The following is a 57,671-nucleotide window of genomic DNA, read 5'->3' on the forward strand; positions in this document are numbered from 1 at the left end:
ATGGAAAATTTCTGGCAGACCTGCTCCGCACAGTTGGAGTTGGAACTGACGCCGCAACAATTTAGCGCGTGGATAAAACCGCTCATCCCACTCGATTACGAGGCGGGCAAGTTGCGTGTGGCCGCACCGAACCGCTTCAAGCTGGACTGGGTCAAGTCGCAGTTCGCCAGCCGCATCACCGCGCTGGCCAGCCAGTACTGGGAAGCGCCGACCGAGGTGCAGTTCGTGCTCGATCCGCGCCTGTCGATGCCGCGCAAGCCGGCCACCGTGGTGCCGGCGCCGGACTACAACGACGGCAACCCGAACAACCACCCGCGCAATTCCGATCCGGTGCCGTCGGTGCCCGAGCTGCCGGCTTCGGCCGCGCCGCGCCGCGAGCAGAGCCGCATCAACACCGATCTGACCTTCGACAGTTTTGTGACCGGTAAGGCCAACCAGCTGGCGCGCGCCGCCGCCATCCAGGTCGCCAACAACCCGGGCGTGTCGTACAACCCGCTGTTCTTCTACGGCGGCGTCGGCCTGGGTAAGACCCACTTGATCCACGCCATCGGCAACCAGGTGATGGCCGACCAGCCGGGCGCCAAGATCCGCTACATCCACGCCGAGCAGTACGTGCGCGACGTGGTGACCGCCTACCAGCGCAAGGGCTTCGACGATTTCAAGCATTACTATCACTCGCTCGACATGCTGTTGATCGATGATATTCAATTCTTCGGAGGCAAAAGCCGCACGCAGGAAGAATTCTTCTACGCGTTTGAAGCGCTGATCGCCGCCAAGAAGCAGATCATCATCACCTCGGACACGTATCCGAAGGAAATCACCGGCATGGACGACCGCCTGATCTCGCGCTTCGACTCGGGCCTCACGGTCGCGATCGAACCGCCGGAGCTGGAAATGCGGGTCGCCATTCTGTTGAAGAAGGCCAAGCAGGAAGGCGTCACCTTCTCGGATGACGTCGCCTTCTTCGTCGCCAAGCACTTGCGCTCGAACGTGCGCGAGCTGGAAGGCGCGCTGCGCAAGATCCTGGCGTACTCGCGCTTCCACGGCAAGGACATCACGATCGACATCGTCAAGGAAGCGCTGAAGGACTTGCTGTCGGTGCAGAACCGCCAGATCTCGGTGGAAAACATCCAGAAGACCGTGGCCGACTTCTTCAACATCAAGGTCGCCGACATGTATTCCAAGCGCCGTCCGGCCAACATCGCCCGGCCGCGCCAGATCGCCATGTACCTGGCCAAGGAACTGACGCAAAAGAGCTTGCCGGAGATCGGCGAACTGTTCGGCGGACGCGATCACACCACGGTGCTGCACGCGGTGCGCAAGATCGCTTTGGACCGCACCAAGAACCCGGAATGCAACCACGAACTGCACGTGCTGGAACAAACGCTGAAGGGCTAGCGGGACGCTAGTTTTGCCATTATGATTGGTCGAACTGCAGAGCTGCACACAAGTTAATCTTGAAATATCGTTAATCTTTACTACTGAGGATAATCTATGCAATTGGTCAAAACCACCCGAGATACCCTTCTCCGGCCACTGCAGATCGTGAGTGGTATTGTCGAGCGTCGGCACACTATGCCGATTCTGGCCAATATCCTCATCCGCAAAGACGGCGAAAACGTATCCTTCCTGTCGACCGACACCGAAGTGCAGATCACCACGAACGCCCAGATCGGCTCCGGCGCCGAAGTGGCCGGCACCACCGTCGCCGCGCGCAAGCTGCTCGACATCCTGCGCGCGCTGCCGGAATCGGGCGACGTCACGATGACCTTGCTGAACAAGCGCCTGACCGTGCAAACGGGCAAATCGCGCTTCGCGCTGCAAACCCTGGCCGCCGAGGAATTCCCGACCGTCCAGCAAGCCGACAGCTACAGCGCCAGCGTGACCCTGCCGCAAAAGACCCTGAAGCACCTGTTCAACATGGTGCACTTCTCGATGGCGCAGCAGGACATCCGCTACTACCTGAACGGCCTGCTGCTGGTCCTGGACGGCAACAACGTCATCGCCGTGGCCACCGACGGCCACCGCCTGGCGTTCTGCCAGGTCGAGACCGAGCAATCGTTCGAGCGCCAGGAAGTGATCATCCCGCGCAAGACCATCATCGAACTGCAGCGCCTGCTGGAAGAAAACGACGAGACCGTTCAACTGGACATCGCCGCCAACCAGGTCAAGCTGACCTTCGCCGACATCGAGCTGATCTCGAAGCTGGTCGAGGGCAAGTTCCCCGACTACACGCGCGTGATCCCGAAGGGCTACAAGAACGAATTCACGATTGGCCGCGATGAGCTGCTGCGTTCGCTGCAACGCGCCGCCATCATGACCAGTGACAAGTTCAAAGGCGTGCGCTGCATCATCACGCCGGGCAGCATGAAGATCAGCTCGACCAACGCCGACCAGGAAGAAGCGGTCGAGGAACTGGAGATCGACTACGGCGGCGATAGCGTCGACATCGGCTTCAACGTCACCTATTTGCTCGACGTGCTCAACAACCTCAAGTGCGACCAGATCAACGTCGCCCTGGGCGATTCGAACTCGTCGGCGCTGATCTCGATCCCGGATAACACCGATTTCAAGTACGTCGTTATGCCGATGCGGATCTAAGCGTTGGCCGATTACGCCTTCGGCTAATCCGCCCTACGTGTCTCCAGACAACGCTGCCGCAATCCATCGGCGGCGACATCCGGAACCCGATCGGGGCGCGCGGCGGATACCGCGGCCAAACGACCCGGAACATGATCGGTACGGCTTGCGGCGGATGCCGCGGCCAAACGACCCGGAACATGATCGGGACGGCTTGCGGCGGATGCTGCGGCCAAACGACCATGGATCCACGTAGGGCGGATTAGCGCGAAGCGCGTAATCGGCCAAACCAGCAGGCCCCAATCAACACCAGCAACAGATAAACAGAGAAAGCAGTCCATGTCCGCCATCCCAGCAGAGAATCCAGCCCCAGTGGTACCGACCGAAGAATACGGCGCAGCATCGATCCAGATCCTCGAAGGTCTGGAAGCAGTACGCAAACGTCCCGGCATGTACATCGGCGACACCTCGGACGGCACGGGCCTGCACCACCTGGTGTTCGAAGTGCTGGACAACTCGATCGACGAATCGCTGGCCGGGCACTGCACGGAAATCCACGTCACCATCCACTCGGACAACTCGATCTCGATCACCGACAACGGCCGCGGCGTGCCGACCGGCCTGAAGATGGACGACAAGCACGAGCCGAAGCGCTCGGCCGCCGAAATCGTCATGACCGAACTGCACGCCGGCGGCAAGTTCGACCAGAACTCGTACAAGGTCTCGGGCGGTTTGCACGGCGTGGGCGTATCGTGCGTCAACGCGCTGTCGAAGCTGCTCAAGCTGACCATCCGCCGCAACGGCAAAGTGCACTACATGGAATTCGTCCGCGGCGTGCCGCAAAACCGCGAACTGGAAATGGTGGACGGCGTGGCCGTCTCGCCGATCAAGGTCATCGGCGACACCGACAAGCGCGGCACCGACGTCCACTTCTGGGCCGACGAAACCATCTTCAACCACGTTGAATTCCACTACGAAATCCTGGCCAAGCGCATCCGCGAGCTGTCGTTCCTGAATAACGGCGTCAACATCAAGCTGACCGACCAACGCAGCGGCAAGGAAGAAATCTTCGCCTTCGAAGGCGGCACGCGCGGCTTCGTCGAATACATCAACAAAGCCAAGACGGTGCTGCACCCGACCGTGTTCCAGGCCACCGGCGAACGCATGTCGGACCAGAACACCAACATCTCGGTCGACGTCTCGATGCAATGGAACGACGCCTACAACGAGCAGGTGCTGTGCTTCACCAACAACATCCCGCAGCGCGACGGCGGCACCCACCTGACCGGCCTGCGCGCAGCGATGACCCGCGTCATCAACAAATACATCGACGAGCAGGAATTCGCCAAGAAAGCCAAGGTTGAAATCACCGGCGACGACATGCGCGAAGGCCTGACCTGCGTGCTATCGGTCAAGGTGCCCGAGCCGAAATTCTCGTCGCAGACCAAGGACAAGCTGGTGTCGTCGGAAGTGCGCGGCCCGGTCGAAGAGATCGTCGCCAAGACCCTGGCCGACTACCTGCAGGAAAAACCGAACGACGCCAAAATCATCTGCGGCAAGATCGTCGAAGCGGCGCGCGCGCGCGAAGCGGCCCGCAAGGCCCGCGACCTGACCCGCCGCAAAGGCATCATGGACGGTCTGGGCCTGTCGGCCAAGCTGGCCGACTGCCAGGAAAAAGACCCTGCCCTGTGCGAACTGTACATCGTCGAGGGTGACTCCGCAGGCGGCTCCGCCAAGCAGGGCCGCGACCGCAAATTCCAGGCGATTTTGCCGCTGCGCGGTAAGGTCTTGAACGTGGAAAAGGCGCGCTTTGAAAAGATGCTGTCGTCGGAACAGATCACCACGCTGATCGCCACGCTCGGCACCTCGATCGGCCCGGACGAATTCAACGTCGAGAAGCTGCGCTACCACCGCATCATCATCATGACCGATGCGGACGTCGACGGCGCCCACATCCGCACGCTGCTGCTGACCTTGTTCTACCGCCAGATGCCGCAACTGGTCGAACGCGGCCACATCTACATCGCGCAACCGCCGCTGTACAAGGTCAAGGCCGGCCGCGACGAGCGTTATCTGAAGGATGACGCCGAGGAAGCGACCTACATGATGAACGTGGCCCTCAACACGGCCGTGCTGACGCCGCGCGAGGGTGCGGACCCGATCGTCGGCGAACCGCTGGCCGAGCTGGTGCGCCAGTTCAACCTGGCCAACGTCATCATGATGCGCCTGACGCGCGTGATCGACCGCGCCGCGCTGACCGCCATCATGACCGGCGTGACGCTGGATCTGAGCACGCAGGAGCTGGCCGAGGTGTCGGCGGCCGCGCTGTCGAAGGAGATCAACGATATCGCCGTCAAGGTTACGGTGATTTCGGACGAGCTGTCGGAAAAGCACGCGCTGCGCATCGAGCGCATGCATCACGGTAACGTGAAGGTCAGCTCGATCGACGCCGACTTCGTGCAGGGCGCGGACTACAACGTGCTGGCCAGCGCGGCGGCCACGTTCAAGGGCTTGATCGGCGAAGGCGCGATCGTCAGCCGTGGCGAAGGCGAGCGGACGAAGGAATCGGCCGTGGTCGACTTCCACCACGCGATGCAGTGGCTGCGCGACGAGGCGGAACGGGTGGTGTCGAAGCAGCGCTACAAAGGTCTGGGTGAGATGAATCCGGATCAGCTGTGGGAGACCACCATGGATCCGACCGTGCGGCGCTTGCTGAAGGTGCAGATCGAGGACGCGATTGCTGCGGATCAGATCTTTACTACGCTGATGGGGGATGATGTGGAGCCGCGTCGGGCGTTTATTGAGAATAATGCGCTGCGGGCGGGGAATATTGACGTTTAATTGCTGTAGGTGGATCCAAATGCTGGCAATTTGGATATCATAAAATCGCAGGAATGGGGTCGTGACAATCTTTTTTCACTGCACCTCGATTGCAATGAGTTACTCGTAGAGATGATTGGGAGGCGACCTGACAAGTTTCTTGTTTTGGCTGCCTCCTAACTTTTTAGGCATCTAAATTGTCGATGCTTCGAGTGTTCTTAGCTGGAACAAACCCAAACCAAGAGACCGGCATGAGCAAAAAAGCGAAAGTACTAGAGGATTCTGCGAGCAGCATTGATGCCGAGCAGCAAATTAGAGATAAGAAGCTGGACGTAGATTACCAAACAAAAGAATTTACTACAGAAGTTCTCGTGCAGAAATATTTTGAGGGTGAGCCCGAGGACGAAAATGAAATTTTCATTCCAGCCTACCAGCGAGCGTTCGTTTGGTCGCCAGAACGTAAAAGCAAATTTATTGAATCCATTATCCTTGAACTGCCCATCCCTTACATCTTTATAGCGACACTTCCTCGAGAAATCGCTGACGACGAAGGCCGGGCTGAAATAGTCGATGGTTCGCAGCGAGTTCGGACGCTTGCAGGCTTCTTGCACGACAAATTCCCTTTGGTCGGCCTAGAAAAACTTAACAAGCTAAACGGATTCAAATTTTCCGATCTCACCCTTTCACGGCAACGAAAGATCAAACGTCAAGGCATTCGAGTTATCGAACTATCGGACAAGGCAGATGAAGCTATTCGCCGCGACATATTTGAACGCATAAATACAGGTAGCGATGAGTTGCGAGATATGGAAAAGCGCAAAGGAATTTATACAGGTGCGTTTTATGAATTTATAAGAGAGTGTGCTGCCCGCGAAGATTTTAAAGAAATCTGCCCAATTTCATTTTCAAAACAACGGCGAGAAGAAGCGGAAGAGCTGGTTTTGCGATACTTCGCATACTCTGATACCTATTTGAACTTTAAGCACGATGTGCGGAAGTTCCTAGATAAGTATCTCAAGGAAAATCAACACGAATTCCCACGTGAACGTATGTTGGCGGAATTTAACGGAATGATGGCTTTTGTTAGGAATAATTTCCCATATGGTTTTCGGAAAAATCCCGGTGCTACGACCGTTGCCCGTGTTCGGTTTGAAGCACTAGCTTGCGGGGTCACACTTGCTCAACGAATTAATCCTGCGCTCGTTTCGCCACAAGTCGATGTTAACCAATGGATAAGTTCAGAAGCGTTTAATACACATGTCGCATCTGACGCAAGTAACTCTTTGCCCAAGTTACGCGGACGAATTGAGTATGTGAGAGATCGTTTGCTGGAGGCCTAATGCTAAATGCGCAAACCGAGTTCGAGAGACGCGATAAAGAAATAGAGGAATTTCTCTTGCACTTGGAAGGATTGGAAGGCGAAATCGGAATATCTGCTTCGCTAATGAACACAATGAAGTCAGGTGTGTTGGTGATGTTGTATAACGCCGTCGAATCCACTATGACCAATTTGATGCAAGACGTTTTTGATCATTTAAAAACGCATAATGTCGATTTCACCAATCTAAACGAAAAAATGAAATCGATTGTTCTAGGTTATAGCAAACGAAGAAGTCCAGTAAAATTAGTTAAAAAGATGACTGAGTCGAACCTTGGATTGGCGATTGCTTGCTTTGAACGATCAGATGTGTTCTCTGGAAACATCGACTGCAAGGTAATACGCGACACGATGACCGAACTTGGAGTAACGTCAAGACATAGGTATGTCGATGACGCCCTATTAAAGGTCAAAGGTGAGCGAAATGATCTCGCCCATGGTAACAAGTCTTTCGGCGATTGCGGACGAGCATACTCAGCTGCTGATTTAAGAACCTTGCACAAAAAAATTCAAATTATTTTGAGCAAGGTAATTATTGATTTTGAAGCATTTATAGCCGCGAAAGCATATGGCTGAATATATCCTGGCAATGGAAGAACTTGATTGCAATGTCAATTAGCAATACTGTTAGAGTGAAAAACGCCACAGCCGCTTCAGATTATTGGATTCAATATAATAGGACCAAGTCGTGGCCGGCTTTCCAACCTGCGGCCCCAGAATTGCGTGTGGTCGATTTATTTTCTGGATGTGGTGGGCTCACACTGGGAGCATTTATCGCCTGTGAGCAATTGAACAGACAGCTTAAGGTTTGCCTTGCGGCCGATGTCTGGTCCGAGGCTTTGGAAGTCTATAAACACAACTTTTCGCACGTCCTTGATTACAGCACAACTGCCGATTTATCGACATTAGTTGTCAATCCAGGTTCCGCTGCATTGTCGCCCACAGGGATTGAACTTGCCGAGAATTTGGGTCAAGTGAATGTAATTGTTGCAGGCCCTCCTTGTCAAGGACACTCGGATTTGAATAATTCAAGTAGGCGTGACGACCCCCGCAACCTGCTATATACCATTCCTGTCGCCTTCGCACTGCATCTACGTCCTGAGATAGTTTTAATTGAGAACGTTCCAACAGTAATTCATGCAGAGCACAATGTAGTAAGTTCAGCTCAACAGCTTTTAATAAATTCCGGTTACGCTGTGCTTGAGATCGTGGCGAATGCACAAAATTTTGGGTTACCTCAGACACGCAAGCGGCACATCATGCTCGCGTCCCGTACGCTTTCCAAAATGGAAATGATAGATCGGCTATCAAAGCTAGAGACACGCTCTGACGATGTGCAGCTTTGGGATTTCATTAGTGATTTGGAAAATGAAGCTGAAGACAAAGATCTGTTAATTACCAAGCGATCGAAGATTTCGCCAGATAATATTCGTCGAATTAATTACTTATTTGACGCTGATGTTTTTGATCTTCCGAACGAGCACCGTCCGCCATGTCATAGAGACAAGGAACATAGTTACGTATCTATGTACGGCCGCTTGAACCACAGTAAACCGGCCCAAACGATAACTAGCGGATTTGGTTCGATGGGACAGGGACGCTTTGTTCATCCGACACAACGAAGGATGATAACGCCGCATGAAGCAGCTCGAATACAAGGTTTCCCTGATTATTTCGATTTCAACCCGGCAGGGAAAATTACCGCGTTGCGGGAAATGATTGGTAATGCAGTCCCGCCTCCTGTAGCTGCCGTTTTACTAACTGCGCTACTCTCTGGGTCACGATGACAATGTGGCCACATGACGGAAATGTTCTCGTTTTACGGTGCTTGCTGAAATGTTCTTGAGCATTTTTTCACTCATCAAGGCACCTACATCTGGTGTAGCCTAAATTGGCCGATTTGGCTAAGAACAGGCTTTGCGGCTACACCGACCGACGCTTATTTTTCGCAATCGCGAACTCCGGCCGTTCTCCAACATTTTCAAGTAAGTCCACAGCCAGGGCTTGAGCCACTGGATATAGCTCAAGTGGTAGCGCCAATTCCAGCGCCAGCAGAACCCGCACCTTGGGTGGTCTCACTGGGTGATCAATCCGCGCCTGGGCCTCCAACACGGCCTTGTATTTCACGAACTGATAGAGGCCACGTTCGTAGTCGCGGAGATTGCCTTCCGAAGTCGACGCTTTTACTTCCACACCGACCCATTCTTTCGCTGATTGGAAAAGTACATCAATCGCATCGCCGGAACGCAGTCCATATTCGCAGAACACCTTGGCGTCTAGCGGGGCCCCTACCAGGGCAGGCTGCGCCGCAATGAATTCCTTGAGCGCGAGATGCTGTGGCGACTCGCCGCCTGCACGGCCGCCGCCGGCAGCTCCAGGAACATTTAGTTGAGGCGGCTCACCGGGCAGTTGCAAAACCGATTGCACGTCTAGCCAGTGCCGGCCAAAGCGCATGATGCTTAAATATTCCAATTCAACCTGATCGGCTTTTTCTCTCCGAGACAAAGTTGGGTAATTCGGCCAACGGCCACCTATGCCTACCCCCGGCAGGCCGCGATCAGGGCCGGACTTGTCGACCACAATGGTGGTCAGATACGGTACATTTTCATGCAGCAACTCGGCGGCACGATCGATGTGCATCATAGCCCTGCCCAAGACATCACCCATCCCTAGCGCCATCGGATCGCCGTGCATGTCGCGACGATTGAGTTGCTCGGCCAAGTCCTCGTAGGTCATCGTTGTCATCACCTCGTCGCGCTGTGCCAATACGTGTGTTATCAAAAAAGGAATGCTCACCAGTGCTAACTCTTCGTTGGAGCGGTTAGCTGCAGCGGCTGGCGCTTCGACTACCGAAACGACAGTTCCTTCGGGTACTTGCCACCGATTACGTAACTCGAATCGCTGCCGCTCGATCTTGAATTTCTGTAGGAAGCTCAACGCCTCTTCGAGTGTAGCAAAACCAATGCGAAACCAGTTGACGGGCTCACCGCGTTGGTGGATTTTGAATTCGCGCGCACCGTAGAGCTGCCGGTGGTACTGTAACCAGCGTAATATGCTTAGGCGCTCTGATCGAATGTCTACTAGCCTATCAGGGTTCAACGCGAATTCAACCGCATTGCCCGGCGCATTATCTGAGACGTAGGCAGACGCAATGTGTCCGTCGGGGCGCATGATGCGCCATCCGTGGGCCAAGTCATTGGGTCTACGATTTCCGGGTAAGGCATCGAGCAAGGCATCTACTATGCGGGTATCACGCAAGGTGGTCGACGGATTGGGCATGAGTCCTTAGCGGTGAAAGTAAAGTCAAATTATTGTCGGCGGCCAACCTAATGCAAAGTGTTGGCGGCCACGATTTCAAGTGTGAGCTCCTCGCTAATCTGACGACGACTTTCGTCTTGTCTCCTGCCCTTTGGAAGCGGACTTGGTCCTCTTTCTATGCACTATATGAATATATGTCATTTCCGCGTCGATGGCCAAGTAAGAATTCAAATCTGATCGCATTGCCAGAAAATGGGTAACCATGCGCCAGGCTTCCGGATTTTTTGCAGCACCCTGGGACGCAAATCGTATAGCGTGCCAATTTATGGATCCATATACTCCAAGTCCCATATAAGGCAGTAGAAAAACTCTCAGCTTTCTATCATCTTGTTCTGAAAATATCCAATCTAAAAATTGGCATATTTTTGGCGTTTAGGATCTAATACAGGTGGCGGGCCCTTGCCGCTTCGGCGTTGTAATCTCTAATAATCGAAGAGAGCATTATGGAATGGGATCTTTTCTGCATGATGAATATAATTTTGCGAACAGTTTTTCGAAGATGTAGTCAAAAATCAGTTTGCTTAACCGTGAAAATTTGATACTAATAGCGGTGCTCAACAAGACATAGTTCGGAACGCCATCAATTCATTAAAAGACGGCCTTCATTCAAGGCGAGTCAAGTAATCTTACAAAAAAAGCATCGGCCCAACTAATGACGTCAACACTTACTTACTACAACCAAAACGCAAGCAGTTTTTTCAGCAATACCGTAGATGTAGACATGTCCGTCCTGCATGATCGTTTCTTGTCGGAAGTGAGCACAGGGGGAAACATCTTGGACGCCGGATGTGGCTCTGGGCGCGATACCAAAGCTTTTTTGGGTCGAGGTTATCGTGTTACCGCATTCGATGCGTCGGAAGAACTTGTTATTCTCGCCAAGAAGCATACTGGCATCTCCATACAGGTGCGGAGCTTCCTGGATATTAAAGAGCAAGCGATGTACGACGGTATCTGGGCGTGCGCCAGCTTGCTTCACGTTCCGCAGGCAGAAGTACCTAAAGCGTTGCAATGCCTTTGGCGTGCGCTAAAACCGGGTGGTGCCTTTTACCTAAGTTTCAAACTAGGAACGGCCGAACGTGTTCAAGATGGACGTCACTTTACTGACGTCGACGAGTTGCAACTACAGGAATGGCTCGCCGCGCTGGATAACGTCCACAGCGTCGAGTGCTGGTTGTCTACAGACCAGCGACCAGGCCGCACCGAGCAATGGTTGAATGCGCTCGTCCTTCGAACAAGCGCACCAAAAGAGCATCTCATCACCGGAGGCCAAGATCCATTCCTCCCACACCTTTGCGCTGCTATTAATCTAGCGTCAGACGTTGATCTCGCCGTTGCTTTCATCAAGACGACCGGACTGCGCCTACTGCTCCCAGACCTACACAGCACGCTCAAAGGTGACATTGAACTGAAGCGACAACCGGCGCGAGTGCGCGTACTGACCAGCGATTACCTTGATGTCACTGACCCCGAGGCGCTTCGCCTGCTGATGCTACTCCAAGCACAAGGCGCACACGTTAAAGTCTACGAATCCGCCGGCAGCAGCTTCCATCTAAAAGCGTATCTATTCGCTCAACACAGCGGTGGGAATGGCTTGAGCGGAACCGCATTCATTGGGTCCAGCAACATCAGTCGCCAAGCACTGAAAAATGGTCTCGAATGGAATTACCGTATCGATTACCCCGGCGACGACGGGTTCCTCGAAGCGCGCTCACAATTTGAGGAGCTGTTCGCCCACCCTCGCTGCATTCCTCTGACCGATACCTGGATTGATCACTACGAGGCCCGGCGCGTTCCATTACCGATGACGGTTGCACCGGGCAGCCTTGAGCAAGATCCCCCGCCAGTCCCGTCCAGCGTACAAAACGAGGCATTGTTTGCGTTGCGCGAGACACGTGACGAAGGTTTTCGTCGAGGCTTGGTCGTGCTTGCCACGGGCCTCGGAAAAACTTGGTTAGCAGCTTTCGATGCGAAACAACTCGGCGCACGACGAGTATTATTTGTCGCGCATCGGGAGGAGATTTTGAATCAAGCAGCGGAGACCTTCTTGAGGATACGGCCAAGTGCACGCGTCGGCTTTTATGCAGGGCAGACACGCGATACAGAAGCCGAAGTACTGTGCGCTTCAATCCAAACGCTAGGCCGAGAGGAACATCTCGAACGATTCTCGCCAGAGCATTTTGACTACATCGTGGTAGATGAATTCCATCACGCTGCGGCAGCCACATATCGGCGGCTACTTGCATATTTTTCACCACGCTTCCTGTTGGGACTGACAGCAACGCCGGACAGATCGGACCAATCCGACATCCTTTCGCTATGCGATGACAATCTCGTTTACACGCGAGGACTGTTTGCAGGCATCACGTCCAAGCTTCTAGTCCCGTTTCACTACTATGGCATCTTCGACAGCTCCGTCGACTACACCGAGATACCGTGGCGCAGTGGGCGTTTCGATCCCGAACAGCTCTCCAATAAACTGGCGACATTGGCGCGAGCACGACATGCGCTAGCTGAATGGCAACTCCGGAAGCAACAACGCACTTTGGCATTTTGCGTGTCGATCGCGCATGCAGAATTCATGTCTGCACAATTTGACAAAGGCGGCATCGCTTGCGCAGCCGTGTACGCCGGTTCCATGCTGAGTCGAGCTGACGCGCTTGAGCGATTGCGTGACGGCCGCCTCGCGATCATATTTTCGGTCGACCTCTTTAGCGAAGGTGTGGACTTACCCGCCATCGACACGGTCATGATGTTGCGTCCCACCGAATCGAAAATTCTCTTCTTGCAGCAGTTGGGACGAGGATTACGCATGAGCGAAGGCAAGACGCGCCTGGTCATACTGGACTTCATCGGCAATCACAAAAGCTTCCTGCACAAGCCCCAATCTCTATTCAACATTGACGCCAGCTATAAAAAACTGGCAAATTTCGCACGCAAGGTTGAAGCAAGGACGCTCAACTTGCCCGACGGCTGTTTCGTCAATTACGACTTACAGTTGATCGATTTCCTCAAGTCCCTGGACAGCGACGGCATCAAAAACGAGTATGTGGCACTGAAGGACAGCCTGGGCAGGCGGCCAACGCTTGCGGAGCTCTATCGGTCTGGTGCCAGCATGCTGTCCATGCGCAATGACTACGGCGATTGGTTTGCCCTGGTCCAGGCGATGGATGACCTTGATATAGAAGAGCAAGAAATCGCGGACAAACATCGCGGCTTCTTACGCGAAGTCGAGACGACGGCTATGACGAAGAGCTTTAAGATGGTCTTGCTTGAGGCATTTCAGGAGCTAGGCGGATGGGAACATCCACCAACTGTCGGCACACTCGCTGATCGATCGTGGCAAGTTCTCCAGCGTCGACGGGCTTTACTCGCGGATCTTCCGGAGGCTCAACGCAAGCTAGCGGATGGGACTAGCGATAACTGGCGGCGGTATTGGGCGGCTAACCCAGTGAACGCCTGGGTTGGCGCCACTAGCTCCGCTCGTAAAAACACCTATTTCCAGTTGCAGGACGGTCTGTTTGAAGCAAACTTCGCACCGGCAGACGCCCGTCAAAAGAAATTTGAACAGATGGTCCAGGAGATAATCGACTATCGCCTTGCCGCGTATCAAATCAGGCGTGCAGGTACTGACTTGACGGACAACGTATTTCCGTTTGATAGAACCGCTAAGACTCGCAACGGCACCGACTTGCCGTATTTCCCGAATTTGAAAATCGCATGTGGCCACTTCAAGACAGGCACGGTAGACGCGGAAGAGTATCGTCGCCTCGGGGCCAAGTACGGTCGTCTAGATCCGCAGCGACACTTCATCGCGCGCGCATCCGGCAATTCCATGAACGGTGGGAGGCATCCGATTCAGGACGGCGATTATTTGCTACTTGAGCATATCACGCCGACTAGCGCCGGCTCCATTACCGGCACAGTAATGGCTATCGAACGTCAGGACGAGTCTGGCGATGGATTCCAATATCTTCTGCGGACGGTGTTGAAGTCGCCAGATGGAGGATATGTTCTCCGCGCCAGCAATCCTAACTATCAGGACATGGATACAACCGAAGGAATGCATACCCTCGCGCGCCTCAAATCCGTCATCGATCCGCTGGACCTCGCAATCGGTCGACCGTTTCTGCGCGAGGACATCGCGCCGCTCTTCGGCGCGACGTACAGCATCGGGAATTGGAATGCCGGCCACGTATCACTAAGTAACCAGAATGCGGTAGTGCTTTTGGTCACGATCAACAAGCAGGGCAAAGCCAAAGATCACCGCTACCTGGACCATTGGATCGATGACAAAACGTTTCATTGGCAAAGCCAGAACTCGACATCTCCAACCAGCAAGAAAGGGAAAGATATTGTCGAGCACGAGAAAAATGGCGTCGCGATTCATTTGTTTGTGCGCGAGTCTAAAATGGAAAACGGCAAAGGCGCGCCGTTCGTCTATCAAGGTAAGGTGCGCTACCAGAGTCACACCGGCAGCAGTCCTATGAGCGTTGTTTTTAGTCTCGCAACCGACTAACCCCAACGAGACTTCAGCGAGCATCGACAAGGAGACGAGACCACAACCATTTGGGCCATTCTCCGCGAGGATGGCTGGCGTTCCCAGGAAAACCGCTGCCTGCTCTCCAACACATTCAGATCGGCTACTTCGCATTCCCATACCGCGAGCGTTTTCTCTTTTAATCAGCCCCTTTCGGCCCCAATGGATTGGCAGCGCCTGTGAAAATCGGAGTCTGAAGAATTTGCGAACCCTCAAGAAATATGCGGCCTATTCGTAGCGTTTGGAGGAGTCAATGAAACCAATTTTGCTCAAGATAGGCGCTGCGCTACAGTGCGCAATTTGCGGCACAGCTGCGAGTGCTTTGTATTTTGCTCTGGCAGCATTGGCGTGCCGACTCATCTCCAGCGGTTTCCCGAACAGCAAGAACAGCTCAGCGAGCTGGCCACAGGCGGCACAATTTGGTCTAATGCTGGGACTCGTCATAGGCTTGATTTGTTCCTGCGTGCTAGCCATCACCGCCTACCGGTCTGCGGATGCACCGGCCATGAGGAAAAAATTTGCATCGCAACTCATGCTGGTGCTGCTCGTTGGCGCGATGTTTGCGGCAGCGTTCGGCATATACGCGCAGTGGGACAGTAGTCATGACGGGACATTCGTCGCCCGCTTAGCTAGGCGCCAGGAGGTAGGCACACAAGTCGCACTAGCCAATCTAGTCTTTGGTGGCGCGGCGTTTGGCGTCCTGTTCGCAGTGAGCCTACACATGATTTGGCTATGGTTAGTGCCTCATGCCGCTAAGCGTACCCTGCACGACCTAATACTCCCATTTAACGTCCCAAAGTACCTAGTACTGAGCGTTGGTGTAATCGGCACGATATGGGGAGTGCTCCTGCCGTCGGACGGATTGCTCCAGGCCACGTACAAATGGAGTTTCGGCTCGCTGATGTGGTGTGTGGCGACGGCGTATCTGTGCGATTTTGTGTTGGCATTAGCAGGCCGCAGTTCCCCATATTGGAAGAAATTTTACGCGGAGAACAAAACGGACCTCTATGTGTGTTGCATTATGGGACTGACGCTTGTTCTGGTGCTGACGCAGTCCTCCGCGCGTTACAGCTGGTACAACTTGGATCTGGCATTGCTGGGTGCGCCGTTCTTTCTGTATGGGATCTTTGCCATTCTAGAATGCGCCACCATCAAAGTAGCCGGCCGCAAGCTTCCATTGCGCGTACGGATCAGCCTGTGCGCTCTGTTTGCAAGCATGTATGCCATCACGATTCTGATCTTGCTGAACGTGCAGTCGAAATCGATGCCGGAGTATGAAGCGCTGTGGTACCAGATCAATATATTCTGCGGCGGCCTATCGGTGCTGCTCTCTGCGCGGCAGATCCCCTACATGCTCAAGCAGGGCAAAATTGAGCCGTCGCCGGTCTTGCTCAGCATGTTTTCCAGCATAACGTTCAGCCGTGGGATCTACGCTGAGGCCTCTCGCGCGGCAGAGCAATGGAATGAACAGGTGAAGCTTGAAAAAACTGTGCTTCGCAAAGAGAAGGCGCGCGCATCCAAACGTAAACGGCGCTAGGCTGAAGTAACAATCACCAGCGGCGTTATACAGCGACGAGTTCACGGCTATACCGCCCAGTCTTCACGACATTGATTGGCGGTCTTAAGAATAGTCTCAATCTCTCTTGCAGCATAGACAGATCCCTATGCGCGTGTTCTTTGTCGGCTTCCGCGCGGACGAGGACAAGCTGTGGACGCCGCCGGCCAAGACGCACAGCGCCGATGGGAGCGGCACAAGGTGGCCAAGCGCCACCGGCCGCTCCGGCCCAAGGACATCGAGATCAAATGCCGCCGACCTCCTCGTCTACATAGAGAGCCAAGCCAGGGACCGTTCCGACGAGTGCTTCCGCTGTAGCGAAAAAAACGTTACCAAGTAACCGCAAACACGGGGATATTTCGACAATCCCACCCGTTTTATATGCCCCAGCTGACGCGCATTCAACTCGACCGGCCATCGCGTCTGCCTTTGTCTCATATTCGTGCAAATACAACTCCGACGCCGAACCGCCTTCTTGGACGTAGACATACGATGGCGTTGTTCTTTCTTTTAACAATGTCACATCATTTTGATCAATGGTGATGCGCAGTTGCCCACCTGACAAGCGCTCGCATTGGATTGCCGCTTGGGACGTCATGACGTAGAGAGCGACGGCTAGCAATTCATCGTGGTTTAACACCAACTTGGGCATATAGGTCTTAGTCATCGGTTGGTCCATGTGTGAGCCGAGCAGGCAAGGGAGGTACATGGCGTAGCAGCGCTATCGCAGACAACCATGGCTTAAGTGACGAACGATTCGCGAGACAGCGCCCCCACATCGGCAACTTTTTACCTTGCAGAGCAAAATCGGTTAGACCTTATTTCAACTAAAAATATCTTTTGTTTTGAAAAAAAGCTTACCAAGCTGGCCCAGCAATTGCATTTACGCCTCTGGCCGCAAACGACGCCGTGTTGTTTCAGGTCATCCTGCTACGGGGATGCTAACGCTGTGCCAATGGAGCGGCGTCGATGATCACCGATCGCGCATGCGAGCTGCTCAGGACTAGCGTCGCTGGCCTACTCCAGTTCGACGCCCCGCGCGCTGGCGTGGAGAAGCTCCCCAGGTTCAATTGGTGCACGTCTCCGGTGAAGCACCCCGAAGATCTGTAAATGTTGGCATAAGGCCGGTGCGTCGCCGGGTGGGCGCCGATCTGATCGATGAATCGTCCCCGGCGGGTTTTGGTTGTCCGTCGTCGCGTCGCCCCACTCGCGGCCGGGAGGCAGCGTGTCCCACGGGAGCGCTTGTTGACCCGGGTTTCCGAGCTGTAGCCGTGCCCGGACCGAAGCATATTTTCGTTTCCGAATTCCAGATCGGCTTGAAGAAGTTGATCAGGTGGTCCTCGGGCGATTTCTGGAAGCCCGTCTGCACGATCAGGAAGCAACCGTCGAAGTCGTTGATGTGTCCATGGTGCTGCCGGCGCTGCGGATGTTCTTGGCGTGCTAGTTGAGGCGTGCGGATAGTCTGGTGCCCTGGCTCACCGCGCCCTCGGCGGCCTGGTTGTCGGATCGGCCTTGCCAACGTAGATCGGATGGTCCACGCCCTGCAGCGGCGCGTAGGGGCCGAAGTTGCCGCGGTAGTAGATGGCGTAGACGCCGGCGCCGTAGAATTCTGGGATCTTCGATAGCGGGTGCTTGGTTTGGGCGACCAGGGTCAGCGCGACAACGCGGCCGGAGGTGTTGGGGTCGGTGGGATCGAAGATGGATTCGGGACGCAGCACCGGGTCGAGCTTGTGCGTGACGTTTCTCAGCTGGGCGGTGAATTGCTCAAGGCCGAGGCGCAGTTTCTTGACGGAGCGGAGTCTTCGCCGGCTTCGGCGGCGGCGATGCGGTCGGTGAGCGTGCGCAGCTCGGCGAGCAGAGAGGTTGGTGGGGAGGGTTGCTTTTTGTTTGCTGCCATCGGGTGCCCTGCGCTTGGGTGTCTGGCTCGATGGAATCGAGAGTTCGGTCAGCGTTGGGTTGCTGACCTCTCTAGATTCTACATCTACGCTGCTTGAGCATCATCCGGTTTCGCCTCATTCATAACGATCCCACCCATCTCACCTCCGATAAAGCCCTTGCGATAACGCCAATATCCCGTCATTTCGATACTCGCACGATCAAATCCTGCAAGCGAATCATGAACGTAATTGTCGAAAAAATGTGCTTCAGTAGCGTTTACTTTTGCGGAAGCTTTCGCGAGCGAAAGCACTTTTCCTGCCTCCTTATCCAGCACGGACGTCCTCACCTTATCAGTCGTCTCAGACGCGGCACTCGATATGAAAGACAATATTCCGCTTTGTGTTTTCGGACTCGCTGCGTGCTCGATCAACTCAGCATCATCTATAAGTATCTTGTTGAACTTTTCAAGTTTTACTCGGTCGGATTTATTGGATTTTTTTACATGCTCCAAACTGGAATATGTCAAACGATTTTGCCATCTCCAATTCAGGTACCGCTGCGACCATGCATTCATCGGCCGTGCAGTACAACTTGAAACAGTGAGAAAATCGTTATAGGCCTTGATAAGCGCAGGCGCCATCGCAAAAGGATCATACCACTTCCCCACAACAGCGCGCCTCTTATCCAGGGGTACACCAGCAGCTACGGCGCAGTCGTACATATGGTTTAAAGGTATCTGGGCTAACTTAAGCGAATCACTGATGGTCCAATCGGTTCCAACCGATACCCCTAGTTCGGCAGGATCATAGCCGCCACCGACGTCACTGTGGGCTCCAGGGTATGCGAACTCTTGTGTATTCGGCGGTAACACGCCATCTACACCTGCTTCATCCAAAGGGAAGTTCTTACGCAGCTCATGCATCGCCACCATGTGAACACAATTCTCAATAATCTTGGGTATCCGCAAATACTTCACATCGGCCCATCCGCTGTGGCCGCCAGGGACGTTACGAAGACCCGCATTAACACTTGACCAAAATCCTCCAGAGGCAACAGTATCCATAATTCCTAGAAACCTAAATCTTACTGGAATGCCCGCGAACCTCCCTCCATCCATCAGCTGCTCCAACCAACTGCAGAAGACACGGGCCTGGGCGGCTCCGCGAGAAAAGCCGAAAACATCAAGAAAGCACTCTTTAATTATCGGCTTCTTAGCCGACGCGAATTTTAGAGTCATCTCTTCTATCTTCGCTTTGAAGAACGTGTCTCTAATTCCGGCACCGAAGAAATCCGGCATGAGGAGTCCAGAATCCAAACCCAGTTCAGCTAAGGCATCAGCATGCGCAGAAGAAGCAGCGGCTTTAATACCGACAGAACAGAGAGCCCGCACCTGAATTTTTGAAAAAAGAGCTTCATCAAAAACAATTCGATGAATAGTGTCCAGCAAATGAAGCATGGCATACAGAACCCTTGCTTCACAGCCAATTCCAAATCCGTTCCCCAAACTACTTTGTCCACTTTCATTAATTTCCGGAAAAGCGGTTCCTACGCCATACATATAATGCGCAAATTTTTGTTTCTTAGGGTTTGCGAGATAGCTGTCATACAATCTGACAATATTGCTGTGACCAAGCTTGGGCTTATCGTTCTTGCCATTATTATTTGTTCCATCAAAGAAAAATCCAATGTCGACGTAGCATTCGCACTTTGACGAATCTATCAAATGACGGGGCTTTACAAGATTCACCAACTTTGTTGGCGCTACCAGAGTTGCTGCGATTTTTACCGCCGGGATTTCGTTCATTTCCAATTTCCTTCCTTAGTGGCTTCCTCACTGCTTTTTCTCTTCATTTCTGCAAGTTCTGCTGCGGTAAATAGCGAAGCCACCACATGCCCCGTTGTAGCCCTCACCGTTGCGTTAGCATCCCCGCGCTGAATTGGATGTTTGCCCCCTTCCGATCCGAAAATGCTCGAAACAGCACGCACCTTACCGCCAGCGAAAAAATGAATATAAAGATCCTCAGGGCTTTCGTATTTCTCAATTGGCACCACTGCCTTGTAATTTTTCCAAACTACACTTTGATAATTCCCCTTCCTTGTCTCAATTTCTTTTTCGTTAGACCAATCGGCAATAGACCACCGGATTTCAGCGATTAATCCAGGTCGCCATTTCACGGGAAGCACTACGCAACAGACATTGCCGCCCCCACCCCCTTCTCTACCGACATTCCCTGCCCATTGCCCGTCCACATAGAATTCAGAGATGTTGAAATTGTCGCCAATGTGTTGTACTCCAATCATGCCCACCGCTAGCAGATCCTTACCCCCACTTTTAGAAGCTGATGTTTCGTGAGCTGCTGCGCAAAGACTGATCAACATGCTCGTGACGGACGTTAAGCTCCAAACAATCATCTTTCGAAGAAATTGATTTTTCATTTTGATGCTCCACTATGTTTAAATCGATGAGATCAATTTCGCGCCACATGCGGTCTTGTCGTCGTGGTAAGCCACTGCTTTCCCTTGATGGATGCGATCACTTGCAGCTACCTGAATTGGAAATGTTCCTTTGCACTTAGGGCAGGTGGTCAAATCTCCATTCACCGCCACCGCTTTGCCCAGAGCTTTGAAGGTAGTCTGTGCCGAGATGACTTTTCCGCCATGAGAAGTCTTATCGCCAAGTCGAATGACACCTAAGCCTTTACTATTTTTCATCTAGCCTCCCTCCCAAAATTTCACTCGTTCAAACAGTATTGTTGAGTTCGATCATCCGCTGCAAACTCTCGCGGATCTTCATCCGATCTGATCCAGCTAATGCATCCTCAAGTCCTGACACACTCAGCAACCTGCCGTCGGTATCAAATACCCCAGCCGCAAAAAGGACGAGATCTTGATCATCAGAATGACCAGCAACATGCCACATGCGACGCGCTTGGGTGGCATATGCAAAAGCTTCCGCACTTAGATACGCGGACGGAGGCGCGATGCGGTACATGCGAAGGTTTACCAATAACTGATCTGCACCCATGGAATCTTTCAGGGCACGGATTTGGGCGCCGGTCAGCCTCAAAGGAGGCATTGTCGAGCCCCGCGCATTCCCGATCGGTAGCGAAAATAGCTTCCCGTCGCGACCATGAACCTTCCAACTTGTGAAAGGCGCGGTAATTAGAGTCCACTGCTCAGGAGTCAGAATAGAAGCAAGATTAGGTAGAACAACCCCATCCGCAAATCGCAGCGTAAGTTCGCCATCGCCCCGAGTGAGCACACAGATAAATTGCCGCAGGTGCTCGACTAACTTTTCGAGTGTCAGAGTCGTCTCGATAAACGAGACCCCCAACTGTGGTCGTCGCGCGTTCACGATATCCATCAGAGAGGAGATCCGTGAGCACTGAACCGCACGCTCAACATCAATTACGACTGGGCTGACGTCGACAGCGTAGCGGCCGTAGATCGCGGCAATCCAACTGGGCCGGCGATTTTTCTGCAACCACGGCTTGGTTTGCAGATCGCCCAATAGGGTCGTATCGATAAGCACGTAAGTCGAATGCATGAGCACCTCACTTTGAAATTGCGAATGGGCTATGCGCCTCGGCTGCAATCAGCAGACAGGGTATGCATATTTTGTGGAGTTGAGGGTCCGCAGAAAATTCCGTTGGGCGCGCTTTCGCGGCAAAAGTCTGATGGTCTTGGGCATACACTTCATGCTTGCCATCCGTGTATCCCTTAATACCGCTAGCACTTAATTCCAGCTCCGTGCCGCCCCCGTTTATTCGCACGCCCTTCTTCGCCTTGATAGTGATCCAGTCAGCCGTGCTGATGATCTCTAAAACCTTTTTAGCTAAGAGCATCATCTGGTCATCATGGGCTTTGATCATGACTTGGCCGCTAGCTGCCGTAGCCTTCAAACCGCCTTCGTTAGCGAAAAGACTCATGCCTTGTGCAGCACGTAACGATGTTGTTTCACCGGATGAAAGACAGGTGGCGCCAAGGCTAACGATGTCGATCGTCTTATCAGCACCAATCGCTATGTTCTGCTTGCTGCCCGCCACTAAGCCTGCTGGCGCGCTGATGGCAACGATGGGAGCACCGTTGGTATCCATCTTCTTGAGTTTTTCAACTAGTGCGGTCAGCTCCGGACCATGAGTCTTGTCGTTCGCGTGCTTGGTGGCCTCCTTACTCAACTCCTGAACCAGCTTTTCCAGACTCAGTAAGACATTGCTGAGTCCGTTGCGTTCAAGATGCGCCCCGGTGTCGACATCTGTAGCCTCGGCAGTAATCAATACCCCCTGCCCACCCCGTACCGTGGATTGCATATCGCTGCGCAGCTCAGCTCCCTCACCGCGAGGTTTTCCATGGCCGTGAGTTTTAGATTCAGTAAGGAATCCGAGATTCACCTGGCTATTTGCGTGGTCACTTGATAGCTGCGCACTGATCTCACCATTCGTGTCGTCGAGGCGCAACTGATTTGCTCGCCCTCCTTTAATTTCTCGGCTTTTGATACCCGACAAATACCTATTGCCAGGCAAGTCGTCGAGGTTACTTAAGGCCGGCGGCTGCGCCTGCTGGTTGTACAGTTGTCCTACGATCACCGGCTTGTCCGGATCGCCCCCCAGGAAGTTAACCAGCACCTCAGTACCTACGCGCGGCAGGCCAATAGTTCCGCACTGATCCACGCTTCCCGGCCCATTCCCCGCCCAATTCGACGCCACGCGCACCCACGCCGAGTCGCCATCGTCACCCGCCGCACCCGAACCATCCGCATGCACATGATCCGCCGCCCGCGTACCGGGAAAGCGAATCTTCACCCTCCCCATCTGATCGCAATACACCTCCTCGCCCTTCGGCCCGACGACGATCGCGCTTTGCATTAGCGCCTGCGGCAGGTCGGTGCGCGCGTCGTACGCCGGCACGATCTTCACGCCGCGCCGCACCGCCGTGAACTGGATGTGCATGCGCAGCGCGCCCGACGCCATCCTGTCCACGACCTCCTTTTGCGTCTGCGGCTCCTGCGCGCCCTGCGTCCAGCGGCTACGCGAGAACAGGCGCTCCACCCGTTCGGCCAGCGCCTTGGGCAGGTTGTTCTGCGCGTTCACCTGCAAGGCCGTGACGATGAAGTCGCGTTCCTCGCGCGGGTGCTGGTCCACCTCCGGATGCCCGCTCAAGGTGAAGTACTCGCCGGCGCACAGGTCGCGCACGCTGCCTTCGCCGTGGAAGCACTTCGATTCGAAATCGTGGCGCGACATGTGCAGTTTGCCGAGGCGGCACAAGTCGTCGACGTCGTCGCCCGCGTGCGGCATCATCACCTGATAGTCGTCCAGGCTGGCGGCCAGCTCGTTGCCGCTCACGCCCTGGTCGACGCCGCTGCTGGTCTGCGCCATCATGTAGTCCGGGCCTTGCGAGCGGTAGTCCCAGCTGTGCCGCGTCACCACGCCCGGTTGCAGGCTGCGCACCGCGCCCCAGGAGGTGATCGTGTCGCGCTGCTCGGTGCCGGCGTCGCGGTGGTAGCGGATGGTGCCGGCGACGTTCTGGCGCAGGCTGTCGGCGTTATTGAACAGCACCAGCGTGTGCGTCGGCACTTCGCCATTGGCCTCGGCGCGCACGTACCAGCCAATGCCGCTGCGCTTGAGCAGGCGGCGGATGAAGGCGGCGTCCGATTCGTTGTGCTGCATGGTGAATTCGCGCTTGGGATACTCCTGCAGATGGAACGCCTCGCCCACTTCGTCCGTGAAGCAGACGCCGAGCGTGGAGCTCTTTTGCCGCCATTCCAGCAGGATCTGCCGCACGATCTCCACTTCATCCATCTGGCGGAACACGCGCGTGTTGATGCGCTTTTCCAGGATCGCCAGGGCGTCGCGTAGCACCAGCTGGTAGCTGGCCAGGCCGCCGTCGCTGTCGCCGGAGCTGGCTTCGGTGACGATGCCGCAGACGCTGCGCAAATCGCCCTGGTCGGTGACGAATTGCAGCGCGGCCGGCACGGCGATCAGTTGCTTCAAGGGCAGCGTGGCGTTGGACGAGATGCACAGGACGCGGTAGTCGATGCCGCCGCACAGCGTTTCGGTGCCGAACACGCGCTGCGGCAGCAGCATGTCGTCGTTGATGCCGCCGGGAAGATCGAGCTTGAGCCGGATCGGCCGGTTGAAGGTGACCAGCTCCTTGGGCATGCTCATGAAGCTGAAAAAGTCGTTATCGAGTCCCACGTTTGCTCCTCTGGTATGCGGCGGATGTGGCGGAAGGTCAGGCCAGCGGCAAGGCGCCGCTGCGCGGTGCGCATCGCAGCACTTCCTTGCCACTGGCTTGGGAGACGATCACCAGTTGGGTGTAGCTGTTCAAGTGGACGGTCAGGCTAAACAGGTGATCCAGCACCTGGGCGAAGACGTGGACGCCGGTGTCGGTGTACGCCGCTTCGTCCAGGGTGGCCGTTACTTCTATCCCGCGCAGATAGGCGCTGTCGCTGGCCGTCCGTATCCATGCCGTGGCCGGACGGTGCGACAAGCCGGTGATGCCGTCGATCTGCCGCTGGGCGATGGCGTTGTCGCGCTGCGCGTACAGCCGCAGCGTCGCCGCCAGCGCAGGCAGGCCTTCCTGCGTGAGCGTGCGGTGGTTCGGTGCCAGATGGGCGATCAGTCCCCATAGTCTGTTGCCGTGCGACGCCTGCGGGTGCGACATGGTCGGCCGGCGCAGCATGCGGATCGGGAAGTTACCGGTGGATTTGACCGCGCGCAGGTCGCCGTCGGTTCGTCCGTACGGCAGGTTCTGCGGCAGGTTGCGGTTGGTGCAGGTGACTTGTACCGATGCAGTGCCGTCCTCCATCCGAAGTGGCGCCAGTTCCTGGTCGACCAGCGTCAGCGAGACACCGTGGTCGGTACCGCCGCCAAGATCGTCACGGTGTTCGAGCCAGTAGTGGCCTTTCCCGCTGGACGATCCCTGGCGCAGTGAATAGTACGGTGCGAAGTCCTGGATGCTGCTGCCCTGCTGTTGCTTTCTCACCAGCTGCACCGAGTCGACGCTGTAAATCTCGCCGTCGCTGGGCGGCACCGCGTCCAGCACCACCGGGTAGCTGCGGCGGGCAGTGGCCGCGCGGATCAACATCGGCTTGGCCGCTTTTTCGAACAGGTTGATGATGGGTGTGCAGCCAAGTACCAGATTCGCTTCGGTTAGCGTGCGCAGCACGCGCGCGGCAGGTGTGCTCGGACGGACATCGGCCAGCGCCAGGCGCAGTGTCAGCCGGGTGCAGTCGGCCGGACTGGCGGCGATCAGCGCGCCGAGGTCGATGTCGAAGAAGTCGAATTTTTCCGGGAAGGCGGAGTATTCGCTGAGCAGGCGATACGCGCCGTGTTCGGACGGGGCGACCGGCAGCAGCGCTTCGTCGTCGGCAAAGCCCACCGGTGCGATAGGTGGCTTGGCCAGCATGCGCCATTGGCCGCCGGCCTCCACGCAGGCGCAGGCGGTGCGTATGAACAGCGCGTCGCGCAAGGTGGCGCGCAGCGTGGCGTCGGCGTCGATGAAGACGCGCATGGTGCTAAGGCCCTGCAGCGCCAGGCCGCGCGCGACGCCGGTGCTTTCGATCGTGATGCAGATCGCGGCGCCGGCTTCGGGCGGCAGCGCGATCGTCGACGGCACCTGGATGTGCGGTTCGAACCATGCCGCGCCAATGGCGACAGGGGCGACCGTGGCGTCATAGACGGTGCGGAAGCCGCAGCTGACGGTGTTGGGTGCCAGCGATTTCATGGCGGCGCCGCGCGGCAGCACTGTGACGCTGCTGACCGCGTTTTTCGGGGCGTCGCTGTAGTCGATGCGGGCGATCGAGCACGATGGCATCGGCCGCAGATGGTGCGGGTACAGCATGCCGAGCAGTGCTTCGGTGAAGCCGGAGTGGCCGTCGTCCAGCCGCTTGGCGACGCTGGCGTTGAGGAAGGCGCAGGACTGGATCAGGCGTTCCACATTGGGGTCGGCGCAGGTTTCGCCGCGTATCTGCAGGCTGCCGGCCAGTTGGGGATACCGGCCGGCGAACTCGGCGCCGGCGCGGCGCAGCTGGCTCAGTTCCCGTTCGAAGTACGGCAGTAGTTTTTCCATCGCGGCATCCATCGCAGAGTGGGCAGCTTCGATGCCTGAAGGCAACGAACGGACTGCACAGGATGTCGATCATGTCATGGCGGGAGGAGGGGGTTTTTGAGGTGACGCAAGGTGGCGGACTGGGCGGCGGAATCGCAACACTCGACCGGGTTTCATCCCGGCGAACGGCCCAACTCCCGATCTAAAGTAAGCCACGGAACACGACCGGTAGCCCAACGCGCATTTCGAAGCGCCCTACAAGATGTACCCACAAGTAGTACCCAGAGCAAAGCTGGACTATTGCATATAGCGAAAGTGGCAGACAGAGAACAGACAAATGCACTAGCAGATGCAGATTCTCGTCCATCCTGAACAGGATAATCTGAAGCGGATACAGCGACGGCAAAAAAAGAAGTGCCGTGCCAAGGATTTTGTTCAACCTTGAGCCGAGTTCCTTGCGAGGAGCCAGCTCCCACAGGTACTTCATTTCCCGCCTGTCGACATAGGCTTGACTACCATCAAGCTTGATTTCGCTCTCCAGGTACTTGTATCGGCTCTCCAATGCCTTTGTCTTTCGTATGCTTCGCCAGCTTAAGAAGATAGCGACAGAACTGTAGCTCGCCCAGTAGGCGGCTTTCCACGCTGACGGCTCATCCACTATCATTGTGGTCAATACAGCGGGACTGATGAATAAAACCAGCAGCGGGAGAAATCCAAAGACGCCCAAAATCAGATAAAAAAACTTCACTCTCCGCACTATAAAAAATACTCCGGCAGCATAAACTATTGCTGAGATGATAGCTGCCGAGACGAAGAATTCGAAGATGAGGCCGGTTGGCCTGCCTGCGGTATCGAGAGCAATAAAAGACAGCATCGCAGTTAAGCCGTAGCCGACGACTGACCCGGGTGCCGCTCGTTTCAAACTATTCTCAAGTGTTGGGATTTGCATGGTCAGCTTACCGGCAGGTTAAAACACGATGCTCTCACGCTGAAGATGGATGCTCTTGACCAGACGCAACAATCTAATGTGGGCATGCCTGGCCGCGCGACATCCCCCGCTTGCCTTAAAATAGCGCCATGAAAGCCGACGTCCCCCTCGCCACCAACCGCCGCCTGCGCCAGCAACCGCTGTGGCGGCTTTTGGCCGCGCCCAGCGGCCCGGCGGCGTTGGCGCTGATGCAAACCCACCTCTACGACGGCGAGCGCAGCCTGCCGGGGTCGATTGCATAGGTCGCTTCGGTCGTCATTTCTTCTCGCTTTGAACAGCGTTGTAGTGGAAGAGATCAAGGGGTTTGACTGTGTTTTTTGGCGGGCGGCAAATAGCTGCCTCTTCATGGTTGCGCGGCGGATGCGTTCTGCGCCACTCGCGCTTCTCCGAAATGGTGACCAACCTGCCGTCGAAGAGCGCGTGCTCGCGTATCTCCCCATGGAACATCAAAAAATTGGGCTGTTTGAAGGCGGTTGGCAGATCATGGACAGAAATCGGGACAAAACTTGTGCCCTGCAATTGCAACACCGGACCGCAGCCGTACCACGCTAGACCGAAGTTCTGTCCGGGAACCAGTCGTGACTTTCCATAGGATCCGCCATAGATCATCAAGTACCACCGGCCCTGCTCCTCATCCAGTAAAATCGGCGTATAGCCTTTTAAAAGCTGGGTAACTCTCCCGGTAGTGCCTCCCGCATCGAAGCTGAGTTCGGTATCCCGCGTGATGGCGCCTGAATATGGGTCAAACCTGAAGCGCAAGCGTTCGAAAGTCCGCAGCACGTGGACGACAATAATCCTGCCATCCGCCAACTCCACCTCCTCATCCCACCGCAACTCGAAGTAGCGCGAATGCCAACCAAAGAAAAACAAGTAGATACAAAAAGCCGTGCCAGCCAGCGCTAGCAATCCTAGCCATGTAAAGTGTTTTCGCATTGACCGCCCCTCCCCATTCACAACACTGATCGCTCACGCCCGGCGAGTGAGTCTTGTCCAGATTTGGTTGCCGCTGCGCGATCCTGACATGAAGCTCAGTCAGGTCGCGCCGCAATTCACGGTTTCAAGGCCAACGATGTACTCGGTCAGACACGCCTGATTGCGCGCGGCCAGTCGTAACTTGTACGAGGTGAAATTTGTTGTTATGCCAATTACAAGGAAAGTGGCCGCCCACGCAGGCTGCACAGGGTTGCAAGGCCCAGAAAAGCGAGGCTCTAGTGACGCTGGAATCTTCCATTGCCGAATCCCGGTAGATGATTTCCAAATGGAAACACTGCCGATTATGGGTGAATTCTCATTCGGAAGTCCATCGAATTGTCACAGCTGCTATTTTTCTTTGCATCGAAAGGCATCTGTAAGGACGAAAAAAAATGGCCGTCATCGCGACGGCCATTCATGCTCAGGGCGGGCCTACCTGCTCGGCGGCTACCGGTTCGGATACGGCACGTGATGCACCACGTGCCACACCATTATCGCGTCACACGCTCCCACCCGGCCCGCACGGCCTCCTTGAACTTTTCCCAGTTCGATTGCGGATAAGTATTCTCCCAGGTCGTACGCAGCTCGGGCTCGGCGTGCTCCCACGGCTTGTCCCGATATGCCGGGCTGCCGGCCATCGATTCGCCATACTGATACGCCGGGTTGTATTCCTGATACGTGCCGCCCGTGTACGTCTTCTCCCAGTGCGAGCGGAAATATTCATCGCCTTCGCTGTCGCCACGCAGGATATTCAAACTATCCTGATTAGCCTTGCTGTCGAGTTCATCCACTCGCTCGCCGCGCAGGATGTTCAGGCTGTCCTCGTTCACGCCAGCCTCGACATCGCGCGGATAGATGCGCATGCCGCTGCGCTGCACCGTGCGCTGCCCCTCGGCCAGCGGATCGCCGGCGAACGGGCCGTCCGGCGAAATCATCTCGCCGCGCTGCAGCGAGCCCTGCGTCAGCATGCCCTGCTCGGAGCGGACGAACTCGACCGCCTCCTCGCGCGGACGGATGCCGTGCGGCTCGGGCGCGCTTTGCAACGCCGGTTCCGGGGCGCGTTGCAGCGCACCCACCGTGGTCTGCTGCATGCCGGTGCCGCTGCGCAGGATTTCCGCGCCGGTCCAGCCGCTGGCGCGCCACATGGTTTCATGCTCGTCGATGTCGATCGGATTGAAGTCTTCGACGATGTCGGCGGCCAGGTCGGCCTTGGCCAGGTCTTCGGATTCGACGGTCAGCACCGTGTGTCCGCGATTCAACGCTTCGGCGTAGACGTGGCGGTCGGCGTGCTCGCGGCCGATCAGGTCGCTGAACATCTGCTTGATGTTGCCCAGGATCGACGCATCGTCGTCGATGCGCGCGCGGCCGGCGGCGCTGCCGGAATCGGTGATCTGGATGCTGCCCCGATCGAAGCCATTCAAGATCAGTTCTTCCTGAGCCTGGGTGGCCTCGGCGCGGGTTTCAAATACGGCTGCCAGTGTGTGGGTCATGATGGGCTCCTCGGTTAAACGCATGGGGTCGATACGAAAAATTAGTCTACGTGGTAAGCGGCAAACTCAGCGCCCGCTTGCCTCTAGGAAAACCAAGCGCCCTTTTTTCTAAAGGGCAAACGGGCGCTGGCCCGCGCGGCGCCGACGTAGACTGGCTATCCCGTTGCACGCGCCGGCGCACCTCCAAATGGCCAACGAATCCAACATTCCACCGCAGCACGCCGCCGAAGGCGAGACGGTCACGCTGCCCGTGTATCAGGAGCAACTGCACGTGGACACGCGTCTGGCGGACACCGCCCGTGGCGTGCGCGTGCACAAGCATGTGCGCAGCCATCCGCATCAGCTCGATCAAACCTTGTGGTACGACGAACTCGATGTCCGGCATGTGCCGGTCAACCGCGTCGTCAGCGCGCCTCCCGCCGCGCGCTACGAGGGCGACACCTTCATCGTTCCGGTCCTGGAAGAAGTGCTGGTGGTGGAAAAGCGCTACCGGATCAAGGAGGAACTGCACATCACGCGGCTGCGTCACGCCAGCCGGCACCAGCAGACGGTGCCGCTGCGCGCGGAGCACGTAACGGTCGAGCGCTTCGACGACGGGAACGGCGGGCAACCCTCAACCACACTCACCAAGGAAGCAACCATGGCACACACACTGGCGGCAGTATTCGAACAACGCGGCGATGCCGACCGCGCAAAGGCAGAGCTGCTCAACGCAGGTTTTAGCAGCAGCGCGGTACGGCTGGCCTCGGGCACCGGCACGCAGACACAAGCAAGCACACAAACGAGTAGCGCAGCGAGCACCGACGACAGCATCGGCGGGAGCATCATGCAATTCTTCAGCAGCATATTCGGCAACGACGAGCATGCCGACAAACAGGCCTACAGCAGCGCCATCAACCGGGGCAATACCGTGCTGACGGTGGACGCCAGCACCGAAGACGAGATCGAACGCGCCGCCGACATCATCGAAGGCTTCGGCCCGCTCGACATCGACGAGCAGCAGGGACTGTCGGGACAAGCACCACCGCAAGCCTACCAAGGCGCGCACCAGGGGGGCATGGCGAGCGCCGCCGGGTCGATGCAGGACGCGCAGGCGGCCGTCCCGGGTTCCATGCAAGGCGTGCAGTCGACAATGACCGGGACGATGCAAGGCGGCACGCAAGCGACGGCGGCCGGCGCCATGGGCGGGATGCAAGGCGGCACGACGTCGGCTGAGGCGGGCTCGATGCAGCGCACCACCACCGAGGAGCAGGCGATCCCCGTCATCCAGGAGGAACTCAAAGTCGGCAAGCGCACCGTGCAGCGCGGCGGCGTGCGCGTCTACCAGCGCGTGATCGAAACCCCGGTGCAGGAAGACATCACCCTGCGCGAGGAGCACGTGACAATCGAGCGCCATCCGGTGGACCAGGCCATCGCGCCGGACCAGGTGCCGGCCTTCCAGGAGAAATCCTTCGAGCTGCGCGAAAGCGCCGAGGAGGCGGTGGTGCAAAAGAGCGCGCGCGTGGTCGAGGAGGTCGTCGTCGGCAAGGAAGTGTCGCAGCGGCAGGAGCAGATCAGCGACACCGTGCGCAGCACCGACGTCGAGGTCGAACAAATCGCGCCCGACATCGACACCCACTTCCACACGCACTGGCAAAGCAACTACGCCAGCAGCGGCGGCAGCTACGAGGACTACGACCCGGCCTACCGCTATGGTTCGTCGATGGCGTCCCACGAATCCTACCGGGGCCGGCCGTGGAACGACGTCGAGCCCGAGCTGCGCAGCAACTGGGAAAGCAGCTATCCGCAATCGGGATGGGAGAAGTTCAAAGCGGCGGTCCGCGAAGGCTGGGATCGCATGACGTCCTGACGCGGCCGTGTCCGCCTTATAATGGGGGGAAACCCTCATTCAGGATAACCGGACATGCTGAAAACCGCCCAGCGCATAGCGGCCACGTTGTTGACGTTCTTGCCGCTATGCGCCTCGACCACCGTGCACGCCGCGCCCGGGGAATACATCATGATCGCGCCGCTGGACCAGGCCATGCCGATCGTGCGCTTCGAGAACGGCATCCTGACGGGCGGCATCCTCAAGGACCTGGGCGACGCCATGGCCAGGCGGCTGGGGCGGCGCGCGGTCTACATCAGCGTGGATGTGCCGGGGGTCAAGCAAGTGCTGACCAGCGGCCGCGCCGACGGCATGTGCTACGTGATGCCGTTCTGGATCGATGGCGACTACAACTGGAGCACGCCGCTGCTGTCGGACACCGAAATGGTGGTCGCGCGCGGCGATGCGCCGCAGATCGGCTCGCTGAAGGCCCTGCGGAACAAGCCGGTCGGCACGGTGGGGGGGTACCGCTATCCGCGCATCGAGCAGGTGCTGGGCAAGGGGTTCACTCGTGTCGATGCGCTCACGATCGATCAGAATATCCAGCAGATTTTGGCCGGGAAGACGCAGTACGCGGTGATCGGAGAGATCACGATGTCCTACCTGCAGCGCCACTATCCGGCGCTGCATTTACGTCCGGAGCTGGTTTTTATCAACTTCAAAGCGCAATGCGCGTTCTCGCGCAAGTCGCAGGTGCCGTTCGAACAAGTCAATAGTGTCATAGAGACCATGCTCAAGGACGGCAGTATCGACCAGATTTTGGCACGGTACCGGTGAACACGGACATGTGATCCCACGTGGATCCGATGTGTTTCGGCGTCCCGTGTCGTCAGCGCACAAGTGTTCAAGCGCCCAGGGTATCGGCCCAGATATTCCGCGCCCAATTCATCGCATAGTCGCCCTCCAGCGCGCTCGGTCCCGTCGATACGCCTCCCGAGCCTGACACCACCAGCAACGTCTTCTGCTCCGCGCTGTACGCGTGAACGGAGGCGACATGGATCACATCCGTATCCGACACGAAGCTGTAACAGGTATTGGTCAGCATCGGATGCGGATCGGGCGCGCGGCCGTTGAGCATATCCACCACCGCCGCCGCGCACACCTTCGCATGCTGATTGGCCATATGCGCCGACTTGGGCATCAACGGCGACACCTGAATCGCATCACCCAGCACGTGGATATTCTTCGCCTGCGTCGACTCGAAACTCAGGAAGTCCACCCCACACCACCGGCCATTGGCATTGGCCAAACCACTCCGCACCGCGATCGCCCCGGCCCGCTGCGGCGGTATCACATTGAGCACATCCGCCCGCACCTGATCCCCCAGCTCCGACACCGCCGTGCGCGTGCCCGCATCGATATCGGCGGTTCTAAACGACGGACGGTATTCAATGATGCCGCCATAGCGCTCCTTCCACACCTTCTTGAACAGCGGCCCTTTGGACACCACATCGTCATTGGCATCCAGGATCAGCACCTTCGATTTCGGTTTATGGCGGCTGAAGTAGAAAGCGATCTGCGACGCGCGCTCGTACGGCCCCGGTGGACAGCGATACGGCGCCGGCGGAATGGTCATCGCAAACACGCCGCCGTCGGGCATCGCCTCCAACTGCGCACGCAGCGCGACGGTTTGCGCGCCAGCCTTCCACGCATGCAGCACCGTCTCGCGCGCGCCCGGCTTCAGCATGCCGGGGAGCTGGTCCCACATGAACTCCACGCCCGGCGAAACGATCAGGCGGTCATAGGACAGCGTCTGCCCGCCGGCCAGCGCCAGCGTGCGTTTGTCCGCGTCGATGCTGGCCACTGTATCGCGCAGGATGCGCACGCCGTGCTTGTTGGTCAGCGCGTCATACGACAGCGATAAGTCGGCGATGCGCCGCGACCCGCCCAGCACCAGGTTAGATAGTGGGCAGGAGATGAAGCCGGCATCCGGTTCGATCAGCGTGACGTCGATTGTCCCTTCGCTCCACATGCGTATGTAACGAGCGGCGGTGGCGCCGCCGTAACCGCCGCCGACCACCACCACTTGCGGCCTGGCCTTGCCGCCGATGGTGGCGCAGCCGGTGGCCGATGCCAGCAAGGCGCTGGCGCCGGCAGCTTGGATGAACTGACGGCGCTTCATGGCGTGGCTTTCTTCTGCGCGGCGAAGAAAGCCGCCAGCAGTTCGATCTGTTCGTCGGTGTAGCCCTTGGCGATTTGCGTCATGATGGTCGACGGGCGGGCGCCGGATTTGAACGCCCGCAGGCTGGCGGCCAGATTTTCGCGGGGCTGCCCGGCCAGAGCGGGTAGGGTTGCGAAATTCGGCGCGTTTTTGGTGTCGCCGTTGGTGCCGTGGCACGCGGCGCAGTTGGCGGCAAGGCGCGCGCCGGGGGAGATGGTCGTCGCGCCGGTGTTGGCGACAGCCAGCGACAGCCCCGCCACCGTGAGAATCTTCAATAGCATCAGCACTCCCCTAAAAATAAACTGACAACGGAGACACGTAGGGCGGATTAGCGCGTAGCGCGTAATCGGCCATTTATGAGCCGCCGACGGCGCATGCATGGCCGATTACGGCGTTCCGCCTAATCCGCCCTACGTGTATCCATAAATCACGGTCTTACCCCTGGCGTTTCCATCTTCATACCCTTGTCTCGCACGGCCAGCCAGGCTTCCAGATCCACCAGCTCCTGCGCGCCGAACGCCGAAACCTCGGCGCGCACGCCGCTCATACAATTACGAAGGCGACGCTGCAACGACCCCATCGCCTGCCACTCCAGCCGGTAGATCGGATACGCGGCGGCATGCGCCTGCGGTATCGTGCTGCCGGCCAGACGTCCACCCGCCCGCTGATCGTGGCACTGCGCGCACGACAAATTCAACTGCCCGATGCGCTTCACATACAATTCCTTGCCCCGCGCGGCCGATGCCTTGGTCCCCGCATCCTGCGGCGGCTCCACCGGCATGCCGCGCGATTGCATCGCCACATACGCCTCCAGCCCAAGCAGCTCCTCGCTCTCCGCTCGCAGCGCCGACGCCTGCTGCTTCTGCTCGCGGCATACATTGATGCGCTGACCCAGATTGATCGTCATCTTGCTCCCGGCATGAAAAGCCGGATACCGCGCCGCCACGCCGCGCATGCTCTGATTCGCCTCGCCGTGGCAGCTGGCGCAGGACTTGCCGCTCTTGCCGGCGGCGGCGCCCCACTGCGCCTCGCCGCCGCTGATCCACAGCATCGCTGGATTGAGCGTGTCGTCGCGCTGCATCGCCTGCGTGGATGCGCTCATGAACTCACTGCCGGAGCGGCGCGCGTCCCCGGTGTTGGCAGCGGTCGCGCCCAGCATCAACACAACCGCAAGGCAACACAATGCGCCGCCCACCGCCCGGTTCACCTTCCGACTCATGCCGGCCCCACCGTCAAATTCATCTTCTCCGTCTGGGCGAAACCGTTATCGCCCTCCCACGTGAACTCCAGCGTCCCCGTTTCCGTGGCGACGGTGAAGAAGCTGATATACGGATTGGCGGACACCGCCTGATGCAGCTCGGCACCGAAGACCTGCTCGCCGTCGTAGCGGCATACAAACTTGCGGATGATGTCGCGCGGGATAAGCTTGCCGTCGGCCCCGGGCCGATAACCGGTCTCCATCGGATGCCCGATCAACGCGCGGATCTCGATCACTTCGCCGCGCTTGGCCGTCGCCGGCATATGAATCAATGCGCGCGCCATCAGGGAGCCTCCCCTTCTATGCAAGCCGCCAGCGCCACGATCACGCTCACGGATTTGGACCGGTAACTGCCGTCGCCCATGCGTGCCACCGCCGTCAGCTTCTGCGAAGTAGCCAACCGTATGCGCGTGGACACCTGCGCCTTGCCGGCGCGTGGACCAAGCGTGAACACCGCCACGTCGGTCTGCGGATTGCGCTCGTTGAAGATAGCGATCGCGCTGACATGGTCGGCGGCAGTCATCGCGCTATCGACGGCAATCGTCACCGACACCGCGTTGCCATTGTCGATCAGCTGTGCGATATCGAAGGTCACCTTGCCTTCGGTCGGCTTGACGCCACCGGTGAAGGTATTGATCGCCGTCGCCATCTCCTCGGTGGTGGCGAAAGCCGGGCGCACCAGCGCCAGCATCGCCAGCCCGGTTCCAGCGGCGGCCAGCATATCGCGACGCTTCATGGTGTTTGCTCCTTCAGCGTAAGCAGCCAGGCCACAACGTCCTCGATCTGCTGCGCGGTCAATATCGTCTTGTCCTGAAAAGCCGGCGCCACGCGGTTCAGGCCATCGGTTTTGTAATAGGAAGGCATGATCGTCTCGGGGTTGAAATGGCTTGCGTCCACGATGCGCAAGCGAAGCTGCGCCGCGTTCCAGCGCAGGCCTGCGCCTTGCAGGTCGGGCGCCAGATTGCCCTGAAAACGCTCCTCGGGAATCGGACCGGTATGGCACAACAGGCAAAGGCTGGCCTGCCGGCTGGCCACCAGCACACGGCCACGCACCGCGTCACCGGCGACAGCGCCCTTCAACGGCGCGGCAATGCCGTCGCCGGAGATCACGTAGCCGGGACCTGCGGCGGCAGGCGGCGCGATGACAAGCGCCACCAAGGCGATGGAGGCCGCCAGCGCCAGCCACGCCGCCATCCTTCTTACGCCTTCTTCAAACTATGGTTCTTCAGCGGCAGATCGCGTATCCGCTTGCCGGTGGCGGCGAAGATCGCGTTCAGCACGGCCGGCGCGGCCACCGCGATGGTCGGCTCGCCCACGCCGCCCCAGAATCCGCCCGACGGCATGATGATGGACTCCACCTTCGGCATCTCGTCGATTTTCAGGACCTGGTAGGTATCGAAGTTGGACTGCTCGATCTGCCCATCCTTCAACGTGCACTCGCCGTACAACGACGCCGACAGCCCATACACGAACGAACCTTCGATCTGCGCCTCGATCTGCTGCGGGTTGACCGCGTAGCCCGGATCGGTCGCCGCGATGATGCGCAAGATCCTGACCTTGCCGGTTTTTGGGTCGACCGATACCTCGGCACATGCGGCAACGTAGCTGCCGAAGCCCATCGTCTGCGCCAGGCCGCGATACACGCCCTTCTTCGCCGGCTTGCCCCAGCCGGCCTTCTCGGCCACCGCGTTCAACACCGCCAGATGCTTGGGATGCTCGGCCATCAGCTTGCGGCGCAGCGCCAGCGGATCCTGCTTCGTCGCGAAGGCTATCTCGTCGAGGAAGCATTCCAGGTAAATCGTATTCTGGTTCAGGTTCACGCCGCGCCAGAAGCCCGCCGGCACCGGCGGATTGCGCATCGCGTGATCGATCAGCAGGTTCGGGAACGAATAGCCGATCGACGCCTCCGGTCCCGGCGCGTTAAGCCCCTGGAACACTACGGGGTCCTTGCCATCCTTAATCGCCATGCCCAGCGACGCGAGGATCGACTGGCCGGAGATGCGCATGTGCAGGCCGGTGATATTGCCCTTGGCATCCAGGCCGGCCGTCAGCTTGCACTGGGTGATCGGATGGTAGCGGCCGTGCAGCATGTCCTCTTCGCGCGTCCAGATCAGCTTCACCGGCGTGCCCGGCATCTCCTTGGCGATTTTCACCGCCTGCGTCACCCAGTCGTGCGAGGCGCCGCGCCGGCCAAAGCCGCCGCCCAGGTGCATCTTGTAGACGTCGCACTTGGCCGCCGGCAGACCGGCCGCCTCGGACGTCGCGGCCAGCGCCGCCTCGCCGTTCTGCGTCGGGGTCCACACTTCGCAGCGCTCCGGGGTCCAGAGCGCGGTCGCGTTCATGGTTTCCATGGTCGCGTGGTTCTGCCACGGGTACGAATACACCGCCTCGATGGTGCGCGCCGCCGACTTGATCGCCGCCTTGGCGTCGCCGTTCGAGTTGCCGACCACCGCATCCGGCGCGTCCAGCGCCGCCTTCAACGTCGCCGCCACGTCCTTGCTCGACAAATTCGCGTTGGGCCCCTTGTCCCATTCAATGGGCAAGGCATCCAAAGCCGACTTGGCGCGCCACCAGGTGTCCGCCACCACCGCCACGGCGCTGTCGCCGACCTTGAACACTTTCTTCACGCCGGGACGCTTTTCGATCGCGGTCGCGTCGAAGCTCTTGACCGTGCCGCCGAACACCGGGCAATCCTTGATCGCCGCGTTGAGCAGGCCGGGCATCTTGATGTCCATGCCATAGATCTGCGCGCCGGTGGTCTTGTCCACGGTATCCAGGCGCGCCAGGCGCTTGCCGACCAGTTTCCAGTCCTTCGGGTCCTTGAGCATGACTTCCGCCGGAGGGCTCAGCTTGGACGCCGCCTCCGCCACCTTGCCATAGCTGATGGAGCGTCCGCTGGCCTCGTGCGTGATCACGCTGACGGCGGCCACGCATTCGGACGACGGCACCTTCCACGCATCGGCCGCCGCCTGCACCAACAAGGTGCGCGCGGTGGCGCCGCCCTTGCGTACCAGGTCGTGCGATTCGCGGATGCCACGACTACCGCCGGTGGAGAAGCTACCCCAGACGCGCTTGCGCGCCAGGTTCTGCCCCGGGGTCGGATATTCGGTGGTGACTTTGCTCCAGTCGGCGTCCAGTTCCTCGGCCACCAGCTGCGCCAGACCGGTCAAGGTGCCCTGGCCCATCTCGGAGCGGGCGATGCGGATGACGATGGTGTCGTCCGGCTTGACGACCACCCAGGCGTTGACCTCGGGGGTGCCCTTGGACGCCGGCGCGCCCTGCGCCACCGCCTCGAACGGAATATGAAACGCCACCACCAGGCTGCCGGCGGCCGCGCCCTTCAGGAAGCCCCGACGCGAGGCCGAACTTACAGGAGCGCCACTCATACCTTGCCTCCTTCAACGTGCTGGATATTGAGGCCGGCGCTTTTCGGATCGCCGCCCTTGACCACCACATGAATCGCCGCCCTAACCCGGTTGTAAGTGCCACATCGACAGATGTTGGACATCGCCATATCGATGTCGGCGTCGGTGGCCTTCGGCTTCTCGCGTATCAGCGCGGCGGCGGCCATGATCATGCCGGACTGGCAGAAGCCGCACTGCGGCACGTCCAGCGCTGCCCAGGCTTTCTGGATCGCGTGCGAGCCGTCCTTGGACAAGCCCTCGATGGTGGTGATCTTTTGTTCGGCGGTGACAGTGGAGACGGGCCGCACGCAGCTGCGCGTCGGTTCGCCGTCGATATGCACGGTGCAGGCGCCGCATTGCGCCACGCCGCAGCCGTACTTGGTGCCGGTCAGCCCCAGTTGTTCGCGTATGACCCACAACAGCGGCGTGTCTTCCTCCGCCTCGAATTCGCGTACCACGCCGTTGACGTTCAATTTAGCCATGCACTTCTCCCTGGATTTTTGGTTGCCCGAATACACCGCTGGTGATACTACACCCACTAGATTAACTCTGCAGCGTGAACGAAATATTTCCGTTTTTGACTTGGATCAAAGTTTTTCATGCTTCGGATCAATAGACTTGATTGCGTTACTTAGTGACTAACCAAGACGACATCAAAGAGGAAGTGAAATGAGCAAGACCAAGGCAATCGCAGCAGCAGTACTGGCCACCCTGAGCCTGACGGGTGTCGCAATGGGCAGCGCAGTGGCGCAAGAATCGCAAAAAGCGCCGTGGCTGGTGCGCGTGCGCGCCGTAAACCTGAACACGGCCGACAAGTCGGACCCGGTGGGCGGCGTCGGCGCGTCGAACCGTCTCACCGTCAGCGACAAGACCATTCCAGAATTCGACGTCTCCTATTTCTTCACGGCCAACCTGGCGGCGGAGCTGGTGCTGACCTATCCGCAAAAACATGACGTCTATCTGGATGGAACCAATATCGGCACCTTCAAGCACCTGCCGCCATCGCTGCTGTTGCAGTACCACTTCACGCCGGACGCGCCATTAAAACCTTACGTCGGCGCCGGCATCAACTACACCACCTTGTCCAAGGTCCGCCTGCTCAACGGCCAGGCCAGCCTGGAACACGACAGCGTCGGACTGGTGCTGCAGGCGGGCCTGGACTACGCGATCGACAGGCAATGGTCGCTCAATTTCGACGTCAAGAAAGCGCAGATCCGCAGCGATGTCATGATCGGCGGCGCCAAGGCCAGTCGCGTCAAGGTCGATCCGCTGATGATCGGTGTGGGTATCGGGTACAGATTCTAAACGGCCGAATACCGTTCCGCCATTTTCTGTTCGCGGAACGCTTCCGTCATAAAATCCACGAATGCCCGCGTCTTCGCGGGCATCAGTTTTTGGCTGGTGAAGTACAGCGAGATCGCGCCGATATCAAGATACCAGTCGGGCAGCACGCGTTGCAGCTCGCCGCTTTCCAGATGCGTCCCCAAGTCGGTCATCGCCAGCATGGCCACACCCATGCCCGCCAAAGCCGCCGTGCGGATCGCATCGGGATCGTTCAAAAACACGCGTGGCCGCAGCACCGCCGACATGCCGTCTCCCGCGCGATTGCGCATATCCCACGACTTGGCCCTGCCGCTCTGCGGCGAGCGCATGACGATGGCGTCGAGGTCCGCCAGGTCCGCTGGGGTCACCGGCAGCTTGCGTCCCTTCAGATACGCCGGCGACGCCACCAACACGCCGTGCGCCGGCATCAGCTCCCGCGCCACCACACCAGGCGACAGTTCGAAACCGCCGCCGATCGCCGCATCGAAGCCGCCGGCCACCAGATCCACCCGCCGGTTTTCCACATTGAGGTCCAAGGTCAGCGCCGGATAGCGCGCCATAAACGCCGGCATCAGCGGCAGCACGTGACGACGGCCGAAGCCCGGCGCCATGCTCAGTTTCAGCACCCCGGCCGGCTCGCCCGCTTTGGCCGTCACTTCCGCGATCGCGCCCTGGATGCCATCCAGCCCCGCGCCGACGGAATTCAGAAACCGCTCGCCGGCCTCGGTGAGGGTCAAACCGCGCGTGGTGCGCTGGAAAAGCCGCACGCCGAGGTTGCGCTCCAGCTGCGCCACGTTGCGGCTGACGGCAGCCGGCGTCAGCGCCAGGCGCCGGGCCGCCGCCGAAAAGCTCGACGATTCCGCGCTGCGGACGAAGGATTCAAGGTTGGACAGGGTTTCCAAAGCGTGGCTTTCAACGTTTGCTTGAAGCTAATACTACCAAGCTATGACTACTCGTAGCAAATGATGACGGCCATACTGAACTCATCGAAACCCAATCAACGAAAGGAAACACATCATGAACATCTCCATCATCGGCGCAGGCGCCATCGGTTCCGCCATCGCACGCAACCTGTCCAAAGCCGGCATCGCCGCCACCATCGCCAACAGCCGTGGCCCCGATTCGCTGGCCGCGCTGCACGCGGAACTGCCGAACATCCGCCCCGTCACCATCGACGAAGCGGCAAAGGCCGACGTGGTCTTCCTCGCCGTGCAGTGGAGCCGCATCCCCGAGGCGGTACGCAATCTGCCGGCATGGAACGGCCGCATCGTCGTCGACGCCAACAACGCGCTCGAAGCGCCGTCGTTCAAGGCGGTGGACCTGGGCGGCCGCGCATCGAGCCTGGTGCTGGCCGACCTGCTGCCCGGCGCCCGCGTGGTCAAGGCCTTCAACCATCTGGGCGCGGCGCTGCTGCAAAGCGATCCGCAAACGGAGGGCGGCCGCCGCGTGCTGTTTTACTCAGGCGACGACGCCGACGCCAAAAAAACCGTCGGCCAGCTGATCGACCAACTGGGATTCGCCGGCGTCGATCTGGGCACCCTCGATGGCGGCGGACGTCTGGCGCAGTTCCCCGGCGGCCCGCTGCCGGTGCTGAATCTGGTCAAATTCGGCTAGCGTTGCGGCACCACGACAGCGCATTCCGACGGCGCATTCCTTTAACGGACACGGACGGGTATATTGAGATACTTGCCTCTGTGAATTAAAGGAATGCCGCCATGACCCTCGACCAAGTAAAAATCGGAACGCGCCTCGGCGCCGGCTTCGCCATCGTCCTGGCGCTGCTGGTGGCCGTGCTGGTACTGGGACTCAGCACCATGAGCCGCATCGGCAGCCGTACCCAGGACATCATCGAAGACAAGAACGTCAAGATGGAAGCGGCCAACCACATGGTCGACAGCCTGCGCGACGTCACGCTACACCTGACCAATATCGTCGTGGTCCCGAGCACGCCGGAAGTGAACGCCGAGCTGCAGAAAATCGCCGAGGCGCGCAAGAAGTACGGCGAGGCGAAAAAAATCCTGTCCGAGCGCGCCACCGACGCCAAGGAAAAGGCCTTGCTGGCCACCCTGGACGCGCTGATCGCCGACGGCGCAGCCAAGAACAACAAGGTCATCGAGCTACGCAAGGATGGCGAGATCCAGGACGCCACGGCCTATCTGACGCAGACGGCCGGCCCAAGCCTGCAAGGCGTGCTCAAAATACTGAACGACATCGTCGCCCATGAAAGCGCGGAGGCCAAGCAGGCCGGCGAAGAAGTCGCGGCGGTGCTGCGCTCCTCCAAGCTGCTGCTGGTGGGCCTCGGCCTGCTGGCCGTGGCGTTGGGTGCGGCGGTGGCCTGGTTCATCACGCGCTCGATCACGGTGCCGCTCAACGCCGCCGTCGACCTGGCCGAGACGGTGGCCGCCGGCGATTTGTCGACCCGGATCGTAGTGACCGCCACCGATGAAACGGGACGCCTGCTCAACGCCCTCAAGGCCATGAACGACAGCCTGCTCAACGTCGTCGGCCAGGTAAGGCAAGGCACGGACACCATCACCGTCGCCTCCAACGAAATCGCCGCCGGTAACATGGACCTGTCCTCGCGCACCGAGCAGCAAGCCAGCTCGCTGGAGGAAACCGCGTCGTCGATGGAGGAGCTGACCTCCACCGTCAAGCAGAACGCCGACAACGCGCGCCAGGCCAACACCCTGGCGCGCAGCGCGTCGGAGGTGGCCAGCAAGGGCGGCGCCATCGTCGCCCAGGTGGTCGACACGATGGGCTCCATCAACGCCTCGTCGCGCAAGATCGTCGACATCATCTCGGTCATCGACGGCATCGCCTTCCAGACCAACATCCTCGCGCTGAACGCGGCGGTGGAGGCGGCGCGCGCCGGCGAGCAGGGTCGCGGCTTCGCGGTCGTGGCGTCGGAGGTGCGCAACCTGGCGCAGCGCTCGGCGGCGGCGGCCAAGGAGATCAAGGAACTGATCTCGGCCTCGGTGGCCAATGTCGACGACGGCTCCAAACTGGTCAACGAGGCCGGGCAAACCATGGGCGACATCGTCGACAGCATCCAGCGCGTGACCGACATCATGGGGGAGATCACCTCGGCCAGCCAGGAGCAGACTATGGGTATCGAGCAGATCAACGTCGCCATCACGCAAATGGACGAGGTCACGCAGCAAAACGCAGCGCTGGTCGAGCAGGCGGCGGCCGCGTCGCAAAGCATGCAGGAGCAGGCGGAGGCGCTGGCCCGGGTGGTCGGTTTCTTCAAAACGGGCGCTGCGGCGCCGGCATTGCGGGGGGCGGCGCCGGGGACGGCTATAATGTTGCACACTCGATAGCACGCCGACCGGAACCCGCCCATGCGCAAGATACTGATAGTACTGATGTCCCTGATGCTGACGGCGTGTGTCGACGATAGCGCCTCGTACTACCCGGAGAGCGGCAACAGCGAGCATGTGATGACCGTGCACCGGACGCAGAAGTACTTTTGGAGCAGCGAGAGCAGCGTGGAATTGATCATGCAGCATCTGCCGCAGTGTTTGCGCCGGATCGAGCTGTCGGACATGCCGGCCGACGATGTCGAGATCGAGTTGCTGTCGGGCGGGGATAATGTCTGGACCTTGCGCGCCGGCGGCGAGATGTGGCAGATCGAGACGAAAACCTGCACCCAGTATCCGGATGTCAAAGGCGACGGCGGGGAATTGATCGGCGTGTTCCGCGTCGATGGGGGCAAGCTGGTGTTTGAAGAGGCGGTCCTGGAACCTGCCCAGTAGACCCGCGCAATAAAAATATCAACGGATCCACGTAGGGCGGATTAGGCGGAACGCCGTAATCCGCCATTTATAAGCCGTCGACGGCGCATGCATGGCGGATTACGCTACGCCTAATCCGCCCTACGTGTCTCCTCGAGGAATCGAAATCCCTCTCCCCCTCAGCGCGACAACGCCACCCGGCGCGGCGCCGGCTTGGCCGCCGGACGCAGCTGATGGCTGGCCACGCTCTGCTGCTGATCGCCGCTCAACTTGAACCGGCTCACCAACTCCGCCAGATTGCCGGCCTGCTCCTGCATGCTGCCCGCCGCAGCGGCCGCCTGCTCCACCAGCGCCGCGTTCTGCTGCGTGACCGAATCCATCTCCGTGATCGCCGTGTTCACATGCCCGATCCCCGTGCTCTGCTCGCTCGACGCGGCCGTGATCGCCGACATGATCTGCGTCACGCGCGACACGCTGGCGACCACCTGATCCATCGTCGTGCCGGCCTCGGCCACCAGCGCGCTGCCGGCGCTGATGCTGTCGACCGAAGCGTTGATCAGCTCCTTGATCTCCTTGGCCGCGCCGGCCGAGCGCTGCGCCAGGTTGCGCACCTCGGACGCCACCACCGCGAAGCCACGGCCCTGCTCGCCCGCGCGCGCCGCTTCGACCGCCGCGTTCAACGCCAGGATGTTGGTCTGGAAAGCGATGCCGTCGATGACGCTGATGATGTCGACAATGCGCGTCGCCGAGGCGTTGATCGTGTCCATCGTCTGCACCACCTGCGACACCACCTTGCCGCCTTTTTCCGCAACCGCCGAGGCCGACATGACCAGCTGGTTGGCCTGCACCGCGTTGTCGGCGTTCTGGTTCACGGTCGAGGTCAACTCCTCCATCGACGCGGCCGTCTCCTCCAGCGAGCTGGCCTGCGATTCGGTGCGTGCCGACAAGTCCATATTGCCCGAGGCGATCTCGCCCGAAGCGGTGGCGATGGTGTCGGCGCTGCGGCGGATCTCGCCGATGGTCTCGGCCAGCCGCGCCTGCATCGACTTCATCGCGAACAGGATGCTGGCGTCGTCGGTGGCGTGGGTCTTGATCTGCGCGCTCAGGTCGCCGCCTGCGATCTGCAGCGCCACCTGGCTGACGTAGTCGGGGTCGCCGCCGATGGTGTGGCGCAGGCTCTTGTTGACCAGGCTGACGATGGTCCACAGCAACAGGCACACGCCGGCCAGCAGCCCGGCCGATTTGAGCAGCGAAGCGCGGAAGGCGGCGTCGACGTCATCGATGTAGACGCCGGTGGTCAAGTCCCAGTTCCACGGCGCGTAGTGCACCACACGGCTCAGCTTGGGCACCGGCACGGTCGTGTTCGGCCGTATCCACCAGTAGCGCACGAAGCCCGCGCCGTCCGGCGAGGCGCCGGCGGCCTGGATGTCGCGGTACAGATAGGTGCCGTTCGGGTCCTTGAAATCGACCATGTCCTTGCCGTCGTTTTCAGCCTTGAACGGATTCATCAGCGACACGGTGCCGCTGGTGATGGTGATATAGCCGTCCTTGCCGTAGCGCAGACCCTTGATCAGCGCCATGGCTTGCTTTTGCGCTTCTTCCTTGCTCATGGTGCCGTTGGCGGCCTTGTCGCCGAACTGCTTGACGATGCTCAGACCGGCCTCGTCGATATGGCGCAACTCGTTGCTGCGTTCCTCGATCCGCAGCGTGCGGGTCTGGATCGTCTCATACAGGAAAATCGCGGTAATACAGAGCAGGCTGCAAATCAACGGCACCCACAGCTTCTGCTGGAAAGACAATTTGTTCATGGAGGTCTCCTGTTTTCTACAGGAAACTATACCGAAAAATGTTAAATGCCGGGTGTGATAACGCTACCTTGTTGTTTATTGGGGAATGGACTAATAGTAGCCCGACAATAAAAAACGGGCGCGGCGATCTCTATCGCCGCGCCCGTTGGCTGACTATGTGCGCGGGCGGCCGGGGGCCGCGCGCGACCGGTGGTTGACCGGTGCTTATTGCGTCGTACTGCCTTTGGCGGTTTTGGCGGCCATTTGCGCCTTCACGTTGGCGTTCCTGGCGCGCGGCGCCATGTAGGCGGCGTCGTCATAGGCTTCGTTGCGGTCCAGCTCGCCAGCGTTGCGGGCGGCGAGGGTCTGGGCTTTGACGTCGTCACGGCTCAGGGTGCTCGTCGGGGTATTAAACAGCGCCGCGTTCAGGGTGGCTTCGTTTTGGTCCAGCTGGCCGGCGGCGCGCGCGGCGACGGTCTCGGCGATGACTTGTTCGCGGGTCAACTGGCCCGACGGTGCCTGGGCGAAAGCGGCGCCGGCGGCAACCAGCAGGGAAACCGATGCGATGATGGATTTGACGTGCATTTTATTGCTCCTTATCTGATTAGCGATGCTCCGGAGAGCGCTGTATCGGCTGTGTTGCGGGCTACTGCGTTGTTTGTCGATAAGTCCATCTTAGTATTAAATATTCAGATATAAAAGTGCAATTTTCCGGTCAAATCCATCCGATTATCCGATCTAATCGCGGGAATCAGCGCTTTTCGCTGTCGAGCGCGACAGCCGCGTGGGAGTTGTAGCGCTCACCGGCGGCCGCGTCGGCCGGTACCGCCCGCTCCAGCCGCGCCAGGTCGTCAGCCGACAGCCGCACGCCGTTCGCGCCCAGCGCCTCCGTCAGGCGGGCGCGGGTGCGGGCGCCCACCAGCGGAACGATGTCCTCGCCCTGCGCCGCCACCCAGGCGATCGCCACCTGCGCCACCGACACGCCCAGCTCGTCGGCGATGGCGCGCACTTTTTCCACCAGCCGCAGGTTGTGGTCCAGGTTCTCGCCCTGGAAGCGCGGGCTGGCCAGGCCACGGAAGTCGGCCTCGCCGGCGCGCTGCTTGCTCCAGTGGCCGCTGATCAGGCCGCGCGACAGCACGCCATAGGCGGTGATGCCGATGCCCAGTTCGCGGCAGGTCTGCAGGATGCCGTCCTCCAGGCCGCGCGAAATCATCGAATATTCGATCTGCAGATCGGAGATCGGATGCACGGCGTGGGCGCGGCGCAAGGTCTCGCTGCCCACCTCGGACAGCCCGATGTGGCGCACGTAGCCGGCCTTGACCAGTTCGGCGATGGCGCCGACGGTCTCCTCGATCGGCACGGCAGAATCCAGCCGCGCCGGGCGGTAGATATCGATATGCTCCACGCCAAGCCGTTTGAGGCTATAGGCGGCGAAGTTTTTTACGGCCGCCGGGCGGGCGTCGTAGCCGATCCAGTTGCCGGCCGGATCGCGCATCGCGCCGAACTTGACGCTGATGTTGACGTTGTCGCGGCCGCCGGCTTGCAGCGCCTCGCTCAGCAGCAACTCGTTATGGCCCATGCCGTAGAAATCGCCGGTGTCGAGCAGGGTGACGCCGGCATCCAGCGCGGCGCGGATGGTGGCCAGGCTTTCGGCGCGGTCGGCCGGGCCATACAGGTCGGACATGCCCATCAGTCCGAGGCCCAGTTGCGAGACTTGCGGGCCGGTATGGCCAAGTTTGCGTGTTTGCATAATGAAACTCCAGAGAGGGTAAGCGGAGAAATCATTATGCTATTATCGATTGAGGTAATAAATATGCGCACATCCATTACTTCATTCGAAAATTCATAACAATCATGGACCAGTTCAAGGTGATGCAGATCTTCCGCGCGGTGGCCGACTGCAAGAGTTTCACGCAGGCGGCCGAGCGGCTCAATCTGCCCAAGCCGACGGTCACCAACGCCGTGCAGGCCATCGAACAGCAGCTCGGCGTGCGCTTGCTCCAGCGCACCACACGCAAGGTCAGCCTCACGGCCGAGGGCGCGCAATATCTGGAGCGCTGCAGCGCCCTGCTCAACGACCTGGAGGACATGAACGGCCTGTTCGCCGGCGACGGCCGCCTGCTCAGCGGCACGGTGCGGGTCGAGCTGCCGGAGCGGCTGGCGCACCTGATCGTCATTCCGGCGCTGCCCGATTTCCTCGATCGCCATCCGGGCATCCAGGTGCGGCTCGGCTCCGGCGACCGCTTTGCCGACCTGGTCGGCGAAGGCATCGATTGCGCCGTGCGCGGCGGCACCCTGCGCGACTCCACCCTGGTGGCGCGGCGCATCGGCAACCTGCAACAGGTCAACCTGGCCTCTCCGGCGTATCTGGAACGCCACGGCCGGCCGCAAACACTGGACGATTTACAACATCACTACGCCGTCAATTTCTTCTCCAGCCAGACCGGTCGCGACATGGACTGGGAGTACCTCGACAACGACGGCGCCGAGCGCACGCTGGCGATGCGCAGCCAGGTCTCCGTCAGCGGTACCGAGGCGTATATCGCCGCCTGTGTGGCCGGGCTGGGCCTGATCCAGGTGCCCAGCCAGACCATCTTGCCGCTGCTGGCATCGGGTGCGCTGGAGGAAGTGCTACCGGCGTGGCGGCCCGCGCCCATGCCCATCAACATCGTTTATTCGCACAACCGCCACCTGTCGCCACGGGTGCGGGTGTTTGTAGATTGGTTAATTAGTGTCATTGGGCAACAAAATGTGTCAGAATGAGGCTATCGTCCCTTAACAAAAGTTATTTTCATGAAACTGCTCCTGTCGACGGTGCTGCTGGCTGGTTTTTCGTGCGCCAGCCTTGCGGCCACGCCCCAAGCGCCCGGCACGGCCAAGGCTGCCGCCGCGCCGTCGGCGGCCCGGATGCTGCACAGCGCGCAGCAGCAGATCGACGCCGCCAGCTGGCTTGAGCACGTCACCGCGCTGTCGTCGGACGACTTCGAGGGCCGCGCGCCCGGCACGCGCGGCGAGCAGCTCACCATCGACTATTTGCAGCAGCAGTTCCGGAAGCTGGGCCTGGAGCCGGGCAATCCGGACGGCAGCTATCTGCAGCAGGTGCCCACGGTCGGCATCTCCAGCCACCCGACGATGAGCTACACCCCCAAGGACGGACCGGTCACGCAGCTCATTTTCGGCGACGACTACGTCGCCTGGTCGGCGCGTGCCGAGCGGCAAATCGACGTCACCGACTCCGAGCTGGTGTTCGTCGGCTACGGCGTGCAGGCGCCGGAATATCGTTGGGACGACTACAAGGGCGCCGATCTGAAGGGCAAAACCCTGGTCATGCTGATCAACGACCCGCCGCTGCCGGACCCCAAGCATCCCAAGCGGCTGGACCCGGCCGTGTTCGGCGGCGCCGCTATGACCTACTACGGCCGCTGGGCCTACAAATATGAAATGGCCGCCAGGATGGGCGCGGCCGGCGCGCTGATCGTGCACGAAGCCAAGCCCGCCGCCTACCCGTACGAGGTCGTGCGCAACAGCTGGAGCCGGGAGAACTTCGCCATCTTCGACAAGGCGCCGGACCCGGACTTTCCGGCCGTGCCCGGTTGGCTGCAGATCGACCGCGCGCGCGACGTCTTCAAGGCCGGCGGCTACGACTTCGAAGCGCTGAAAAAGCAGGCGCTATCGCGCGACTTCAAGCCGGTGCCGCTGGGCGTCAAGCTCAATGTGAGCGAGCTCAACGCGTGGCGCGAAATCACCTCGCACAATGTCGTGGCGAAGATCGCCGGGTCCGACCCGCAGTTGAAGAACGAAGTCATTGTCTACAGCGCGCACTGGGACCACTTCGGCATCGACGACACCCTGCCGGGCCCGCGCACGCAGCAGATCTTCCACGGCGCGCTCGACAACGCCGCCGGCGTCGCCACCTTGCTGGAGATCGCCAAGGCCTACAAAGCGTTGCCGGTCGCCCCCAAGCGCACCATCGTGTTTCTGGCGACCACAGGCAAGGAGCGTGGCCAGCTGGGCGCCAAATACTACACGCGCAATCCGCTGTATCCGATCGACAAAACGCTGGTCAACATCAACCTGCAGGGCATGAACGTCTGGGGCCGCACGCGCACGGTGGAATTGCGCGGCATGGGCCAATCGACGGCGGACGACGTGGTCGTCAAGGTCGCGCGCGGCCAGGGCCGGGCCGTGCGTCCGGACAGCAACGGCGAATACGGCAATTTCTACCGTGGCGACCAGATCGAATTCGCCAAGGCCGGCGTACCGGTGGTGTATCTCAGCGACAGTCTCGACTTCATCGGCAAGCCGGCCGCGTACGGCCGCGAAAAGCTCATGCGCTACAGCACGCAGCAATACCACACGGTCAACGACGTGATCGATCCCAAGTGGGACACACGCGGCACGGTGGAGGACATCGCCCTGTTATTCCAGACCGGCTACCACATCGCCCAAAACAGAGACGTACCGCAATGGAAGCCGAATGCCGAATTCCGTCGCAAGTCGGGCCGATGACCGCGATTAACCTTGCAACCACGTAGGGCGGATTAGGCGGAACGCCGTAATCCGCCAATGCGTGAGCCGTCGAAACGCATGCATTGGCGGATTACGCTTCGCTAATCCGCCCTACGTGTTTCAGTGGTTTTCGTGGTTCCCGTGATTCAACCGGTTTATTGTCCTGCGAGCCATTTCTTATCGCGCAGTTTTTGTAGCTGCGCCAGGTTGCGCTGCTCGAAGGCGTCGGCGCCGGCTGCGGCGATATCGGCCCGCAAGCCTTGCTCGGCTTGATCGATGCGCGTGGTGTCCTGCGGCGATAATTCGATCAGACTATTTAGATACGTCACGCCCCACTGCAATCGCGTCGCCGGACCGGTCGCCGCGTTCCATGCCTTTTCATGCCAATCGACCGCGGCCGCCATGTCGCCGCGCCGCTTCGCGGCCGTCGCCAGGCTCAGCATGAAATAGTAGGGCGAGTGTGAACGCGGCAACTCCGCCAGCAACACCTGCTCCGCTTGCACGCCCAAGCCGGCATCGTTCAACGCGCTGACCGCAGTGTTGAGCAAGGTGTGCCGCTCATATGGATCGGTCGATTCCGCCAGAGCGGCTTCCACGCGATCGCGCACTTGCTCCTGCAATCCCTGCGTCGATGTGAGCAAGCGCGTCAACCGCATTTGCAGCCGCACTGCCGCCAGGCGGTCCGGCGCGCCGAGCCAGAAATCGTCGGCCCATTGCGCGGCCGCGCCGCTGAGCACGGCGGCCAGTTCCTCGCGCCGGCTGGCGAACTTGATCAGGTTGACGCCGCTGTTAGTGATGATGTCCATGTTGGCGCGCGCCAGGCGCGCATCCGAAAACACCGCCATCAATGCATCGGCGTTGGCCGCCGCGTCAACGCCCTTGCCTGCGGCGGCCAGTTGCGCATGCAGGCCCAGGCGCGCGGCCGCATCGGCATCGTCGCACACGCGCACCAGCGCCAGCAAGGTCGCGGCGAGATCACGTCCGCCCAGCAAACGACCTTCGTCCGTATCCCAGGAATAATGGCTCAGCAACGACCACTCGTTCGCGCCGAGCTTGCGCGCGCCGGACAGCGCCGCCTCCAGCGCGACGGCGGCGCTGGAACCGGACGCATGCACGGCCAGCGCCTTGTCGAAAGCACTGACGAACAGTTCGCCGTCGAGCTCGCACGGCAGGCGCGTGATCTCGGCCCGTCGGGCGCGAACAGCACCAGGGTCGGATAGCTGCGCAGCCCGTAACGCGCGGCCAGCGCCTGCGCGCCGGGACTGTCGCCGTCGAGGTGGCAGCACAACACCGACGCCGAACGCCGGACGAACTCGTCGCGCGCGAAGATTTCGGATTTGACGCGGTTGCACGGCGGGCACCACACCGCGCCCCAGTACAGGAACAGCGGACGATGTTGCGAGCGCGCCAGCGCGAACGCGGCCTCCAGTTCGCCGGCTTGCCGGACTTCATTCCATTCTATGCTCATGCTTTTGGACGGTGGGCATTCAATAATTTGGCCGCGATCGACACGGTCACCGGCGAATCGGGCCAGACATCGTTCGGCCCGAACCAGCGCGCGTCGGAAATCTCCGTTTGATCGACGCGGATCTCGCCGTCAAGATAGTCGGCCGTGTAGGCGATCATCAGCGAGTGCGGGAACGGCCACGACTGGCTGCCGAAGTACCGCAGGTTGTGCACGCGCAGCCCGACCTCCTCGAAGACTTCGCGGTGGATGGCCTCCTCGATCGATTCGCCCGCCTCCAGGAATCCGGCCAGCGCCGTGTAACGCTTGGCCGGCGAGTTTGTGTGCATCGCCAGCAGCACCGAGTCGCCCTTGCGGATCAGCACCATCATCGCCGGCGAGATGCGCGGATACGCGGTCATGCCGCAGTTCAGGCATTTGTAGCAGCGCTCGCCGGTGAGCCGCTGCGTCGGCGTGCCGCAGGCGCCGCAAAAGCGATGCGTGCGCGCCCACTCGGCCAATTGGAACGCCCTGCCCGCCAACCCCAGAAAGCCATCGTCGACCGCGCCGAACAGCGAGCGCAGCCCATGGTAACCGTGCTCCGCATCCACCGGCAGCGGCTGGTCCAGCCATGCCAATTGATAGTAACGCCCTTCCCATTTCCCCAGCGAATGTACGCGTTCGACCGGTAAATCGAGCGCAGCGACCGTATCAGGGTCCGGCAAACCCAAAGTAGCGTTGTGCAATAGCAACTCCCCGCGATGGAACACGAAAGTGAGCGCACGGTCGTGCTGTTCGGGATTGATGAGCGGAATAAAAGTGGCGGGCGTGAGCAGCATAGAGGGAAGGAAAAAGGTTACGCGCGAACCCTTATCTTACAGTGTTTCTTATTTGCTTCTTTTGCCTGGCACATCGTCTTGACAAGCTGATGACAGAAGCAACGCCAAGCCCTTGTTTTTAGACCAAGATTTACAAGGCTTTTCGGCGTCTTTTCCCTCAATGAGATCAATTGCCGGTAAGATATATTTCCGTCAGGAGATTAAATTATGCCATCGATAGTACCTGGATTCACCACCGACCAAATCGTCAGCCTGCAACCGAGCCAAATGGCGCTGCTGACGACTGCGGAAATTGCCTTGCTCACGACTACGCATATGACCGTGTTGTCGACCTCGCAATTGGCCGCGATCGGGACCACCCAGCTACGGGCGCTATCGACCCAGAATCTGCGCGTGCTCAGCACCGACCAGATCGGCCAAGGCTTCACCACCAAACAAATCCAGGCGCTGACGACCGGGCAAATGATCAGCCTGACGAACGATCAGCTGGTCCATGGCTTGACCACCGAACAGTTCGCCGCGCTGGCCACGGTCCAGGTCGCCGCGCTGACGACCGCGCAAATCGCGCTGGTCGAGGCCGAAGACATCGCCGCGCTGCAAACGCGCCAGGTGGTCGCGCTGAACACGGCGCAGCTGCGCGCGCTCGGCACCGCCCAGATCGTCGCGTTGACCTCCAGCCAGACGGCCGCCCTGCAAACCCGTCAACTGGCCGCGCTGAGCACCGCCCAGCTGGCCAGCATCGACACCGACGACATCAGCGCCATGACCACGCAGCAGCTGGTCTCGCTCGGCACCGCCGCGCTGGGCGCGCTGACCACCGACCAGATGGCCGCGCTGCGCACCGCGCAAAGCAGCAACCTGTCGACCGTGCAGATCGGCGCCCTCGCCAGCGATCAACTGGCCGCCCTCGGCACCGCCGGCTTCGCCTCGCTCAAAACCGCGCAGATCGCCGCGCTGACCACCAAGCAATTCGCCGCGCTCAGCACCGACCAGATCGTCGCGCTGACGACCGCGCAAACCGCCGCGCTGACCACGCTGCAACTGGGCCAGATGAGTAGCGCCCAGCTGGCCGCGATGGAAACCCAGGACTTCGCCACGCTCAAGAGCCAGCAGCTGAACGCGCTCGGCACCGCCACCACCAGCGTCCTCAGCACCGACCAGATCGCCGCGCTGACGACCGCCCAGGTGGCCGCGATGCGCAGCGGCCAGCTGCGCGCCCTGAGCACCGACCAGATCGCCGCGCTGAGCACCCAGCAAGTGGCCGCGCTGACCACCGCGCAAATCATCGTGCTGACCTCGGAGCAAGTCGCCGCGATCGAGACACGCGACATCGCCGCCATGAAAACGGCGCAGGTCGCCGCCTTCTCGACCGCGCAGCTCAACGCGCTGACCGCCGACCAGATCGCCGCGTTGACCACCGCGCACGCGGCCGGCCTGACCACGGCGCAAGTGGCGTCGCTGGGCACGGCGCTGCTTGCCGCGTTGGAAACACAGGACCTGGCCGCGCTACGCACCCATCAGATCGCCGCGATCTCGACCCAAGGCATCGCCGCGCTCGGCACCCAGCAGGTGGCCGCGATGACGACGGCGCAGATCGCCGCGCTCAAAACGGCGCAACTGGCCGCGCTCGACACCGACCAGATCGCCGCGCTGGGTACCGCCCAGGCCAACGGTCTGAGCACGCAGAACATGGCGGCATTGTCGACCTTGCAGCTGAGCGCGCTCAGCACCGCCAACCTGGCCTCGCTCAAGACCCAGCAACTCGCCGCGATGGGCACCGGCCTGATCGCCGCGCTCGACACCGACCAGATCGTCGCGTTGAAAACCGCGCAAGCCAACGCCCTGAGCTCGCTGCAGCTGTCGGCCTTGTCAAGCGACCAGCTCAACGCCATGGAAACGCAAGACCTGGCCGCGTTGCGCACGCAGCAACTGGCCGGCCTGAGCACCGCCAATATCGCCGCGCTGGACGCCGCCCTGGTCGCCGCGCTCACCACCGCCCAGGTCGCCGCGCTGTCGTCCCGGCAAATCGCCGTCCTCGGCACCGACCAGGTCATCGGCCTGACCACCGGCCAGGCCGGCGCGCTGACCAGCAGCCAGATCGGCGCCCTCGGCAGCGACCAGGTCGCCGCCATCGAAACACGCGACCTGGCCGTCATGACAACCAGCCAGCTCGCCGCCATGGGCACCGCGCAGTTCGGCGCGCTGACCACGGACCAGGTCGCGGGCCTGACCTCGCTGCAAACGGCATCGCTGCTGACGCAGCAGATCGCCACGCTCAACAGCGACCAGATCGCCGCGATGGAAACCCGGGACCTGGTGGCGCTCAAGTCGCAGCAAGCCGCCGCACTGTCGAGCAACGCCGTCGCCGCCTTGACGACAACCCAGCTCGCCGCGCTGGCCACCACGCAGCTGAGCAACTTCACCAACGGCCAGCTCGCCGCGCTCACGACCGACCAGATCGTCGCGATGACGACCGCCCAAACCGCCGCGCTGAGCACGCGCGCCATCGCCGCCCTGTCGACCGACCAGCTTAACGCGCTGCAAACGGTCGACTTCGCCGCGCTGAAGACCGCGCAGATCGCCGCCCTGACTCCGTCCCAGGTGGCCGCACTCAACACCGACCTGATCGTCGCGCTCACGACCCAACAGGCCGCCGCTTTGACCGGCGCCCAGTTGCAGGCGCTCACCACCGACCAGCTCGCGGCGATGGAAACACGGGACTTCGCCGCGCTCAAGACCAGCCAGTTGCTCAGTCTGGGCACCAAAGCCATCGCCACCTTGACAGCCAACCAGGTCGCCGCACTGCAAACCGCGCAAATCGCGCAGTTGAGCTCGGACCAGATCCAGGTCTTGAACTCGGCCCAACTGGGCGCGCTGACCACCGCGCAGGTCAACGCCTTCAGCACCGCCCAGATCGGCTACCTGCTGACCGCGCAAATCGCCGTGCTGACCACCGCCGACTGGGCCACGCTCAAATCGTCGCAGTTGAACGCGCTGAGCGCGAACCAGCTCGCCGCCGTCACCACCGACCAGATCTTCGCGCTGACCACGGCGCAAACCGGCGCGCTGTCCACCCAACAACTGGCACTGCTGTCGACCGACCAGCTGGTGGCGATGGAAACCCAGGACTTGGTGGCGCTCAAGTCGCAACAAGCCGCCGCCTTGTCGAGCAATGCCGTCGCCGCCTTGACGACAACCCAGCTCGCCGCGCTGGCCAGCACCCAACTGAGCAACTTCACCAACGGCCAGCTGGCCGCGCTGACGACCGACCAAATCGTCGCGATGACGACCGCCCAGACCGGTGCGCTGGGCACCCGTGCCATCGCCGCCCTGTCGACCGATCAGCTCAACGCGCTGCAAACGGTCGACTTCGCCACGCTGAAAACGGCGCAGATCGCCGCCCTGACCCCGTCCCGGGTGGCCGCGCTCAACACCGACCTGATCGTCGCGCTGACGACCCAACAAGCCGCCGCCTTGACCGGCCCCCAGTTGCAAGCGCTCACCACCGACCAGCTCGCGGCGATGGAAACACGGGACTTCGCCGCGCTCAAAACCAGCCAGTTACTCAGCCTGGGCACCAAAGCCATCGCCACCTTGACCGCCAACCAGGTCGCCGGGCTGCAAACCGCGCAAATCGCGCAGTTGAGCTCGGACCAGATCCAGGTCTTGAACTCGGCCCAGCTGGGCGCGCTGACCACCGCGCAGGTCAACGCCTTCAGCACCGCCCAGATCGGCTACCTGCTGACCGCGCAAATCGCCGTGCTGACCACCGCCGACTGGGCTGCGCTCAAATCGTCGCAGTTGAACGCGCTGAGCGCCAGCCAGCTCGCCGCCGTCACCACCGACCAGATCGTCGCGCTGACCACGGCGCAAACCGGCGCGCTGTCCACCCAACAACTGGCGCACCTGTCGAGCGAACAGTTGGTCGCGATGGAAACGCGGGACCTGGTCGCGCTCAAAACGCAACAAGCCGCCGCGTTGTCGAGCAACGCGGTCGCCGCCTTGACGACGACCCAGTTCGCCGCGCTGGCCAGCACCCAGTTGAGCAACTTCACCAACGGCCAGCTCGCCGCGCTGACGACAGATCAAATCGTCGCGATGACGACCGCCCAGACCGCAGCGCTCGGCACCCGCGCCATCGCCGCCCTGTCGACCGACCAGCTCAACGCGCTGCAAACGATCGACTTCGCCATCCTGAAAACGGCGCAGATCGCCGCGTTGACGCCGGCCCAGGTGGCCGCCCTGAACACCGACCTGATCGTCGCGCTGACGACCGCCCAGGCCGCCGCGCTGACGGGCCCCCAGTTGCAAGCGCTCACCACCGACCAGTTGACCGCGATGGAAACGCAGGACTTCGCCGCGCTCAAAACCAGCCAGTTGCTTAGCCTGGGCACCAAAGCCATCGCCACCCTGACCACCAATCAGGTCGCCGGACTGCAAACCGCACAGATCGCGCAGTTAAGCTCGGACCAGATCCACGTGTTGAACTCGGCCCAGCTGGGCGCGCTGACCACCGCGCAAGTCAATGCCTTCAGCACCGCCCAGATCGGCTACCTGCTGACCGCGCAAATCGCCGTGCTGACCACCGCGGACTGGGCCGCGCTCAGAACGTCGCAGTTGAACGCGCTGAGCTCGAACCAGCTCGCCGCCGTCACCACCGACCAGATCGTCGCGCTGACCACGGCGCAGGCCGGCGCACTGTCCACCCAGCAACTGGCGCTGCTGTCGACCGACCAGTTGGTCGCGATGGAAACGCAGGATTTGGTCGCGCTCAAGACGCAACAAATCACCGGCCTCGGCACGTCCAGCGTCGCGGCGCTGACCACCGATCAGCTGCAAGCGCTGAAAACCCATCAGATCGCCGCGCTGACCAGCAAGCAGATGGCCGCGCTGACGACCGACCAGATCGCCGCGCTGACCACCGCGCAAGCGAGCAACCTCGGCACCGCGCAGATGGCCGTCCTGTCGAGCAACCAATTGCTCGCGCTCGAGACCGCCGATCTGGCCGCGCTGAAAACGGCACAACTGGCCGCGCTGGACACCGATCAAATCAACCTGTTGAGCACTGACCAAATTGCCGCGCTGACCACCTTGCAGGTCGCCCACCTGGGCACGCGTCAGTTGCAGGCGCTGACGAGCGAGCAGATCGCCGCGATGGAAACGCGCGACCTGGCCGCGCTGAGGACCGCGCAACTGGCCGGCCTGAGCACGGCCAACCTGAACGCGCTGAGCGCCGACCAGATGCAGGCGCTGACCAGCCTCCAGCTGAACGGCTTGGGCAGCGCGCAGTTGCAATCGCTGAACAGCACGCAAATCGCCGCGCTGAACACCGCGCAAGTGACCAGCCTGTCCACCGCGCAAGTCGCTTTGCTGAGCAGCGAGCAATTGCTGGCCTTGGGCACCGACGTGCTGGCACTGATGAAGACGGCGCAAATCGCGGCCGTCAAAACCGCGCAGATCGCCGCCCTCAACAGCGACCAGCTGATCGCGCTGACCACCGCGCAAGTGACCAGTCTGTCCACGCAGCAAGTTGCAGCAATCGGCAGCAACCAACTCAACGCGCTGGAAAGCCAGGACTTCGCCGCCCTGAGAACGTTGCAAATCGCCGCGCTGGGCACGGGCCTTTTCGCCAATTTGAGCACCGCGCAGGCGGCCGCCCTGACCAGCATCCAGGTCGCGGGCCTGGGCACCGGCCAGTTGGTCGCGCTCGGCACCGACCAGTTGCAAACTTTCGCCACCGGCGACATCGCCGCGCTGAGAACCGCACAAGTGCTGGCGCT

The 57,671-nt window shown here is 59.9% G+C and carries 45 protein-coding genes (1 of these 45 running past the window's edge); 18 read left to right on the plus strand and 27 right to left on the minus strand.

The genetic code is table 11. The features are described 5' to 3' along the window. From dnaA to NHH88_00030, 6 genes are all read left to right on the plus strand, one after another. A complete protein-coding gene (gene dnaA / locus NHH88_00005) occupies window positions 1–1,398 on the plus strand; it encodes a chromosomal replication initiator protein DnaA (protein USX14216.1) in 1,398 nt (465 codons plus the stop codon). Window positions 1,399–1,494: 96 nt separating this feature from the next. Next, complete coding sequence (dnaN, locus tag NHH88_00010) at window positions 1,495–2,601, plus strand: DNA polymerase III subunit beta (GenBank protein ID USX14217.1); 1,107 nt, start codon at window positions 1,495–1,497, stop codon at window positions 2,599–2,601. Between the two features lie 318 nt (window positions 2,602–2,919). Continuing rightward, window positions 2,920–5,421 (plus strand): DNA topoisomerase (ATP-hydrolyzing) subunit B, encoded by a 2,502-nt coding sequence (gene gyrB, locus NHH88_00015; protein ID USX14218.1) that lies wholly within the window; start codon window positions 2,920–2,922, stop codon window positions 5,419–5,421. Between the two features lie 230 nt (window positions 5,422–5,651). After that, window positions 5,652–6,740: a DUF262 domain-containing protein gene (locus tag NHH88_00020; protein ID USX14219.1), complete on the plus strand. Its 1,089-nt coding sequence runs from the start codon at window positions 5,652–5,654 to the stop codon at window positions 6,738–6,740. Continuing rightward, window positions 6,740–7,354, plus strand: coding sequence for an MAE_28990/MAE_18760 family HEPN-like nuclease (locus NHH88_00025; protein USX14220.1), 615 nt, complete (start codon window positions 6,740–6,742; stop codon window positions 7,352–7,354). Before NHH88_00020 ends, NHH88_00025 begins: the two co-directional genes overlap by 1 nt. Before the next feature lie 32 nt (window positions 7,355–7,386). Next, window positions 7,387–8,565 (plus strand): DNA cytosine methyltransferase, encoded by a 1,179-nt coding sequence (locus tag NHH88_00030; GenBank protein ID USX14221.1) that lies wholly within the window; start codon window positions 7,387–7,389, stop codon window positions 8,563–8,565. Between the two features lie 136 nt (window positions 8,566–8,701). Here NHH88_00030 and NHH88_00035 read toward each other — a convergent pair whose 3' ends face one another. Next, on the minus strand, window positions 8,702–10,057 hold the full coding sequence (locus NHH88_00035) for a hypothetical protein (protein USX14222.1): 1,356 nt from the start codon (window positions 10,055–10,057) through the stop codon (window positions 8,702–8,704). Window positions 10,058–10,817: 760 nt separating this feature from the next. Between NHH88_00035 and NHH88_00040 the strand changes: the two genes are divergently transcribed. Further along, entirely contained in the window at window positions 10,818–14,612 is a 3,795-nt protein-coding gene (locus tag NHH88_00040) for a DUF3427 domain-containing protein (GenBank protein USX14223.1), read from the plus strand. 274 nt (window positions 14,613–14,886) lie between these two features. After that, on the plus strand, window positions 14,887–16,170 hold the full coding sequence (locus NHH88_00045; protein USX14224.1) for a hypothetical protein: 1,284 nt from the start codon (window positions 14,887–14,889) through the stop codon (window positions 16,168–16,170). 262 nt (window positions 16,171–16,432) lie between these two features. Here the strand turns inward: NHH88_00045 and NHH88_00050 are convergent, their stop codons facing one another. The 9 genes from NHH88_00050 to NHH88_00090 all read right to left on the minus strand — a co-directional run bounded on the left by NHH88_00050 (window position 16,433) and on the right by NHH88_00090 (window position 27,064). After that, on the minus strand, window positions 16,433–16,855 hold the full coding sequence (locus tag NHH88_00050) for a hypothetical protein (GenBank protein USX14225.1): 423 nt from the start codon (window positions 16,853–16,855) through the stop codon (window positions 16,433–16,435). Between the two features lie 808 nt (window positions 16,856–17,663). Beyond that, entirely contained in the window at window positions 17,664–17,906 is a 243-nt protein-coding gene (locus NHH88_00055) for an Eco29kI family restriction endonuclease (protein ID USX14226.1), read from the minus strand. A 263-nt stretch (window positions 17,907–18,169) separates the two neighbouring features. Then, window positions 18,170–19,870 carry a DUF2235 domain-containing protein gene (locus NHH88_00060; protein USX14227.1) on the minus strand — a complete coding sequence of 567 codons (1,701 nt, stop codon included), beginning with the start codon at window positions 19,868–19,870 and terminating at the stop codon, window positions 18,170–18,172. Beyond that, window positions 19,867–20,502 carry a DUF3304 domain-containing protein gene (locus NHH88_00065; GenBank protein ID USX14228.1) on the minus strand — a complete coding sequence of 212 codons (636 nt, stop codon included), beginning with the start codon at window positions 20,500–20,502 and terminating at the stop codon, window positions 19,867–19,869. The genes NHH88_00060 and NHH88_00065 overlap by 4 nt, the downstream gene beginning before the upstream one ends. A gap of 18 nt (window positions 20,503–20,520) precedes the next feature. Then, window positions 20,521–20,778 carry a PAAR domain-containing protein gene (locus NHH88_00070; protein ID USX14229.1) on the minus strand — a complete coding sequence of 86 codons (258 nt, stop codon included), beginning with the start codon at window positions 20,776–20,778 and terminating at the stop codon, window positions 20,521–20,523. 28 nt (window positions 20,779–20,806) lie between these two features. Then, complete coding sequence (locus NHH88_00075) at window positions 20,807–21,613, minus strand: DUF4123 domain-containing protein (protein USX14230.1); 807 nt, start codon at window positions 21,611–21,613, stop codon at window positions 20,807–20,809. A gap of 7 nt (window positions 21,614–21,620) precedes the next feature. Then, a complete protein-coding gene (locus tag NHH88_00080; GenBank protein USX14231.1) occupies window positions 21,621–24,260 on the minus strand; it encodes a type VI secretion system tip protein VgrG in 2,640 nt (879 codons plus the stop codon). A gap of 37 nt (window positions 24,261–24,297) precedes the next feature. Continuing rightward, entirely contained in the window at window positions 24,298–26,136 is a 1,839-nt protein-coding gene (tssF, locus tag NHH88_00085; GenBank protein ID USX14232.1) for a type VI secretion system baseplate subunit TssF, read from the minus strand. Between the two features lie 181 nt (window positions 26,137–26,317). Continuing rightward, entirely contained in the window at window positions 26,318–27,064 is a 747-nt protein-coding gene (locus tag NHH88_00090; protein ID USX14233.1) for a hypothetical protein, read from the minus strand. Window positions 27,065–27,192: 128 nt separating this feature from the next. On the opposite strand from NHH88_00090, the gene NHH88_00095 reads away from it, so the two are divergent. Continuing rightward, on the plus strand, window positions 27,193–27,345 hold the full coding sequence (locus NHH88_00095; GenBank protein ID USX14234.1) for a DUF3375 domain-containing protein: 153 nt from the start codon (window positions 27,193–27,195) through the stop codon (window positions 27,343–27,345). Between the two features lie 13 nt (window positions 27,346–27,358). Here NHH88_00095 and NHH88_00100 read toward each other — a convergent pair whose 3' ends face one another. Then, entirely contained in the window at window positions 27,359–28,036 is a 678-nt protein-coding gene (locus NHH88_00100) for a hypothetical protein (GenBank protein ID USX14235.1), read from the minus strand. 530 nt (window positions 28,037–28,566) lie between these two features. After that, window positions 28,567–29,565, minus strand: a complete 999-nt coding sequence (locus tag NHH88_00105; GenBank protein ID USX14236.1) for a hypothetical protein — start codon at window positions 29,563–29,565, stop codon at window positions 28,567–28,569. 187 nt (window positions 29,566–29,752) lie between these two features. Between NHH88_00105 and NHH88_00110 the strand changes: the two genes are divergently transcribed. Together NHH88_00110 and NHH88_00115 are read left to right on the plus strand one after the other, a co-directional pair. Beyond that, complete coding sequence (locus tag NHH88_00110; protein USX14237.1) at window positions 29,753–31,414, plus strand: YsnF/AvaK domain-containing protein; 1,662 nt, start codon at window positions 29,753–29,755, stop codon at window positions 31,412–31,414. A gap of 54 nt (window positions 31,415–31,468) precedes the next feature. Next, window positions 31,469–32,209, plus strand: a complete 741-nt coding sequence (locus NHH88_00115) for a transporter substrate-binding domain-containing protein (GenBank protein ID USX14238.1) — start codon at window positions 31,469–31,471, stop codon at window positions 32,207–32,209. A gap of 67 nt (window positions 32,210–32,276) precedes the next feature. Here NHH88_00115 and NHH88_00120 read toward each other — a convergent pair whose 3' ends face one another. The 8 genes from NHH88_00120 to NHH88_00155 form a co-directional block, all read right to left on the minus strand. Beyond that, window positions 32,277–33,554, minus strand: coding sequence for an NAD(P)/FAD-dependent oxidoreductase (locus NHH88_00120; GenBank protein ID USX14239.1), 1,278 nt, complete (start codon window positions 33,552–33,554; stop codon window positions 32,277–32,279). After that, window positions 33,551–33,874, minus strand: coding sequence for a c-type cytochrome (locus tag NHH88_00125; protein USX14240.1), 324 nt, complete (start codon window positions 33,872–33,874; stop codon window positions 33,551–33,553). Before NHH88_00125 ends, NHH88_00120 begins: the two co-directional genes overlap by 4 nt. 146 nt (window positions 33,875–34,020) lie before the next feature. Continuing rightward, window positions 34,021–34,695 (minus strand): sulfur oxidation c-type cytochrome SoxA, encoded by a 675-nt coding sequence (gene soxA / locus NHH88_00130; protein ID USX14241.1) that lies wholly within the window; start codon window positions 34,693–34,695, stop codon window positions 34,021–34,023. 113 nt (window positions 34,696–34,808) lie between these two features. Then, window positions 34,809–35,135: a thiosulfate oxidation carrier complex protein SoxZ gene (gene soxZ / locus NHH88_00135; protein ID USX14242.1), complete on the minus strand. Its 327-nt coding sequence runs from the start codon at window positions 35,133–35,135 to the stop codon at window positions 34,809–34,811. Then, window positions 35,135–35,587, minus strand: a complete 453-nt coding sequence (locus NHH88_00140; GenBank protein ID USX14243.1) for a SoxY-related AACIE arm protein — start codon at window positions 35,585–35,587, stop codon at window positions 35,135–35,137. The genes soxZ and NHH88_00140 overlap by 1 nt, the downstream gene beginning before the upstream one ends. Next, window positions 35,584–36,045 (minus strand): sulfur oxidation c-type cytochrome SoxX, encoded by a 462-nt coding sequence (gene soxX / locus NHH88_00145; protein USX14244.1) that lies wholly within the window; start codon window positions 36,043–36,045, stop codon window positions 35,584–35,586. Before soxX ends, NHH88_00140 begins: the two co-directional genes overlap by 4 nt. 5 nt (window positions 36,046–36,050) lie before the next feature. Beyond that, the gene (locus tag NHH88_00150) at window positions 36,051–38,237 is read right to left on the minus strand and encodes a molybdopterin-dependent oxidoreductase (GenBank protein USX14245.1); all 2,187 of its coding nucleotides are present in this window, start codon (window positions 38,235–38,237) and stop codon (window positions 36,051–36,053) included. Beyond that, window positions 38,234–38,737, minus strand: a complete 504-nt coding sequence (locus NHH88_00155; protein USX14246.1) for a (2Fe-2S)-binding protein — start codon at window positions 38,735–38,737, stop codon at window positions 38,234–38,236. Before NHH88_00155 ends, NHH88_00150 begins: the two co-directional genes overlap by 4 nt. 187 nt (window positions 38,738–38,924) lie before the next feature. Here NHH88_00155 and NHH88_00160 point away from each other — a divergent pair, with 187 nt between their 5' ends. After that, a complete protein-coding gene (locus NHH88_00160; GenBank protein USX14247.1) occupies window positions 38,925–39,560 on the plus strand; it encodes an outer membrane beta-barrel protein in 636 nt (211 codons plus the stop codon). On the opposite strand, the gene NHH88_00165 is transcribed toward NHH88_00160, so the two are convergent. Beyond that, a complete protein-coding gene (locus NHH88_00165) occupies window positions 39,557–40,480 on the minus strand; it encodes a LysR family transcriptional regulator (GenBank protein ID USX14248.1) in 924 nt (307 codons plus the stop codon). The two genes, NHH88_00160 and NHH88_00165, sit on opposite strands and share 4 nt — an antisense overlap. 115 nt (window positions 40,481–40,595) lie before the next feature. On the opposite strand from NHH88_00165, the gene NHH88_00170 reads away from it, so the two are divergent. The 3 genes from NHH88_00170 to NHH88_00180 all read left to right on the plus strand — a co-directional run bounded on the left by NHH88_00170 (window position 40,596) and on the right by NHH88_00180 (window position 43,333). Next, window positions 40,596–41,192, plus strand: a complete 597-nt coding sequence (locus NHH88_00170; GenBank protein ID USX14249.1) for an NADPH-dependent F420 reductase — start codon at window positions 40,596–40,598, stop codon at window positions 41,190–41,192. A 101-nt stretch (window positions 41,193–41,293) separates the two neighbouring features. Next, on the plus strand, window positions 41,294–42,898 hold the full coding sequence (locus NHH88_00175) for a methyl-accepting chemotaxis protein (protein ID USX14250.1): 1,605 nt from the start codon (window positions 41,294–41,296) through the stop codon (window positions 42,896–42,898). A 21-nt stretch (window positions 42,899–42,919) separates the two neighbouring features. Continuing rightward, the gene (locus NHH88_00180) at window positions 42,920–43,333 is read left to right on the plus strand and encodes a hypothetical protein (protein USX14251.1); all 414 of its coding nucleotides are present in this window, start codon (window positions 42,920–42,922) and stop codon (window positions 43,331–43,333) included. Window positions 43,334–43,491: 158 nt separating this feature from the next. On the opposite strand, the gene NHH88_00185 is transcribed toward NHH88_00180, so the two are convergent. From NHH88_00185 to NHH88_00195, 3 genes are all read right to left on the minus strand, one after another. Then, window positions 43,492–45,120 (minus strand): methyl-accepting chemotaxis protein, encoded by a 1,629-nt coding sequence (locus NHH88_00185; protein USX14252.1) that lies wholly within the window; start codon window positions 45,118–45,120, stop codon window positions 43,492–43,494. Between the two features lie 204 nt (window positions 45,121–45,324). After that, on the minus strand, window positions 45,325–45,684 hold the full coding sequence (locus NHH88_00190; GenBank protein ID USX14253.1) for a DUF4148 domain-containing protein: 360 nt from the start codon (window positions 45,682–45,684) through the stop codon (window positions 45,325–45,327). Between the two features lie 166 nt (window positions 45,685–45,850). Beyond that, window positions 45,851–46,849 carry an aldo/keto reductase gene (locus NHH88_00195; protein USX14254.1) on the minus strand — a complete coding sequence of 333 codons (999 nt, stop codon included), beginning with the start codon at window positions 46,847–46,849 and terminating at the stop codon, window positions 45,851–45,853. Between the two features lie 104 nt (window positions 46,850–46,953). Here NHH88_00195 and NHH88_00200 point away from each other — a divergent pair, with 104 nt between their 5' ends. Beyond that, a complete protein-coding gene (locus NHH88_00200) occupies window positions 46,954–47,862 on the plus strand; it encodes a LysR family transcriptional regulator (protein USX14255.1) in 909 nt (302 codons plus the stop codon). A gap of 30 nt (window positions 47,863–47,892) precedes the next feature. Further along, on the plus strand, window positions 47,893–49,608 hold the full coding sequence (locus tag NHH88_00205; protein ID USX14256.1) for a M28 family peptidase: 1,716 nt from the start codon (window positions 47,893–47,895) through the stop codon (window positions 49,606–49,608). Window positions 49,609–49,763: 155 nt separating this feature from the next. Here NHH88_00205 and NHH88_00210 read toward each other — a convergent pair whose 3' ends face one another. Genes NHH88_00210 through nudC form a run of 3 tightly spaced genes read right to left on the minus strand, consistent with a single transcriptional unit; the run spans window position 49,764 to window position 51,891 of the window. After that, window positions 49,764–50,723, minus strand: coding sequence for a thiol reductase thioredoxin (locus NHH88_00210; protein ID USX14257.1), 960 nt, complete (start codon window positions 50,721–50,723; stop codon window positions 49,764–49,766). After that, on the minus strand, window positions 50,633–51,076 hold the full coding sequence (locus tag NHH88_00215; protein ID USX14258.1) for a thioredoxin family protein: 444 nt from the start codon (window positions 51,074–51,076) through the stop codon (window positions 50,633–50,635). Before NHH88_00215 ends, NHH88_00210 begins: the two co-directional genes overlap by 91 nt. After that, entirely contained in the window at window positions 51,073–51,891 is an 819-nt protein-coding gene (gene nudC / locus NHH88_00220) for an NAD(+) diphosphatase (protein ID USX14259.1), read from the minus strand. Before nudC ends, NHH88_00215 begins: the two co-directional genes overlap by 4 nt. Before the next feature lie 207 nt (window positions 51,892–52,098). Between nudC and NHH88_00225 the strand changes: the two genes are divergently transcribed. Beyond that, on the plus strand, window positions 52,099–57,671 hold the beginning of the coding sequence (locus tag NHH88_00225) for a hypothetical protein (protein ID USX14260.1). Its footprint extends 8,059 nt past the window's final position; 5,573 of the gene's 13,632 nt are visible here — the first part of the coding sequence; the start codon lies at window positions 52,099–52,101; its stop codon lies off the right edge, out of view.

The organism is Oxalobacteraceae bacterium OTU3CAMAD1, assembly GCA_024123915.1.
Lineage (GTDB): Bacteria > Pseudomonadota > Gammaproteobacteria > Burkholderiales > Burkholderiaceae_D > Rugamonas.

Coding starts and splice junctions, on each gene's coding strand:
- dnaA (USX14216.1), top strand. CDS start 1: ATGGAAAATTTCTGGCAGACCTGCTCCGCACAGTTGGAGTTGGAACTG.
- dnaN (USX14217.1), top strand. CDS start 1,495: ATGCAATTGGTCAAAACCACCCGAGATACCCTTCTCCGGCCACTGCAG.
- gyrB (USX14218.1), top strand. CDS start 2,920: ATGTCCGCCATCCCAGCAGAGAATCCAGCCCCAGTGGTACCGACCGAA.
- NHH88_00020 (USX14219.1), top strand. CDS start 5,652: ATGAGCAAAAAAGCGAAAGTACTAGAGGATTCTGCGAGCAGCATTGAT.
- NHH88_00025 (USX14220.1), top strand. CDS start 6,740: ATGCTAAATGCGCAAACCGAGTTCGAGAGACGCGATAAAGAAATAGAG.
- NHH88_00030 (USX14221.1), top strand. CDS start 7,387: ATGTCAATTAGCAATACTGTTAGAGTGAAAAACGCCACAGCCGCTTCA.
- NHH88_00035 (USX14222.1), bottom strand. CDS start 10,057: ATGCCCAATCCGTCGACCACCTTGCGTGATACCCGCATAGTAGATGCC.
- NHH88_00040 (USX14223.1), top strand. CDS start 10,818: ATGTCCGTCCTGCATGATCGTTTCTTGTCGGAAGTGAGCACAGGGGGA.
- NHH88_00045 (USX14224.1), top strand. CDS start 14,887: ATGAAACCAATTTTGCTCAAGATAGGCGCTGCGCTACAGTGCGCAATT.
- NHH88_00050 (USX14225.1), bottom strand. CDS start 16,855: ATGACTAAGACCTATATGCCCAAGTTGGTGTTAAACCACGATGAATTG.
- NHH88_00060 (USX14227.1), bottom strand. CDS start 19,870: ATGAACGAAATCCCGGCGGTAAAAATCGCAGCAACTCTGGTAGCGCCA.
- NHH88_00065 (USX14228.1), bottom strand. CDS start 20,502: ATGAAAAATCAATTTCTTCGAAAGATGATTGTTTGGAGCTTAACGTCC.
- NHH88_00070 (USX14229.1), bottom strand. CDS start 20,778: ATGAAAAATAGTAAAGGCTTAGGTGTCATTCGACTTGGCGATAAGACT.
- NHH88_00075 (USX14230.1), bottom strand. CDS start 21,613: ATGCATTCGACTTACGTGCTTATCGATACGACCCTATTGGGCGATCTG.
- tssF (USX14232.1), bottom strand. CDS start 26,136: ATGGAAAAACTACTGCCGTACTTCGAACGGGAACTGAGCCAGCTGCGC.
- NHH88_00090 (USX14233.1), bottom strand. CDS start 27,064: ATGCAAATCCCAACACTTGAGAATAGTTTGAAACGAGCGGCACCCGGG.
- NHH88_00095 (USX14234.1), top strand. CDS start 27,193: ATGAAAGCCGACGTCCCCCTCGCCACCAACCGCCGCCTGCGCCAGCAA.
- NHH88_00100 (USX14235.1), bottom strand. CDS start 28,036: ATGCGAAAACACTTTACATGGCTAGGATTGCTAGCGCTGGCTGGCACG.
- NHH88_00105 (USX14236.1), bottom strand. CDS start 29,565: ATGACCCACACACTGGCAGCCGTATTTGAAACCCGCGCCGAGGCCACC.
- NHH88_00110 (USX14237.1), top strand. CDS start 29,753: ATGGCCAACGAATCCAACATTCCACCGCAGCACGCCGCCGAAGGCGAG.
- NHH88_00115 (USX14238.1), top strand. CDS start 31,469: ATGCTGAAAACCGCCCAGCGCATAGCGGCCACGTTGTTGACGTTCTTG.
- NHH88_00120 (USX14239.1), bottom strand. CDS start 33,554: ATGAAGCGCCGTCAGTTCATCCAAGCTGCCGGCGCCAGCGCCTTGCTG.
- NHH88_00125 (USX14240.1), bottom strand. CDS start 33,874: ATGCTATTGAAGATTCTCACGGTGGCGGGGCTGTCGCTGGCTGTCGCC.
- soxA (USX14241.1), bottom strand. CDS start 34,695: ATGAGCGCATCCACGCAGGCGATGCAGCGCGACGACACGCTCAATCCA.
- soxZ (USX14242.1), bottom strand. CDS start 35,135: ATGGCGCGCGCATTGATTCATATGCCGGCGACGGCCAAGCGCGGCGAA.
- NHH88_00140 (USX14243.1), bottom strand. CDS start 35,587: ATGAAGCGTCGCGATATGCTGGCCGCCGCTGGAACCGGGCTGGCGATG.
- soxX (USX14244.1), bottom strand. CDS start 36,045: ATGGCGGCGTGGCTGGCGCTGGCGGCCTCCATCGCCTTGGTGGCGCTT.
- NHH88_00150 (USX14245.1), bottom strand. CDS start 38,237: ATGAGTGGCGCTCCTGTAAGTTCGGCCTCGCGTCGGGGCTTCCTGAAG.
- NHH88_00155 (USX14246.1), bottom strand. CDS start 38,737: ATGGCTAAATTGAACGTCAACGGCGTGGTACGCGAATTCGAGGCGGAG.
- NHH88_00160 (USX14247.1), top strand. CDS start 38,925: ATGAGCAAGACCAAGGCAATCGCAGCAGCAGTACTGGCCACCCTGAGC.
- NHH88_00170 (USX14249.1), top strand. CDS start 40,596: ATGAACATCTCCATCATCGGCGCAGGCGCCATCGGTTCCGCCATCGCA.
- NHH88_00175 (USX14250.1), top strand. CDS start 41,294: ATGACCCTCGACCAAGTAAAAATCGGAACGCGCCTCGGCGCCGGCTTC.
- NHH88_00180 (USX14251.1), top strand. CDS start 42,920: ATGCGCAAGATACTGATAGTACTGATGTCCCTGATGCTGACGGCGTGT.
- NHH88_00185 (USX14252.1), bottom strand. CDS start 45,120: ATGAACAAATTGTCTTTCCAGCAGAAGCTGTGGGTGCCGTTGATTTGC.
- NHH88_00190 (USX14253.1), bottom strand. CDS start 45,684: ATGCACGTCAAATCCATCATCGCATCGGTTTCCCTGCTGGTTGCCGCC.
- NHH88_00195 (USX14254.1), bottom strand. CDS start 46,849: ATGCAAACACGCAAACTTGGCCATACCGGCCCGCAAGTCTCGCAACTG.
- NHH88_00200 (USX14255.1), top strand. CDS start 46,954: ATGGACCAGTTCAAGGTGATGCAGATCTTCCGCGCGGTGGCCGACTGC.
- NHH88_00205 (USX14256.1), top strand. CDS start 47,893: ATGAAACTGCTCCTGTCGACGGTGCTGCTGGCTGGTTTTTCGTGCGCC.
- NHH88_00215 (USX14258.1), bottom strand. CDS start 51,076: ATGAGCATAGAATGGAATGAAGTCCGGCAAGCCGGCGAACTGGAGGCC.
- nudC (USX14259.1), bottom strand. CDS start 51,891: ATGCTGCTCACGCCCGCCACTTTTATTCCGCTCATCAATCCCGAACAG.